Here is a 54,191-nt window from a genome sequence, read left to right as displayed (position 1 = left end):
GGTGGATACGTTCTGACCCATGACGATCGTCAAATCCATCGCGCTGTTCGTTGTGGCTGCCATCGCCGAGATCGGCGGCGCCTGGCTGATCTGGCAAGGCTGGCGCGAACACCGCGGCCTGTGGTGGATCGCCGGCGGCATCCTTGCCCTCGGCGCCTACGGCTTCGTCGCGACCTTCCAGCCCGACCCCAACTTCGGCCGCATCCTGGCCGCCTACGGCGGCATCTTCGTCGCCGGCTCCCTCGCCTGGGGCATGCTCGTCGACGGATTCCGCCCCGACCGATGGGACCTGGCCGGCGCCGCGATCTGCCTGATCGGAGTCGTCGTCATCATGTACGCGCCTCGGAGCGCCTCGTGAGCACACCAGCCGTGCTCGCGGCGAACAAAGCGGTCGTGCAGCGCCTGGTCGATGAAGTCCTCAACGGCGGCAACCTCGACCTGATCGACGACCTCTACACCCCCGACCAGGCTTCGGCGGCCCGGGAGTGGATCGAGCCGTTCCGGGCCTCGTTCCCCGACGTCCGCATGGACACGATCGAACTCCTCGCCGAAGGCGACATCGTGATCGGGCGTTTCACCTGCACCGCCACTCACACCGGCACCTGGCTAGGGCACCCACCCACCGGACGCCGGTTCGTGGCCATTGACGAGGTCAACCGCTACCGAATCGACAACGGCCGCATCGCCGACACCTGGACCCTCGAAGACAATCTCGACCGACTCACCCAACTGGGGCTGCTCCCCACCAGACACGACGAGTAGCGACCGACGTTTCCCTCAACACTTCACCAGTTCAGTGCAGGTAGGCGCACCCGCCTCTTGGTCGGCGCGGTCTGCCAAGCTGAGGCGGTGATGCACGAACTCCCTACTCTTCTTGCCGCTTCGGCCGCCGCGTTTACGCTGGCGCTGCTGTCGGCGGTGGCAGGGTTTGGTGGCGGGGTGCTGCTGCTGCCAGTGTTCACCGCCTTGTTCGGGCTCCGAGTCGCCGTCCCGATGCTCACCATCACCCAGTTGTCCAGCAACGCATCCCGGGTCTGGTTCAACCGCCGCGAACTTCACTGGCCGCTCATCGGCTGGTTCGCCGCAGGAGCCGTCCCGCTCGCCGTCGTCGGTGGACTGCTGCTCGCACACGCTCCGCTTAGCCCGCTCAAACGGCTGCTCGGCGTGTTCCTGATCGGTGTGGTCATCTGGCGCCGGCTGAACCGGCGCCCCCGAAAACCACCCGACCACAGCTTCGTCGGTGTCGGCGCCGCGTCAGGGCTCGGCTCAGCGCTGCTCGGTTCAGTCGGTCCGCTGACCGCCCCGTTCTTCCTCGCCTACGGCCTGACCCGGGCCGCCTACATCGGCACCGAGGCCGCCAGCGCACTCACCATGCACCTGTCAAAGATCGCCGCCTACGGCGCCGGGGACCTCATCACCCACACCGTGCTCATCTACGGCGCCGCGCTCACCCCCGCCACCCTCGCCGGCGCCTGGGTTGGCAAGAAGTTCGTGAACCGCATCAGCGAACGCGGTTTCGTCCTCCTCGTCGAACTCGGCCTCATCACCGCCGGAGTGCTCTTCCTCATCGGCGTGTGAGCTTCAAGCTCAGCTGATCCAGCGCTCCGCACCGACTCGATCGAGTTCAGCGAAGATGGCCTCGCCACTGCGTCTCGAAAAGCAGCCTTGACTCTGTAGTTGGGTCCAGGGTTGACGATGGGTTCATGCGAACCAGTGAGCTGGCCGGCCAGGCCGGGGTGAACACCGAGACGCTGCGCTACTACGAGCGCCGAGGACTGCTCACGCAACCGCCGCGCACTCCGGGCGGCTACCGCGACTACCCGCCGAGCACGGTCGAACTGCTGCGGTTCATCAAACGCGCCCAGGAACTCGGCTTCACCCTCGACGAGATCGAGGAACTGCTGCACCTCGACAACGGCGGCCCGGACGCATGCGACGCCGCAAGGGCGCTGGCCGAGCACCGCCGCGCGGACCTGGAGGCCCGGATCCGCGACCTGCAACGGATGCACGACTCGCTGGCCGACCTGGTCGCGACCTGCGACCTGCCCCGCGCCGACCGCAACTGCGCGCTGCTGGAAGCGATCGACCATCGCCCGGAGGCAACCCGATGAACTTCGAAGTTCTGCACGTACCGGACTGCCCGAACCTGTCGCCGATGCTGCAACGCCTCGCCGAGGTCACCGATCTGCCGGTCACCACCCGGCTGATCGAAACCGACGCAGACGCCGCCCGGTACGGCATGGCCGGCTCACCGACTCTGCTGATCGACGGCACCGACCCGTTCGCCGGCGCCGGCGACGACTGCGCCTGTGGGGTGTCGTGCCGGCTCTACCGCGACGAGGCCGGCCGGATCGTGCCCGCCCCGTCGACCGCCCAGCTGCGCGCCGCGATCACAGCGGCTGGCCACGTCGGCGCCCCGGCGCCGGGGGAGGTCCTGAGCGCTTGGCGCACCCGCGCCGTCCCGCTGGATCCGGTCGAGAAAGCAGCACACCAGGCGATCTTGCGCGCCTTCGCGGCCAACGCTGTTCCACCCAGCGGCAAAGACCTGGACGCGCTCGTTGCCGAAAGCAACAGAACCGTGGACGACGTGCTGACCGCGCTGCACGAAGCCGACGCGATCCGGCTGGACGCCGACGGCCAGATCGCCGTCGCGTACCCGTTCTCAGCCACCGCGACCCGGCACCGCGTCCACATCGCCGACTCCAACGGCGGCGAGGTCGACGTCTACGCGATGTGCGCGATCGACGCGCTCGGCATCGCGCCCATGCTCGGACGAGACACCCGGATCGAGTCCGTCGACGACACCACCCGGCAACCCATCACCGTGACCAGCACCAGCGGCCGCACCACCTGGCAGCCCGAGCAGGCGGTCGTCTTCATCGGCGCCGATGCCGGCGGCGGCCCGTCAGCCGACTGCTGCTGCGACTACCTCAACTTCTTCACCGACCACGACACGGCGCAGGCCTGGGCCAGCAGTCACCCAACTATCCCGGGACAAATCCTCAACCGGGCCGACGCCGAGGACCTCGCCGCCCGCCTGTTCCACCCGCTCCTCGCAATCTGACACCAGCTCTGCCTAAGGCAAGTGACGGTCGATCCGACGCAGCAACCGCCCCAAGACCGGCAGATCGTGCCAGCGCCGACCCACCACCCAGCCACGCACACCCCTCACCACAGCCCGCGCCCGCGCACCCCGTGACGGCCGCAGCTCGTCCTCGCGCTCGGCCGCGCGGCGCTGCAAATACTTCGCACACCCAATGCAGACCCCGACTTCCGGGTGCGCCCCCAGCCGCACCAAGTCGCGATCCTCGAACTCGCCACCGCAGCACCAACACCCCGGCTCCGACGGCTGGAACGTCTCTTCCGCAACAGTCATACAGCCATCATCAGCTCATCCACTCCACTGCGACACCGAAAGCCCCGGTCGTACGACCACCACGAACACTTCACTATTACACCGACTCGTGTAATAGTGAACTCATGAGTGAACGAGTGGTGTCGGCCGATCGGCGGCCGGCCTTGGCCGACCGTCCATTGATCGGTCCGGTGGACGCGTCACGGCTGGAAGGCCTGTTCAAGGTGCTGGCCAACGACACCCGCCTGCGGCTGCTGCACGCGTTGGTCCGCGACGGGGAGTTGTCGGTGACTCAGCTGGCCGAGGCGGTGGAGTTGAAGCCGCAGGCAGTTTCCAACCAGCTGCAGCGCCTGGTCGACAAAGGCATCTTGGCGTCCCGCCGAGACGGCAACCGGATCTGGTACCGCATCGATGACCGCTGCGTGGTGGGTCTGATCGATCTGGCGTGGTGCCTGACCGACTCGACCGCCTGACCCGCGCTTACTCCCGGATCACCCGCACTTCAATCACACCAGCGCCATCGGAGGGTTCCGTCATGCCTGTTTCAGAAATTGACCGCGCCGAGGTGGCTGATTTGATCGCCGCCGGCAACACCGTGGTGGTCGAGGCGCTGCCCGAAGACGTTTACGCGCAGGGACATCTGCCGAGGGCGGTGAACATTCGGCCCCGGCGCGTTGTCGAGTTGGCCAAGACGCTGCTACCTGACCTGGACCGCCGCGTCGTCGTGTACTGCGGTAGTGCCGACTGCGATGCCTCGCTGCGGGTCGCGCAGCGGTTGACGGAGCTCGGGTACAGCGACGTTCACCGCTACACCGGTGGCAAACAGGACTGGCTCGATGCCGGCCTGCCGATCGAGAAGCCCGCCCATCAACTCGACCAATGTTGCTGACCATCGCCGAACCTGGCCGGGCGCTGAGCACCGAGCCGATCGGCGAAAGGGAGGCGGCCGTAGCGGCGGCCTCGTTCCGGGCACTGGGTGATCCGGTGCGGCTGCGGCTTCTGTCGATGATCGCGTCCTGCGGGACCGATTCGTTGTGCGTGTGTGAGCTGGCCAGCGGGTTCAGCGTCACAGGACCTACGATCAGCCACCATCTGAAGGTCCTTCGCCAAGGCGGGCTCATCCACAGCGACCGGCACGGCAACCGGATCAACTACCGCGCCGACCTGATCGCACTGAACCGCCTCGGCGCCCTCCTCACGATGTGCGATAACCGGCACGACGGTGCGCCTTCATGATCGAGTCAGTGCTGCACCTGCTGGGACGCGTGAGCGGTGACGTGTGGACGACGTTCACCAATGTGTGGCCGTTCCTGGCTGCCAGCATCATCATCGCCTCGATCCTGGTCGTCTACGTCGGCACCGACCGGCTCGCGACCTGGCTGCGCAAGAGCACTCCGATCGCCGTGCTCGGCGCGGTCGCGCTGGCGACACTCACCCCGTTCTGTTCGTGCGGCACCACCGCAGTCGTGCTGGGCGCGATGGCCTCTCATGTTCCGTGGGCACCGGTCGTCGCATTCATGGTATCCTCGCCGCTGACCAGCCCTGAAGAGCTCGTGCTGTCGACGGGCTTGTTCGGTGCTTCGTTCGCGCTCACGTTCTTCGTCGCGGCCATCGTTCTCGGCCTCGTCGCCGGCGTCGTCACCTTCCTCATCGAGCGCACCGGCTGGCTTGCCGGTCAGGCCCGGATGAGCAGCAGGCAAAGCGGTACTGCCTGCGCCAGCAGCTGCGAAGCGCCGGCACAGGAAGCCGATCCAGAGCCGTCATGCTGCGCGACCGCAGCGTCGTCAGGTGAAGCTGCGCCGGTCGTGACGCTGGCGGTTCCGCTCCGGCGCACCCCCGTGCTCGCGCGCTACAAGCTCGACCTGCTGGTACGCGAGATTCTCGTCACGGGCCGTCGCCTGGCCTTGTTCTTCTTCGGTTTCGCAACCCTGGGCTACCTGCTGATCGAGGCCGTACCGACCCACTGGCTCACCGACTACCTGGGCGGAGACTCCGTGCTGGCCGTCCCGCTGGCCGCGTTGATCGGCATCCCGGTCTACCTCAACACCGACGGATCGCGGCCGCTGGTGGCGACCCTGATGGACGGTGGCATGGGCGCCGGCCCGGCGCTGGCGTTCCTGATCACCGGCGCCGGCACCAGCGTCGGCGCGATCAGCGGCATGCTGCTCATCGCCCGCCGCCGCGTAGTCGCCTTAGTCGTCGGACTCCTGTACGTCGGCGCTGTCGCGCTCGGCTGGCTTGCGCCCCTCTGGCTGTGACGGTGCCACGGCATCACCTGCAGAGTCAGCCGGCGACGGTGCGGCGGTACCGGAGCACCGCGACGGGAACGGTGACCACAAGCAGCCCGACAATCCAGGCGAGGGCCTGCCACACGTGCTCGGCGGTCGGGCCACCGAGCACCAGAGCGCGCAAAGCGTCGACCGTGACAGTCACCGGATTGATCTCGGCGAACGCGCGCAACCAGCCCGGCATCGTGGCGATCGGGACGAAAGTGGAACTGGTGAACACCAGCACGATGACCGGCATCAGCCCGGCCAGCCCGGCCGTCTCCGCGTCGTGAACGAGCAAGCCCACCAGAGCGTTGATCCACGACAACGCAACCCCGATCAGCAACGCCAGCCCGATCGCACCGGCTGCCGCCACAGGCCCGGCGTGGAAGCGGAACCCGATCGCGTACCCGACACCGGTCATCAGCAGCAGCACGAACAAGTTCCGCACCGCGTCTGCCACGGTCCGCCCGGCGAGTACCGCGGACCGGGTCATCGGCAGCGCACGGAACCGGTCGATCATGCCGGTGGCCAGATCATCCGCGATCGCCACCCCGGTCTGCGAAGCACCGAACGCGATCGCCAGCACGAAGATCCCCGGCAACAGGAAATCGACGTAATGCTCGACCCCGGACGGACGGATCGCCCCGCCGAACACGTAGGTGAACAGCAACACGAACAACACCGGCTGCACGGTGGCGAACACGATCAACGTCGGCACCCGCACCAGCCGCCGCAGATTCCGGCCCGTGATCACCAAGACATCACCCAGCAACCACCGCACGCCCCACGCTCTGGCACCATCCGTCGCAGCTGCGTCATCGACTGATCGCGAGGCAGACACCACCGGTCCGAGAGTCATCACAGGCTCCCAGCCTCGGCCAGATCCGACCCAGCGGTTGCCGACTGACCGGTCAACGCCAGGAAGACATCGTCGAGCGACGGCCTGCGCAGCGCCACGTCGGTCACCCGCAACTCGGCCGCCGACAGCCTGGCCATTGCCTCACCGAGCACACCCGGACCGTCGATCACCGGCATCACCACCGTGCCCTCGCCCGAATCGACGACCGGTGGTCCGGCGCCGAGGTCGGCCACCGCCCCTGCCACCACACCCGGATCGACGCCCGATGCCACGCGCAACTCGAGCCGGTCGCCACCGACCTGCGCCTTCAATTCCTCCGACGTTCCCTCGGCGATCACCCGGCCCGTGTCGATGACGACGATGCTGTCGGCCACCTGGTCGGCCTCCTCCAGGTACTGGGTGGTGAGCAACACCGTGGTGCCCTGCGCGGTCAGAGCCGCGATCGTGTGCCACAACCCGATCCGGCCCCGCGGATCGAGACCGGTTGTCGGCTCGTCCAGGAACAACACCGACGGCTTGGCCACCAGACTGGCCGCGACATCCAGCCGCCGGCGCATACCGCCCGAATAGCCACGAAGGAGCCGGTCCGCTGCCGCGCCCAGATCGAAAGTGTCGAGCAGCTCGATGGCCCGAGCTCGAGCAGCTGCGCGATTGAGTCCCGAAAGGCGCCCGATCATCTGCAGGTTCTCCCGGCCCGTCAGATACGGATCGACCGCCGCGTACTGTCCCGCCAACCCGATCCGGCGCCGCACCGCGACCGCCTGCCTGACCACATCGAGACCCGCGATCCGCGCAGTACCGGCATCCGGGTGCAGCAGTGTCGCGAGAACCCGGACCGTAGTCGTCTTGCCTGCGCCGTTCGGTCCCAGCAATCCCAGGATCGATCCGGCCGGGACCCGCAGGTCGACACCGGACAGCGCTTCGACAGTTCCGAACCGCTTTACCAGCCCCTCGGCCACGATCGCCGGCTCGCTCATGACACCACCGCCTATAGCTAGGTTTACTACCTATGCGCTTGTTGTAGGATAGCTACCTATGAAGGCGGATGCGCAAGCCTTGAAGGGGCACCTTGATGTCCTGCTGCTCGCCACCTTGACCGACGGACCCCGGCACGGCTACGCGATCAAGGAAGCACTGCGCGACGGCAGCGGCGGCCGGTTCGACCTGCCCACCGGCACCGTCTACCCGGCGCTGCATCGCCTCGAACGAGCCGGGCTGATCGCCGGGTCCTGGTCGGTAGTCGACGGGCGTCGACGCCGCACCTACGAACTGACCGACGACGGGCATCAGAAACTGGCCGGTGACCGCGCCAACTGGCGCAAGTTCGCGACCGCGGTCACTTCGCTGCTGGAGCCAGGCCCATGGCCAACCACGAACTGATCCACGACTACCTGGACGAACTCGCTCGGCTCCTCCCGGCCGCGGCCGTAGAGGAACTCGCCGACGGCCTCGAAGAAACGTTCCAGCACCACCTGCGCCGCGGCCTGCCCCCGACTGACGCAGCCCAATGGGCCATCGCCGACTTCGGCCAGCCAGCCCAAGTCGCCACCGCATTCGCTCACCAGGCCCCCGGCAGGCGCACCGCGATCGCCCTGCTAGCCACCGCCCCGGCATTCGCACTCCTGTGGGGAACCACTCTCATCACCACGAAAGCCTGGCAGTGGCAGATCCCGGCAACCGCCGCCATCGCCTACGGCGCCATCCTCGTCACCGTGGCAGCCACACTCCTAGCAGTGGCCACGAGCAACAACCCGACAACCGGTCAACTCGTCGGACCCGCGAGCATCGCCATGATCCTGCTCGACCTCGGCATGCTCGCCACGGTCGCAACCACGGCCCCCACCATCACCTGGTCCATGGCCCTCGCCATCTCCGCGAGCCTCGCGCGCATCGTACTGACCGCGCGCAGCCTTCCACGCCTCTTCGCCTGAACCACCTCTCCTCAAGCGCACACCGGGCCAGATCGACAAGTCCGTGGGAGCACCTCATCAACCTTCGTTGTATCGAGCAGAGTTGCAGCCAAAGGACGTTCCGACACTTTGTGATACCGGCGACGATGGCTTTCGCGTCGGGATTCGGCAGGAGCGGAGGCGCTGGCGCTGGCGCTGAAGATGCTGGTTGCCTCTAGCCACGACTCGTCACTGTTGTGTTAGATGCAACGGTGTCTGATGCTGAAGATGGGTGTCCAGCTCCCGCCACGCCACGCAACCCGAGCGCGGTCGTGCTGGTCCAGTCATCTGCGCATCCCGTCGTTGCCTGGCTGTTTCCCGGTCAATCCGTGCACGGCAACCTGACCCCTCGGTGATCGCCACACGGCTCAGACAGCAACGGGATCCGGCCGGCCCCGCGCCTCTCGCAACGCCCTCCTCATCGCTCGGGCCGCAGACCTACCACCACAGTGCGTGTCGACCTAGTCGGCGTGTGCGACGCCTCCGCACTCCAACGGACGCGACGTCCAGCCTGTCCCGCGGTCCGACATCAGCCGCCCTCACAGCGCACGACACCGACATCGGCGGTTAGATGCAGCTATGCAGACCCCGCCCGAACCGGTTGCCACTGCCCCCGTCCGGCGATCAGGCATCGCCGCTTTCGCCGCCGGCGCAGCGATCGGCACCCTCGGAGGCTTGATCGGCCTCGGGGGCGCCGAGTTCAGGCTGCCGCTACTCATTGGCCTGTTCGGCTTCGCTGCCCTGCAAGCGGTGATTATGAACAAGGCCATGAGCCTCGTCGTGGTGCTCACCGCGCTCCCCGCCCGCCTGGTCTCAGTGCCAGTGAGCGAGCTGACGCCGCACTGGCCAATCGTGGTGAACCTGCTGGCCGGAAGCCTCGCCGGCGCCTGGCTCGGCGCCACCTGGGCAACCCGAATGCGCTCATCCACGCTCTACCGCGTGCTCGCCGCGCTGCTCGTGGTCATCGCCGCCGCACTGGCCGCCAACCACCTCGGCACCCTGCCTTCACCCGACCTGCCCGACGTCGTCCGGGTCCCGGCCGGAGCCGCGGCCGGACTGGCGATCGGCATTGTCGCGGCCCTCATGGGCGTGGCCGGCGGCGAGCTGCTCATCCCCACCATCGTGCTGTTGTTCGGCGTCGACATCACCGTCGCCGGCAGCCTGTCGCTCGCGGTCTCGCTCCCCACCATGCTGGTCGCCTTCGCTCGCTACAGCCGAGACAACAGCTTCAGCGTCCTCCGCTCCAACCTCGGCTTCGTCACGTCCATGACCGCGGGGTCGATCGCCGGCACCATCGTCGGCGGCCTCCTCCTCGGTGTGGTCTCCGCCAGCGTCCTGATCCCACTACTCGTTCTCCTGCTCGTCCTGTCAGCCATCAAGGTCTGGCGACACTGACCCGCCGAGAGCACGCTTCAAGTACCACCCGTTGCCAACGTTTCAGCAGGAAAGCTCACCACTTTGAAGAATGGCATCCCGACCCCTGGCTCAGCCGTTGATCGCGTGACTGTCCGGAAGTCGGGCAGGCGCTGATCACGGGAGGTCAAGTGCCGAGGAGTCCACTGCCGATCGGGACGTGGGGGGAGATCACGACGGTTGTGGCCAGCCGCGACGACCGAGGGCGCGCGACGAAGTACGAGGCGAACGCCCGGTTCCGTGACTTCGACGGGCGAACTCGCAAGGTGGCGGCCTGGGGAACATCGCGATCTGACGCGAAAGACAAGCTTCGAGAGCGATTGAAGACTCGGGTGAGAACCGAGGGCGCTGCCGTGTTGAAGTCCACCGATCGCGTGGCTGTGGCGATCGGGCTGTACCTCGCGGAGGTCAAGAACAAGGTCGACGGTGGGTGGCTTGCGCCGGGGACGTTGGAGACCTATGGATATCAGACGGCGAAGAACCTGACGCCCCGGATCGGGGAGCTTCAGTTGGTAGAGGCGACCATTCCGCGGGTGAACACCGTCCTGGTCGGCATCAAAGATGAGGTGGGGGTCGCGAGCGCGAAGACGTGCAAGAGCATCTTGACCGGTGTGTTCGCGCTCGCCGTCCGGTACGGCGCCCTCACCCACAACCCGGTACGAGAGATCGAGCCCCTGGGGAAGAAGCGGCGTACGCCGGCCAGAGCACTGGACGCCGAGGACCGGCAGCAGTGGTTCGAGCTTCTCAGGCAGGACGAGCGCGCCGTCCGGGCCGACCTGATCGACATCAGCAAGTTCATGCTGGCAACTGGCGAACGGATCGGCGAGACGCTTGCGGTGATCTGGAGTGGAATCGATCGAGGATCCGGGCTCGTCGACTGCAGCCACCAGATCCAGCGCCTCGTCGGAAAGGGGCTGGTACGGCGAGAGGTGAAAACGGCGGCCGGAGAGCGTCAACTGATCTTGCCCGACTGGGCGCTGGAAATGGTGAACGCGCGGTGGACGCCTGAGACGCCACCCGACTCACCGCTGTTCCCGGACTCGGTCGGAGGCTTTCGGGATCCACACAACGTGCAGAAGGCGCTGCGCAGTGCGCGTCGACCGGTCGGCAGTCGCCGCCGTGCCGAGCTCGGGAAGACGCTGAAGGAGTTCCGGCGCGCCGCTGGTATGACGCAAGAGGAGGTCGTGGCCAAGTTGGGCTGGCGTACGACCCGGATCAGCTTGATCGAGACGGGCAGGGTCAAGGTGGGGCCTGAGGAGGCTGCCGTCCTGGCTCAGATGTACAGATTGGCCAGGACAGACCGCGCGGCCCTGTTGGAGGCAGTGGAGTTGGCCGGCCTGCCATCGCTCGCGGATGAACTCGCCTGGGTGACCTCACACAAGTTCCGGAAGACAACCGCGACCATCCTGGACGACGGCGGGCAGTCCGCTCGCAAGATCGCGGACCAGCTGGGCCAAGCCGACACGACCACCACCATGAACTCCTACGTCGGTCGAAAGGTGCTCAACCCAGAGGCGGCTCGCATCCTCAACGAGGCACTGAGGCAGATCCATGAGCAGGATCAACAACCGTCGGTCGGCCCTGATCTCTGATGACAAATCTGACGTTCGGAGAGGCAAAGCGGCGAGTAAACGGCGAGTTAGGGCCTAAAAGTTCATCGCCGCCAGGGCATATGTCCTGGTGAGAGAGCCGGTGAGGGGACTCGAACCCCTAACCCCCGCTTTTCGGCTACTCACCTGGCGTCATTGCTCGATGATGCTCACAACCGTTGCCAGCTTGGGAATCCGTGTCGGTCCAGTGTTCGATGTGCCGCGCCATTGTTCATCGTTCTGCGTTGAAACCTATGGCCTAAACCATGGGTCGACGTGTTGCGCGGGGTCGCTACCTCAGCCCAAGTTGACGGTTACGTGTCAACCGCGGCCAGTCCGCCGGATCGTCCCGATAGCTGCCGCCCAAGGACCGTAGCGGTGGGTGTCCAGGGTCGAGCTTGCTCGATCGCGGAGCGACGCCGTAGGCGCCCTTGACGCGCGCTGCGTAGGGCCGTCCCTCCCATGATTGCTGTCGGGACGATCCGGTAACCCACGGTCAGACGGCAGGCATGTCCAGCCATCGGCGGCGGGTGCCGGCCGGTTCAGTGAGTGGTGCACCGATCAGGGTGTCGAGCCGTTGACGGCGAGTTCTGCTGTCTTCGACCCGGCACCCTGCTGCACGTGCGCGCCAGGCCAAGGGACGCGCCCAGAACGGAGCGCTAGCGCAGTGGAGGGCAGGCGGCCCGCCCTACGGTGGCGGCGCGCATTTCGGGCCCCCGAGGGGGCCCGTCTTGAAGACGTAGAGAAACTTGTCAGGGCGACTGGGCGGTAGATGTGGTGGTAGCTAACAGGAAATGGTTTCTACCGCTCAGGAATAGCAAGGCGATACGAGAGGATGTACCGATCCGAAGACACGATGATGTCCGCTGTCTCTACCGGACGATCGTGATCGTAGTAGGTACGCTCGATAACAAGTACGGGCACTCCAGGAGGAACCACTAGCGTCTCAGCCTCGTAAGGCCTCGCAGAACGGCCAGTGACGTCTTCGCCTACGTGGGTGATGCGCACACCAATGCTGTCCATCCTGGGAATTACACCTGTGATCGCGCCACCCTCGGGTTGCTCGATCGGAGTGCCTCCGGTGATCGCTAAGGGCTCGAAGGAGGTCGACAGCATGACCGGGGCCCCATCAGCCAAGAACCGATAGCTGGTGCGCATTACAGGGTCACCCTGTTCGATGTTGAGCCGGTCAGCAATCGCTTTGGACGCGGTCGTCCGTCTGGATTGGTAGTCCCACTCTGGAACCTGTCCGCTTGCCGAGGCGGCTGCCGCAAACGGGGACGAGCCTGGTCTCTCTGAATAGAGACTTCCTAGTACTCGCTTCTTAGCTGGCTGCTGTTCGCGTACGAATGAGCCGCGCCCTTGCTGTTTGACTATCAGTCCCTCAGAGCGAAGCACCTCAAGAGCTTGCCGAACGACAATTCGAGAAACACCGTAGTCGGCCATCAGACCGGGTTCGCTAGGCAGTTGATCCCCGGCTTGAAGAGTGCCTTCAAGAATCTGACTACGAATGTCGTCAGCGATCTGCAGGTAGGCAGGACGACCCGTGAAGTTGGTCATGGCCGCATCTCCCTTCTGCTACTCATCAGGACAAGTCTCCCACCCTCCTCTGTTCACAGCGGAGCGTGGGGTCCGCGTGTCGAGATGCCAGCATGTTGACAGCTTGTACTACTCATTATAAAGTGTTGCTCACAGTAGAGGTGAGCATCACGAGAGGTGCTCGCCCTAGACGCCTAGAAGGGGCGATTCCATGAACCTCAACGTCGACATCACGGGCAAGTCGTTCACGGTCACGAAGGCTGTGGAGGAGAAGAAGGACCAGAACGGCCGGCAGAAGGCGGACAAGAACACTAACGAGCTGCTCTGGACGGTTCAGGTGATGGCGCTTGACGAGACGGGTGGCGAGGTGATCAACGTGACTCTGGCGGGCAATGCTGCCCCGAAGGTGAACGTGGGTGCCGTCGTCATGCCGGTCGAGCTGATTGCCATGCCGTGGGCTACCAACGGGCGGAACGGTGTTGCCTACAAGGCGAAGTCGCTGAACGCTGCCGGTAACGCGAAGGCCTGATCTCCACTCGTCCCGTGATTCGTGCAACTGCCAAGCGAGGGGTAGTCATGTCGCAGCCGATGGAAGACCGAACCGTCACAGCGAATCAGGCACGTACCGAGTACGTGGCCAAGTGCAACGAGATCAAGATGATCAAGACCGCTCAGCGGTACCTCGAAGTGGCCCTCAACAGGGTCTTGCAGCGGACTGAACCGCTGGTGCTGTTCCCGGAGATCGGGAACACGGTCCACGCCGTGGACATGTTCTGGCTGTTGCTGGACATCTACAGCGACTCGGAGAAGTTGCTCCGTGACGCCACTGCCGCCCGCGACCACGCGTATGCGGTCTGGAAGTCGGCTTCGGTCGAACCTCACCGCGGCTGACACGTAAGTGTCAACGTCGCTGAACTACCGCTAGAAACCAAGAACGGCCCTCGAAAGGGCCGCTCCCTGGAACCGAGACGCGAAGTCGGGCTTTTGGCCTAGGAACCTTTCCCGGCTTCGTGTCTTTCCTGACGCAACCCCCTGATCGGGAGGTCTTGTCATGCCCAAATCTACCCGCAACCGCTCCAACGGTCGAGTATCCGGCCGTCGCGGACGTGGCACCGCCACGAGTGCTGTCGAAACCATCACCCGGCCGTCGCAGTCGCTGCCGGTCGTCATCATGCTGAGCCTGTGGCGCTGGCGCTGGGAACTCTACGTCCTGGCCGCTGTGGCCTACATCGTCATCGCGCACGGCGCGGCGATCACCGGCTACTTCGAGTCGAACCCGTTGTGGCTGAACGCTCTGCTGGTCATCGTCCTGAGTGGATGGATCTTCACCGACAACCTGGTACGGCGTTTCGCTCGTAACCGGATCTGGTGTGTCATCACCCGGCACCGTGTCCGGGCCTGCCTCACCGAAATGCGCACCCTGAACTGGTCGGGCAACCTGCCGTTCATCGTCGGGTGCTTGTCCACCAGAACCGGTCAGGTCGTCTGGCTGTTCATGCGTCCCGGCCTGTCGGCCGAAGACCTCGAGAACAAGGCCGAAACGCTGGCGTCGGCGTGCTGGGCACGCAGCGCGAACATCATCCGCTCGACCCGTAACGCCGCACTCGTGCGGATCGACATCGACCGGCGCGACCCGCTGTCCAAACAGCACATCGTCTCGCCGCTGCTCAACGACACCAGCGATATGCCCGAAGCGGCCGTCGCAGACGACGCGGTCATGGCCTTCCTCGGCCCCGACCCCGCCTCCGAAGGGACCACCGATCAGGTGCCGGCCAAAACCGGCAGCGGTGAGACCCGTACCCGAACCTCGAAGACCAAGACCACCGCCGCCGTGAACGACGGCAACACCGTGGTGCTTGGCGCCAACGGAGAAGACGTGTCCGACTATGTCTAGCTTCGACCCACGACAGGTGTTCCCCCGGCGCAAGCCGGGGGCCACCCCCGCGCCACTGAGCGCACTGTCCATCTACAACCCGGCCTACCTGGGCCTCGACGCTCGCGGTAAGCGAGTCCACGTCACACTGCCGTACCGCAACATCCTGATCGGCGGAGAGCCGGGAGCAGGAAAGTCTGTTGCCCAGGGCAATTTCGTCGCACACGCTGCACTGTGCACCGATGTCGATCTCATCCTGATCGACGGCAAGATTGTCGAACTGCTGCCCTACGCCCCCGTGGCGAAAGAGTTCGTCGGCAACAACATGCCCAAGGCACTGCGGGTGCTGAAGGACCTGCAAGCCGACCTGGACGAACGCTACCTGCACCTGGCCCGTAACGGCCGCAAGAAGATCGTCCCCGGCGACGGATTTCGCGCCAAGTTGCTCGTCGTTGACGAGCTGGCGTACTTCACCGTCACCGTAGGCACCAAAGAACAGCAAGAAGAGTTCCGCGTCCTCGTGCGGGACATCGTCGCTCGTGGCCGCGCTGCGGGCATCATCACGATCGCATCTACTCAGCGCCCCAGCGCTGACATCGTCCCGACCTCGTTGCGGGACCTTTTCGGCTACCGCCTCGCATTCCGCTGCGCCACCGACTCTAGTTCGGACATCATCCTCGGCACCGGCTGGGCCTCCCAAGGTCACACCGCCGTGGACATCGCACCCGAAGCACTCGGTGTCGGACTCCTTCGCGCCGAAGGCGGATTCCCCCGCCGTCTCAAGACCGCACACCTCAAAGACGACGAAATCAACCAACTCGTCCGCCGTGCCGCGTACCTCCGGAGGGCCGCATGAGCACCATCAAACCCCTACCACTCATCGTCGTTCGCGACGGGATCGGCCGAACAGGCTGGCTCCACAACTGCGGAGCCTTCGTCTACTACGACGTACGCCCCAACCGCTGCGGTGTCTGCTGGTCAGCGATGCGCAATCGCCAAGCCTTCAACGGCTCCTGGACCAAGGCCTACACCAACCGGGAGGCGTCATGACCTTCTACGACGCCAACAGCGGCGAACGCGAAGACCGCATCATCATCGGCTACGACTTCACCGACCACTCCGTGGCCGGCATCAATCTGGCCTGCAACGGCCAAACCGCGAAGGTTGTCATCGATCTGGGAGCCAACCCGATCGAGATCGAACTCGTCACCGGCTCCGTCACCGCGATCAGCCACCTGATCGACGCACTCTACGAAGCCCGAGCACTGCTCGAAGACCACCAGGTCACCCACGTCACCCACGTCACCGACAACGAGTCCTCGACAGAGGAACCCCTCTACATCCCCGGTGACTGGACGGAGGACCAGCCATGAGCGCCTACCCGCCCAACGACGGCCGATTCCCCAACGACACCACCGTGTGGACCCCCTACCCCCTGACCGAGGAAGAGAACACCCTCACGGCCTGCCTTGACGGCTCCTGGCCGTGGCTCCTGGGAACCGTTCTGGGACAGTGCGGACCCGACGAATGGCACATCGTCATCGACGTCCCCGAACTCATCGAACACGGCGATGGCTACGACTGGTCGCCCGCGTGTTTCCGCAACTCCTGCCAGCTACGCCGGACCGGAAGAAGCGACTGATGCGCGCGGTAACGAAACGCCGCGTGACACGTAACTGTCAAGGACAACAGGCCATCCCGGCCGACCTCGACACCATCCCGGCCCCCGAGCCGGTGGCCAAGAAGACCCGATCCAAGAAGGCCTACCGCACACAACGGGCCGATGACTGGGCACACGCGGAAGTCGGCAACCCACAGCCCTGCTTCCTGTGCGGATCCCCAGCCCTCCTGCGCGACCCCGCCAACGGGCGTGCCTGCCACATGACCTGTGCCAGAACCGAAGCCCTCGAAAGGGGAGAGCAATGGTGAACGCAACTACGAGCCAGATCCGCGAACTCGTGAACAGCATCGCGCAGCGCTCGAAGGCCCTCGCCTCTACCAGCGAGTCGGCATCCAACTACTACGCCCAAGTGCGGCTGCTCAAGAACAGCATCGAAACGCTGGAGGCCTGGACACAGCACCTCGACCCGAACCAGCGCCCCTCCGTCAACCGCAAGCTCGCTCTCGACGCAGTCGCCGCAGTCGAAGCCACTGACGACGAAGACGACGAATGCGAAGGCCACTACGACGACGACTACACCCTGACCTCGGGAGTCGGCATCGGCGAAGCCACCTACTGCGACGGGTCGTGCCTGCGATGAGCACTGACACCCTCACACCTGTCGTCCAGGTTCCTGGCCAACTCGACCTGCCCCAGATGCCGATCACCCCGGCACCGGTCGCCGCGAAGCCTGCGACCACGACCAAGCTGACCGGCTTGACGAACTCCAATACCAACGCCCTGACGGGCCTGAGTGGCTGGGAGGTCACCAAGACCACCGCCACCTATTCCGGTAGCCCTACAGCAGCCCTGGACGCCGTCCAGACCCACATGGACAAGGTCCGCGCCACGCAAGGCGGCAGAGCTACCGGCTACGCCTCACTCATTGCGGTCCGTAACAAGCTCCGCGAGTGCTCCACAGGCACCAGCCACCCCGCCGTCACCGTCACGGTGAAACGGGCGAAGAAGACCACCACCAAGACCCGTACCGGGTCGTCCGGTCTGTCCCCGAAGGCGCGACTGACACGTAAGCGTCAAGACACCTACACCACCGCACAACTGGTCGCCGCACTCGAAAACGCCTGGACCGCGATCCGGACCAACCACAAGGAGATCCCGGCCGTCGTGATCATCGTCGGCTCCGGTACCGCCTCGAAGCAGGCCAAGTACGGGCACTTCGCCCCGATCCGCTGGCAGCACGGCGAACAGCGCCTGGCCGAAGTCCTGATCTCCGGCGAAGGACTCAAACGCCCCGTGGAAGAGGTCTTCACGACCCTGCTCCACGAAGCCACCCACTCTCTCGCGCACATCCGCGAGATCAAAGACACCAGTCGCCAAGGCCGCTGGCATAACCAGAAGTTCTCCGACCTCGCAGGCGAGCTCGGCCTCGACACCACCAGGGACCCCCGCATCGGGTGGTCACTGTGCAAGCTCCGCACGGAGACCGCAGCCACCTACAAAGCCGTCCTGGCCGAACTGAAGTCGGCGCTCATCGCCTACCGGCATCCCGAAGTCACCGGAGGCGGAACCAAGAAGAACAACAACAACGCCGTGCCGTGCGTGTGCCAGTGCCCACGCCGCATCCGCGTCGCCAAAGCAGTCCTCGCAGAAGGCGAGATCACCTGCAGCGTCTGCGAATCCAACTTCGAACCCGACGAGTAACACGGCTTCGTTGCTGGCTCCCACCTCTGGGCGAACCCCGGAGGTGAGGGCGAACACCGAACCCCCAAACGGCAACCACCGAAAGGAGAACCCAAAGGTGACGATCGATCAGCACCGCATCGATCAAGACCTCGCCGCCTGGCTGCTCGGCTCGATCTACCGAGCCTTCCACTGCAACGGCTGTGGCCGGCCGATCGTCGCCGCCCGGATGGAGTGGCTGAACCCCGTCTACGTCTGGGCTCTCACCGCCCAGCTCGGAACCCCGATGGTTGCCCACTGCCCCTACCTGCACTGCGACAACGGCATCACCCAGCACTCGAGCGCAGTCACCTCCCACTGACCACACCAACCGGAAGGACACCACCGCCATGACGATCGATCTCAACGCCTACGCCGAACTCACCGCCCACCGCGACACCGCCACCGACACGTTCCTGTGCGACTGGGTCGCCAACGAACACCTCGGCGGCCACGACTGGTGCCCCACCGTCCTGGAACCCGGCGACACCTACGCCCTGGTCGTCATGGCAGACACCATCGTCGGCCGCTACTGCACCGGCTGCGGCTACCACCTCTTCGGCACCCCCGAACTCGAACCCGCACCCGCACGCACCGCCTGACACGTGACCGTCAACGACCCAACCGGCGTCGTTGCCCACCACAACGAAAGGAACCACCATGACCGACACCAAGACCGCCACGGTCCCCGCCTACTTCAGCACCTTGATCCCAGCCAACACCGTCCCGTTCGTCATCGACGCACTACGGGCCGCGTTCGTCCAGCGTCACGCCGACGAAACAACCCCCGCCGATGCCTGGGACGAACACGGCGCCTGGTCACCCGGCGGGATCTGGACACACTCGACCGACACCGCATGCACTGCCCGGCTGGATCACTACTACTCCGTCGTGCGATTCGCCCATCAGGCCCTCGGCATCCGCGCCAGCGGCAGCAACGACTTCGCTGTCCTCAACGCAACCATTCGCTCCGAGTGCGAGGCCAGCCGCCTGGTCGTGGAGATCCCCGGTCTTGGTTTCGTCCAGCCCAGCTACGCCACCCACCACGGCCTCAAACCGTCACCCCGACCCCGCTGACACGTAGCCGTCAACAACGCCTGACCGCAGAACTTCCTGTTCGACCCCGCGAAACCAGCTGGCCGGCGCGCAAGATCTCCGGCCACACCACCCGAAAGGAGGCCACCATGACCACCACACCCGCACGAGACCCGCTGAACGTCCTGGGTGGCCTCCTGGGCGGCGTCGAGATCATCTCCGAGCACAACCACACCCTCGACCCCGGCAACCGCCGCAACCCCACCTCAGGCGTCGAACAAGCCATCCAGCGTGCCGCGACCACCGCCAACTACGGCGAATGGCTCGACCACACCGCGTCGGCAGGTGGCTGTGTCCGCCCGATCCAGCTACGCGGCGAAGCCCACGTGGTCTCCACCCGCACCGGCCGGATCATCTCCACCCGCCACACCGACGACATGCCCGACAGCGTCATCTACAAAGCCTGCGGAAACCGCCGCGCCGCCGTCTGCCCCTCCTGCGCCGAGGTCTACCGTGGGGACACCTACCAACTCGTCCTCGCCGGACTCCAAGGCGGCAAAGGCATCCCGGCCACGGTCACCCAACACCCCTGCGCCTTCGTCACCTTCACCGCACCCAGCTTCGGCCCGGTCCACGGCACCCGCAAAGCCCGCGACAAAGACGGCAAGCTCCGCAACCGGCCCTGCCGCCCCCGCCGCAACCCCGACCCCTGCCCCCACGGCGTCGACCTCACCTGCCACCAGACCCACGGCGACGGAGACAAAGCACTCGGCAAACCACTGTGCCTGGACTGCTACGACCACGACCACCAAGTCGTCTGGAACGCCCTGTCCGGCGAACTGTGGCGACGCACCATGGAACGCGTCAAAGACACACTCCGCACCTGGGGCAAACACCACGGCCTCCGGGTCAAGCTCTCCTACGGCAAGGTCGCCGAAATGCAGGCTCGAGGCGTCGCCCACTTCCACGCCCTGGTCCGCCTCGACGGCATCAACCCCATCGCACCCCACGAGATCGCCGTACCTCACGCCTCCGCAGACTTCACACTCCTGGCCTACGCGATCCGCCGCGCCGTCGAAGGCACCCGGTTCCGGTCCCTGCCCCACCCCGACGCCCCCAACGGCTGGGAGATCGCCTGGGGCACCCAACTCGACCTGCGCCCCGTCCGGCAAACCGTCGACGGAGTCATCACCGAAACCGCCGTCGCCGGATACCTGGCCAAGTACGCCACCAAAGCAGCCGAAGCAACCGGCCACTCATCCGCCAGGCTCACCAACTCCACAGTCCGCCGCTACGCCACCCTCGACACCCACGCCGGCCGACTGGTCGACGCTTGCTGGCGACTCGGACGCCCCGGCTCCGACCTCGACGAAGACGAAGCAGCCAAGAACTCCGCACGGCTGTCGTACCGACGCCTCCAGAAGTGGGCCCACATGCTCGGCTTCGGCGGCCACTTCTCCACCAAATCCCGCCAGTACTCCACCACCCTCAAAGCCCTCCGCCAAGCCCGCAGCGACTGGCGGCAAGAACGCCACCGCACCGCCGACCACACCGACGACGTCGAAACCACCCTGATCGTCGGCAACTTCACCTACGCCAACACCGGCTGGCGAACCATCGGCGACGCATTCCTCGCCAACACAGCCGCTGCTAAAGCCCGCGAACACAGACGACTCGTGAAGGAACTGATTGCCGAGAACAACGAAGCCTGACACGTAACTGTCAACGGAGGAGGAACGACATGGTTGCCAATACGCAGCGGCGATGGACAGTTGATGACGTTGCCGTCTATCTGGGTGTACCCGTGAAAACGCTCTACAAATGGCGCTGCCAGAAGTACGGGCCTGCGGGAGTTCGTGTCGGCAAGTATCTGCGGTACGACCCTGATGAGGTCGTTGCATGGTTCAACGCACAGAAATCCGCTTAGGTAGGAAGTTATGCCGAGAAAGCCATTGCCGCTGGGATCATGGGGCAAGATTCGTACTTATGTAGCGCATACGAACGGAAAAGGGAAGGCGGATAGCTATCGGGCGATGGCGGGCTACCGTGACTTTGACGGTCATGTGCGGCAGGTTGAGGCTTACGGGAAGACTTCGTCGGCGGCTGAGAATAATCTCCAAACGAAACTAAAGGAGCGGTCGCAGCTAGGTCGCTCCGGCATGCTGACCTCGCTGACGCGATTTTCTGTTGCCGCTGAAATGTATCTCACCAAGCTCACAACCATGGTGAAGGACGACAAGAGGTCGCCAGGCACGCTGTACACCTACCAACAGCAGCTTGCGACGAACGTCATTCCCCGTATCGGCGAAGTTCGACTAGGAGAGTTGACGACCCCGCTACTCGACAAAGTCGTTACAGCAATCAAAGAGGAGGTAGGTGCAGCGTCTGCCAAAACATGTAAGAGCGTAATTTCCGGCATCTTGGCACTCGCCGTTCGACACGGGGCAATTTCTTCCAATCCGGTTCGCGAGCTGGAATCCATCGAGGCGACCCCGAAGAACGCGCCACGCGCCTTAAGTGAGGACGAGCGTCAGCAATGGTTCTCAATGCTCAATGAAGACGACCGTGCGATACAGGCTGACGTTCCTGACCTCTCGATGTTCCTGTTGGCCACTGGAGTCCGAATTGCGGAGTCTCTAGCGGTCTTGTGGACTCAGGTCAATTTCGAGCGGCGAGAAGTCGAGATTACATCCCAGATCAATCGCGTTATAGGCGCAGGGCTTGTACGTCGTCGGACCAAATCTCGCGCCGGTGTCCGGGTATTGACCTTGCCGAACTGGGCTATGGCCATGCTCCAACGCCGATTCGCAGCAGGAGTGCACTTGAATGGCCCGGTATTCCCCGACTCGCTGGGAGGATTTAGAGACCCCAACAATGTGCGAAAGGATCTCCGGCTCGCTCGACAGCCGATCGGCAGCGAAATTCGCCGCAAACTGGGTCACGAATTGCGAGACGCCCGACGCGCGGCCGGCCTTTTGCAGACAGATGTCGCACAGCAGTTGGGGTGGTCCAAGAACCGGCTCAGTCTTATGGAGACTGCACGAGTACGAGTTGGGTCCGAAGATGCGGAGCGGCTGTTCAATGTCTACCGAGTCGCACGGTCTGAGCGAGCACGACTGATGGACCTGGTGGCCCACGCGGGAGCGACGTCGACGGCTGACCTCTTGGCCTGGGTGACGTCGCACACCTTCCGGAAGACGACAGCGACCCTTCTCGATGAAGCCGGACAGTCACCACGTCAGGTCGCTGACCAGCTTGGGCAATCTCGACCATCCATGACTCAGGATGTCTACTTCGGTCGTCGGGCCGCGAACCCGGAGGCGGCAAGTGCGCTCGACGAGGTCATGCCGGGAGTCGCCGAGAATGAAAAGCATGGGGTAAACCATGGGTCGAGCGGCTCTGGTTCATGATCACCGGGGCATATGCCCTGGTGGTGGAGCCGGTGAGGGGACTCGAACCCCTAACCCCCGCTTTACAAGAGCGGTGCGCTGCCAGTTGCGCCACACCGGCCGGTGTGCTTGTCGATTGTAGTGGATGGGTCAGAGGGAGTGGCGGAGGGCTCGGGCTCCGGGGACGGCTATCAGGGCTATGGCGGCCATGACCATGAAAGCTGGGGTGGGGTGGTCGACCAGGACGCCGACCGCGGTGGCGACTAGGAGGCCGCCTAGGTTGCCTGACATCCAGATGAGGCCTGCGGCGGTGCCTTCTGCTTCGCCTGTGCGGCGTTCTACTACCTCTAGGACTACGGGGAGGGCTGGGAGGAGTAGGAGGCCGATGGTGGTTATGGCTAGGTAGGCGATGAGGGTGCTGGGGGCTAGGGCTAGTAGGGCGCAGGCAATGGCTGTGGCCGTGAGGCTTACGGCTAGTTGGGCTGAGGCGGCGTTGTGGCGGGAGACCCAGATGGGGATGGTGGCGCTGCCGAGGACGCCGGCTATGACGTTGACCAGGAGGATGGTGCTGGCGGTGCTGGCGGAGACGCCGGCTGGTTCCAGGAGGGGTTGGGCGAAGGTGGTCATGGCCACGAAGACGCCGAAGGGGAACATCGCCAGGACGCAGAGGCGGCGGATGAGGGGGTCGCTCCAGGCTGTGCGGAGGGCGTTGCGGTCGGGGCGGATCGCCACGGGTTTGTGGTCTGCGGGGAGGCGGAGGGCCACAAACAGGACAAGGGAAGCAATAACGGAGAAGACGGCTGAGATCAGTAGTACGGCGGGGAGTTGGTTGCCTGCGGCAAAGATTGCGGAGAGGACGAAGGCGATGACCATGCCGGCGAAGATGCTGGCGGTGCCGACCGCGATGCCTGTGGGACGGTCCTTCACCGCGAGGTAGCGGCCGGTGATGCCGGTGACGGCGTTGAGGACCAACGGTTGGGCGATCGAGGCGAGGATTTGGCCGGCTAGGAGCCAGGGGTACGTGTCGCCCAGGCGGATCAGAGCACCGACAGCCGTCAACAGAGCGCCGGCCAGCAGAGAAGCTCGGAACCAGCGGTCCAAGAGGAGGCCTGCGGGGATCGCGAGTACGACGTACAAGAGGGGGAAGACCTGGGCCAGCCAGCCGATGGTGTTTTCGGTGACGTCGTAGCGGTCGGCGGCGACGGTGGTGACGCCGGCGAAGTTGAGCCAGACGAGTTGGGTCGCGGCGCCGACCAGGGAGTACGCGATGATCGGCGTCCAGCGGCTGCGCATTACCGAACAGTAAGGCCTTCCTCGGCCAGTCGGCGAGCTTCCAGGGACTCGAGTTGCTGGTAGAGGGTGAAGGCTTGCCGGCGATCGGCGGCTGACTGTTCGGGGGAGGTCAGGCGCAGGCAGTCGGAGAGGCCGTCGAGGGCTCGGGCTTGATCGAAGGCGGTTCCGTTCTCGGCCACGAGGGCGAGGGCCCGCTGGAATTCGTCGGCGGCTCGGCGGTGGTTGCCGGCGGCGCGGAGCGTGCTGCCGAGGCGTAGCCGGACCTCGGCCTCGCCGTCGGCGTTGCCGGTCAAGGCGGCTTGTTCGAGGGCGCGGTGGTGGGCGTCGAGGGCGCCGTCGAGGTCGCCGAGTTGTTCGAGCGCGCTGCCACGGATGGCGAGGATCTCCGAACTGAAGCGCGGCGTCGTCGGCGCGCCGAGGTCCGCCGTACGCCGGATGGTCGCGAGCGCTTCGACCGGTTGGCCGAGGTCGACCTGGCAGCAGGCGAGGAAGCTGAGCAGCCGGGCCATTCGGAGGCGGAAGCCGCCCTGCTCCGCTGCCGAGTACGCCGCGCGAACGGCGTCCGCCGCTTCGGCGTACCGGGCCTGGGTCCAGAGGCTGATCGCCAAAGTGTGGTGATACATCGTGGCAGTGCGCGGCGACAGCTCCCCCGACAGCGACAGAGCCCGGGTCAGCTCGGCGATCGCCCGCGCGGGCCGGCCGATCCGGAGCGATGCACGGCCGCGCTGAGCGGCGGCGTACGCCTGCAGCCGTACGTCGCCTAAGCCGTCGGCCAGCGTGATCGCGTGGTCGATCAGGCGGAGCCCGGTCTCGCGGTCGTTCAGCGTGAGCTCGAGCCAGCCCGACTGGACCAGGAAGTAGACCTCGCTCGCCCGATCACCCGCCCGCCGCGCGGCAGCGATCGCCGAGGCGAGCAGCTTGCTGCCGAGGTCGTTGCGGTCGGCGGTGAAGACGAACGGGTAGATCCCGAGGGTGAGGGCAACGGTGTCGGCCGGCCGATCGTGCGCGACCGTCCAGGCAACCGCGTCGAGCACGTTCTCGGCGTCCCTCGCGAGCCAGGCCTCGGCTTCCTCGGCGGTGGCGAGCGGCGGAAGCGATACGGGTGAAGCGGGCTGCTCGAACGGAGGATCACCGAGCAGATGTACGGCGGTCGCCCGCGCCGCCGCGGTGTAGTAGCCGAAAAGGGCCCCAGGCAAGGAATCCCCCGGCAGCCCGGCGGCGAACTCGCGGATCAGGTCGTGCAGGCGGTAACGCCCAGGACCGTTGTCCAGCAGCATGTTCGCGTCCACGAGCGCGTCGAGCGCGTCCTCAGCGGCCGAGACCTCGAGCGACGACAGCGCCGCCGCGCCGTACCGGTCGAAGTCCCGGCCGGGGACCAGGGCAACCAACCGCAGTAGCCCCTGCTGCGATACAGGAAGCTGCTCGTACGACACCATGAACGCCGCCGTCACGCTCCGGCCGTCGACGCTCAGCTCGACCAGACGGTTGGCCTCCAGGCGGTCGTTGAGGTGAGCAACGGTCCAGCTCTTCCGGTGCCGGAGTTTCGAGCCGGCGATCGAGAGCGCCAGCGGAACCCGGCCGCAGCGCTCGACGAGGTCCGGCAGCGCGGGATCGGAGCCTTCGCGACCCGAGACGGTCGCGACGAGTTCGGCGGCGTCGGAGGCGGCGAGACCGTCAAGGGCGAGCCGGGCGGAGACGTCGAGCGACGACAGATGCCCACGACTGGTGACGATCACCGCGCAACCAGGTGCTCCCGGCAACAACGGCCGTACGACGGAACCGCCCGGCGCGTTGTCGAGGACAACGAGTACGCGGCGCCCGGCGGTCTCAGCACGCCACAGCGCCGCGGCCTCACCGAGATCACCAGGGATCCGATCGACACCGACCCCGACACCTCGCAGCAGGTGGTTGATCGCGTCGGCCGCCGCCATCGGCGTACGGCCTGGTGTGTGGCCGTGCAGATCGACGAACAACCGGCCGTCCGGGAAGGATTCCGCGACCGCCCGTGCGGCGTGCACCGCGAGCGTGGTCTTGCCGATGCCGGCCATGCCGTCGACGCAGACCAGCGGCATCACGCCCGGCTGGGTCAACGCCGAGGTCAGAGTCTGCAGGTCCCCAGCCCGACCGATGAACGTCGAGCCGCCGTACGGCAGTTCGTCGCGGCCCGTCGGCCGCTCGGCGTTGTTCAGGACCTGCCGATGGGTCGCGCGGAGGCCCGGGCCGGGCTCGACGCCGAGCTCGGCGACGAGGGCCTCGCGCGCTCGGGCGTAGGCGTCGAGTGCCTCGGCCTGCCGGCCGGCTCGGTACAGCGCGGTCATCAGCTGAGCGGTGGAGTGTTCGTCCATCGGGTCGTCGCCCACCCGGGCCTTCAGTTCGGCGATCACCTCGGCATGCCGGCCGAGTTCGAGCTCGAGGTCGATCTGCTCGGCCCGCGCCTTGCGCCGCAGTTCGCTCAGCCGATGACGCTCGGAAGCGAGGTACCGGCCGGGAAGCCCTGCGAGAGGCTCGCCGTCGAACAGTCCCAGAGCGGTGGTGAAGAGGTCGGCGGCGGAGCACTTGTCCGACGTACGGCGAGCCTCGGCGACGGTGGCCTCGAAGGCGCTGACATCGAGCTGATCCGGAGCAAGATCGAGGACATACCCATGCCGGGTTCGTCGCAAGAGCTCACCGTCAGGCAGCGCCTGCCGCACCCGGTACACGTACGGCGCCACCACCTTCGCCCCGCTGGCCGGCGCCGCATCACCCCACGCCGCACTCAGCAGCTCTTCCGCCGTCAGCACGTGATTGGCGTTCAACGCCAGGACAGCCAGCACCGCCTGCTGCCGCACCGGCCCGAGGTCGAAGTTCTCCGACCCGGCAAACCCCCGCGGCACCCCCAGCAGCTCGAGCCGCAGCCTGTCCATACCCCAGTGTCACCGACCAGCGGCTCGCCGAGGCCGGAAATCTCACCGTTTGACGGCTGCGACGAGGGCCGCGTCGGTGGTCTTGAAGTGTTTGGCCAGCGCACGGTCGCGGGCCGCAGGGTCCTCCGGGGCTTTCGCGACGTCGGTGTAGAAGGCGTTCACCTTCGGGAGGCCGTACGTCGTGACCAGGTGCTCCACGATCAACCAGCTGACGCCGTAGCTCTGTTCGTCGTAGTCGCCGTGGAAGACGCCGTCGATGGGAAGAACCTTCAGCTTCGGCAGGCCCTCGCGGCGGATCGTGCGGCGGTGGTCGGCGAGCCACTCGGTGTGGCCCTCCTCGGCGGTCAGCTCCATCTCGACGTACTCGGCGAAGCCCTCGACCAGCCAGGTCGGCGCGCCGTGGCCGAGCGGTGACATCGCGGCGTGCGTGAACTCGTGGGCCAGCAGGAAGCGGTCGGCGTCCGCGCGTTCGCTCGGGTGGATCACGATCCTGCTCCCGGTGACCTTGAACTGGGTCGCCTCGGGGTCGATCGGCGTGTAGTTCTGCACCGCGACGGCCGCCGCCGGGTGACCGCCCGTCTGCCACTCCGCGTCGAAGGACCGGCCGTCGCCCAAAGCAACGATCAGGATCCCGGCCTGGGCCCGCCGGGTCGCCGTCCGTACGGCGGGTGTCGCGATCCGGGCCTCATGCAACAGTCGCCGGCCGTTCGCGCGCTCGGACGGCGGGACGATCACCAGTACGCCGGGCCCGCGCACCACCTCGAGCGGGCCGAGGTCCCAGGGCTCGCGGGTCTTGCCGCGATCGGTCTCGGCGGCCAGGTCGTCGTCGTCCACGAGCAGCCACCGACCGTTGCGCTCGGCAAAGGTGTAGCCGGCCGGCACGTACCGCGCCGAGGTGTCGATGCCGTTCACCTGCACCAGCATCATGATCCGGAACGCAAAAGCCTTCGCGCCGTGCTGCGCCTGCGGCTCGGGCACCCAGCCGGCCTCGCGCCGGTAGGTCAGCGAGCGCAACCCGATCTTGCGCAGGTTCGCGTACTGCACCTGGTGCCGCGCCCGCAGCTTGGTGTTGCGCGGATCGAGCTGCCCCAGAAAGACCGGCAGCTTCCCCCCGATCACCGCCGCCGCGCGCGCCTTCAGTACGGCGTCCACCTGCGCGACCATCCGCGCCTCGGTGTCAGCAGCCGACGTCACGGCGCGCTCGTCCGGCCGTCGTACGGCCCAGGTCACCGTTGACACGGCAACAGCCAGTACGACGACACCCGCGGTCCACAGCACCCGTCGCCGGGTCCCGACATCCCCACCCATGTGTTCTCCCCAGAACCACCCCACCCAGTGCGCAAAGGCTACAGCCCGCCACCGACGTCCGGGACGTTTGCCCGGCTCGGGTTCAATCGATCCATGAACCTGACGAGCTCGTACGACGAACTGGCCGACGCCTACCACGCCACCGTCGATCCCGACGGCGGCGGCCTGACCGATCCGGCCCTCGACGACCTCCTGGGTGACATCCGCGGTCAGCGGGTCGCATCGATCGCCTGCGGCCAGGGCCGCGACGCCCGCCGGCTCGCCGATCTCGGCGCGACCGTCGTCGGCGTCGACGCCTCCGAGACGCTCCTGACCCACGCGAGAAGGCTCGAGCAGGACAGCCCACGCGGGATCGAGTACCTGCACGGCGACGCGCAGCGACTCGAAGGACTGGCGGACACGTCGTACGATGGCGCGCTCTGCTACATGGCGCTGATGGACATCCCCGAGCTCGAGCCCGCGCTGCGGTCGGTCGCGCGGATCCTGAAGCCCGGCGGCTGGTTCGTCGCGTCGATCGTGCACCCGTGCACCAAGCCGCCGTCGCACGGCGAGCTGACCGACCACACCACCGGCGAGAGCCGCCGGGTCACCGGCCGGTACTTCGAGGAGGGCCCGTACGACAGCGACACCCGGTGGGAGATCCTGCCGCGGGTGTCGTACCACCGGACGCTCTCGACGTACGTGAACACGCTGGTCGCGGCGGGCCTGGCCGTCGAGCGCCTGGCCGAGCCGATCGGCGACCGTCCGGTCTGGCGGGAGGCCGCCGGGCTGCTCTACCTGCGGTGCCGGAGGGTGGATTCTTAACGCCGTGAACTCTTGACGCCACGGAGCGAAACACGATTCACTGATCGCGACTTCGGTCAGATCTTTCCTTAAGTACACCTTCGCACGACCGCCCCCGGAAGGTGCACCTGCAGGACGCGTTCGGCGTGCTGACCTTTCGGGGGTGCCGCCCCAGGAATCGTCCGAAAGGAACCCGCCCCCATGAAGGCTTTTTCTTCACCTTGGATCAAGCTCCGAACCCGATGGGCCGTCGCCGGTCTGGCCGTGGCCACCGCCGCGGCCGGCGCCGTCGTCGCCCCGTCGGCCGGAGCCGCCACCCAGTCCGAGGCCACCGCCGCTGCCCCCAGTGCCGCGGCCGCCTTGCCGAGCGGGTTCCGTAGCGTCGGCTACATGCCGTCGTGGGCCGGCGACGTGAACGCCGTCCAGTACTCGAAGCTGACGCACATCAACTACGCGTTCGCGCTGCCGAACTCCAACGGCACCCTGCAGGGCATCGAGAACACCGCGAAGCTGTCCCAGCTGGTCAGCCGCGGCCACGCCGCCGGCGTCAAGGTGTCGCTGGCGATCGGCGGCTGGAACGACGGCAACGACTCCGCGTTCGAGCAGCTCGCGGGCAACTCCGGTGCCCGGACGACGTTCGTGAACAGCGTGATGAGCGTGATCAACCAGTACGGGCTGGACGGCGTCGACATCGACTGGGAGTACCCGGACCCGGGGCAGTCGGGCAACAACTACACCGCGCTGATGCAGCAGCTCAGCAACACGCTGCACGCCAACGGCAAGCTGCTGACCGCGGCCGTCGTGTCCGAGGGTGGCACCGCGAACGGCGTCCAGCCGGCCGTCTTCGGGTACGTCGACTGGCTGAACATCATGGCGTACGACGGCGGCAGCCCGCACGCCGGTTACGACTGGTCGATCAACGCGGCGAACTTCTGGAAGAACCGCGGTCTGCCGAAGAACAAGACCGTGCTCGGCGTCCCGTTCTACAGCCGGCCGAACTACACGCAGTACAAGGACATCGTGGCGATGAACCCCAACAACGCCAACATCGACTGCGTGACCATCAACGGCGCGCAGAACTGCTACAACGGCGTCCCGACGATCAAGCGCAAGACCCAGTGGGCGGTCGCGAACGCCGGCGGCATCATGAACTGGGAGCTGTCCCAGGACGCGACCGGCAGCGCCTCGCTGGTGAGCGCGATCTTCGACGCCGCGGGCGGCACCACCCCGCCGCCGACCGGTGGTAAGACCGGCCCGATCAAGGGCATCGGCGGCAAGTGCGTCGACGTTGCCGGTGGCAACAGTGCGAACGGTACCGCGGTCCAGATCTGGACCTGCAACTCCTCCACCGCCCAGACCTGGACCGTCGGCGACGGCACCGTCCGGGCCCTCGGCAAGTGCCTGGACGTGGCCGCCGCCGGTACGGCGAACGGCACGCAGGTCCAGCTCTACGACTGCAACGGCACCGGCGCCCAGGGCTGGCAGCCCCAGTCCAACGGCACCCTGCTGAACCCGGCCTCCGGCCGCTGCCTCGACGCCACCGGCCAGAGCTCGGCCGACGGCACCCGCCTCCAGATCTGGGACTGCGCCCGCTCGGCCAACCAGCTCTGGACCGTTCCCGCCTGATCGAAAGTCTGAAGCGCCTCGTCCCCTTTCCAGGAGACGAGGCGCTTCTGCATGGGGACCAGCGGGCTAGTGATCATGGGGTCTGCTGCAGCTCGGCGCAGTCGCGGAGACCGTTGACGCGGGCCCGTTCCTTGTCGCGTTCGGCGGGAGTGAACTCGACCGGCTGGCGAGTCTCCGGCGACAGCGCGGTCGGGGTGAAGTCGCGCTCGACAACCGTCCGGCCGCGCAGGGTGAGATGCAGTACGCCGCCCCGCCAGTCCTCCGGCGTCAGCAGGCCGGAGCCCCACAGCAGGTTCCCCATGCCGTAGGCAACGAACGTCTTGCCCTCGTACCCCTGTCCCTGCAGGACGTGGGCGTGCGCGCCGACCACGACATCGGCGCCGGCCGCGGACAGGTCCGCGGCGAACGACCGCTGGTCAGCGGTAGGACAGCGATCGTGCTCCGAACCCCAGTGCGGCGCGACGACGACCACGTCGCTCGTCTTCCGAGCCGCGCGTACGGCGGCCAGCGCCTGGCGGCGGTCGATGGCCAGCGCCAGCCCGGCGCGGCTCTTCGTCGCGGTCCACTCCTCGGCCAGATCCGAGACCTGGCTGAAGGCGAAGACCGAGACCCGGATCCCGCGGATCGTCGTACGCCAAGGGGCGTAGGCCTGGGCGGCGTTGCGCCCGGCACCCACTGTCGGCAGGCCGCCTCGCCAGGCCGCGGACATCGTGTCGAACAGACCGACCTGGCCGTAGTCGAGGGTGTGGTTGTTGGCGAGGCTGATCAGATCCACGCCGGCCGACTTGATCGCCGTCACCGCGCGCGCGTCGGTCCGGAACAGGTACCGCTTTTGCTGGGCCGTCCCGCGGGTGGTGATCGGGGTCTCCAGGTTGACGATCGCCAGGTCGGCGCTCTTCAACTCGTCGACCACCGGGCCGAAGGCCGTCGCCGGGTCCTTCTCCAGCAACTCCTGGGTCTTGCCTTCGAAGTTCACGTCACCACCGAAGGCCAGGGTCAGCGACGGGCCCTCGGCCCGCACCGGCGGATCCGCCTCGAGCTCTCCACCGGTGCACCCGGTGAGAAGTAGCAGGAGAAGGAGACAGGTGCCCAGGGCCCTCATTCGAGTCCTCGCTTGAGTCGTGGGGCGAGCGGCTTCTCGACGTACCGGTTGATCAGGTACGCCGCGGCGACCATCAGGAGGGTCGTGCCGCCGACCAGGAGGTACTTGTTCACCTGGTCGCCGAGGCGCTCGAAGATGATGAAGCCGATGTGTGCATGGATCAGGTAGAGCGGGTAGGTGAGGGCGCCGAGGGCAACGAACCAGGGGCGCGCCAGCCGTGTCGTCAGGCGCAGAGCGACGGCGAGCATCACCGCGAAGACGAGCACGATCGCCGCGACGACGACCGGGGTCTTGAGCGTGGTGTGGAAGCGGTCCTCGACGTCACCCGCGAACTGCACACCGCGGTACACCGCGTTGACCAGGCAGAGTCCGACGAGGACCAGCCAGGACGGCCGCGGCCCGAAGCGGTAGATCATGCACAACGCCATTCCCGCGATGAAGTAGTGCGAGAACTGGGTGTTCAGGATCAGGTCCGCGCTCGACGGCAGGACGCCGAGCTGGTACACGGCGGTGAGGCCGAGCCAGGTCCAGATCACGATGCCGACCCGCCGCGTCGTGATCGTGAAGAAGGTCAGCGCGAAGATGATCAGGTAGAAGCGCAGCTCGGCCCAGAGCGTCCAGTACACGACGTCGACGTTCTCGAGATTCGCCAGCGAGTTGAACATGGTCAGGTTGCCGAGGTACTGCACCAGGCCGATCGGGAACCGGCCGGCGCCGAAGAGCACCGAGACCAAGGCGGTCAGCGACACCGCCACCCAGTACGCCGGGTAGAGCCGGACGACGCGCGAGACCACGAAACTGCGCGGGGTGCGGTCCCAGGCCGACAGCAGGACGACGAACCCGCTGATCATGAAGAACAGGTCGACGCCGAGATAGCCGTACCGGGCGAGCAGCCCTGGTACTTCGAAGCCGAGCGGCGAGACGACCTTGTAGTACCCGGCGAACAGGTAGTGGTAGAGAACCACCGAGACCGCCGCGAAGATCCGCAACAGATCGATCTCGTACAACCGGCCGGTACCTGTCCGGGCAGCACGCTGCGCCCCCGCCGCCAACAGACTCATGCGGCAAACCTATCCACCCGGACCTGGTCCGGGCGTCAGCCTAAAGGCGTATCTGAGCCTCAGACTAAAGGCCTACTGCGAGGCCGTCCCCGCCGCGGAACGGCGGGGACGGCTTCGTGAATCAGCGAACGGTGAGCGTGAACGGATGCGTGTAGCCGGCGTCGACCGGCAGCCCCTGGGCGCTGATCGAGGCCGCGACCCACCAGCGGAACTGGTGCGTTCCGGCGCGGTTGAAGGCGAACGGCCCGCTCTGCGCGGTGCCGTTGGCCAGCGTGCGGTACATCAGTCCTTGCCACTGGCCACTGCTGTTCTTGAACTGCAGCGCGACCTGGTGCGACCCGTACGGCGCGACGGTGACGGTCGCGTTCGGCTGCTGCCCGAGCGCGATGTCGGAGTCGAGGAAGCGGGCGTCGAGCACCTGCGGGGTGGCCCGGATCGCCTTGGTGGCGCCGATGGTCTGGTAGATCACGGCGCCGTGGCCGACGAAGGACTCGACCAGGATCGGCCGGTACTCCCGCGCGCCGGTGTTGGTGATCACGAACTTGTAGTTGCCCTTGGCATCGGTCCAGCTGGAGCCGATGGAGTACCAAGCGCTGGTCGCGGAGTTCCGGCCGTGCAGCGCCATCGTGTGCTGGACCAGGTCGGCGGTGTCAGGCGTCAAGGTGCAGTCGCCTGCCGCCGGGTTCTTCAGCTTGCTCAGCGCGATCGAGCCGGTCATCGTCACCTTGGCGCCGTAGATGCCGGTCGCGGGGGTGCTGAACGCGACCGCCGCGGTCCGTGCCCGGACGGTGGTCAGCTTGCTCTCGCCCCACTCGTTGGCCAGCACCAGGTCGACCGAGTACGCGCCGTTCTGCGCCGGCACCTTGCCGTACCGCTCAGTGGTGGCCGGCAGCGACACGTTCTCGCACTGGGCGGCGGTGCCCGCCTTAACGCGCGTCAGCCGCGGCGTGATCTTCGCCGGCGCCGTACTGTCCAGCGGGTCGTTCGGCGTCGTGTCCGTCGCCGGATCCGCCTCGAACTGCCACTGCATCACGCCGCGCACCATGCCCGGGAGCATCGGCGTCTCCCCCTGGACATACCGGTCGAAACTCGCCGACCGCGCCCCCGCCGTACTCGGGTCGGCCACGAGGATCCGCGCCGTACTCGCCGCGTCGTGCGACGGCTTCAACGCGGCGACCGGTACGACGAGCTCGTTGGCGCCGCCCGCGGTCGTCGTACCGATCCGCTGCGCCTGCTGCCCGCTCACCTCGAGGTAGACGTCGTTCGCGATCCCCGCCGCCTCGGTCCAGCTGATCTTCACCTTGCCCGGCTCGGCCCAGGCCACCTTCACCTCGGACACCGCCGCCGGCGCCGCGTGCGCCACCGCCGCCTGTGTCGCTGCCAGAAGGGCCAGCCCACCCACCACAGCCAGCGCCGCCAAAGACTTCCTCATCATGTCCATCCCCCAGCTCTGTCCACGCCCCGCACACCGAGGCACCGCTAAGACGCCCTGGCGTCGGGGAAAGGTTGAGCGGATCCCGATGGCTCCTGATGTTCACGGAGCGTCAATCAGTAGACACGTGACGTATGTACTGACTTGCCTGCCGGCTGTCATTCTCGGAGGCGTTCACTTCCGCCCCCCGCTCTCGAAAAGAGTGTTGAATGAACGATCTTCCGCCCTCCACTTCCGCACGCCCTTCGAAGCGCCGGCGTCGTCTGCTCGGCGTCGCGCTGGCCACGGCCACGCTGATGGTGACGTCGGCCGCCGCGGCGTACGCGGCACCGCCGCCCTCGCTCCCGCAGAACGCCGGCGGGTACGACCAGTCGTTCTCCCCGGCGTACGACTACGACGGCGACGGCTGCTACGCGACACCCGCGATCGGTGCCGACGGGACGCTCAACCCCGGGCTCAACACGACCGGTGCGGTCAACGGCAACTGCCGTGACCAGTCCGACCTGGACAACAGCCAGACGTACTCGCGGTCGAAGTGCAACAACGGCTGGTGCGCCGTGGTGTACGCGAGCTACTTCGAGAAGGACCAGGCCGTCGCCGGCAGCGGGCTCGGCGGGCACCGGCACGACTTCGAGCACGTCATCTCGTGGATCAGCCAGGCCAGCAACCAGGTCGAGTTCGTGACCACGACGCAGCACAGCAGCCAGGTCACGTACCCGCGGTCGCAGGTCCGGTTCGACGGCTCGCACCCGAAGGTCGTGTACCACAAGGACGGCGCCAGCACGCACTTCTTCCGGCTCGCCAACGGCAACGACGAGCCGCCGGAGAACCACTACCACTCGTGGCGCTACCCGCCGATCGTCGGCTGGGACGGCTTCCCCAGCACCGGCCTGCGCGACACCCTGATGAACGCCAACTTCGGTTCGGCCACCATCAAGGTCACCGACAAGGACGACCGCTTCCGCAACCTGCTCAACGCCTCCAAGCCCGGCGGCATCCCGTTCGACCCCTGGGCCTAGCCGTTCAAGCAAGCCGGGCGTCCTTCGACGCCCGGCTTGCTCCCCGGACGGACGTAGGCTCGCCGGGGTGACGATCCCCGAAGATTTCCACGCCCTGCTCAGCTCGCAGGCGGTCGCCTTCGTGTCGACCATCGGCAAGAACGGCGGTCCGCAGACGACCCCGCTGTGGTTCCTGTGGGACGGCGACCGCGTCCGGATCAGCCTCGTCGAAGGCCGCCAGAAACTCCGCAACCTCCGCCGCAACTCCCGGATCTCCCTGGTGGTCGTCGAGCCCACCCGCCCGACGTACTACCTGGAACTCCGCGGCACCATCGACGATCTGGTCCTCGACCCGGACTGCACCCTCGAACGCGCGATCGCCGAGAAGTACACCGGCGCGTGGTCCGACGTCGAACCCCCAGGCACGCCCCGCTACGCCACCAGCATCCTCGTCGAACGCACCACCAGCCAACGCGGCGAACCGACCTGATCCACTTCCACTAGTAGACAAATCATCTAGATGCATTGTCTACTAGCGGCATGGTTCTCCAGCGGGTCATTCTCGGGTTGCTGTCGATCGCGCCGATGTCGGGGTACGACCTCAAGCGGCATTTCGACTCGACGGTGAACTACTTCTGGTCGGCGGACAAGGCGCAGATCTACCGCACGCTGGCCGCGTTGGTGGGTGACGGGCTGGTGGAGGTGCGGAAGGTCGCGGGGACGGCCGGGCCCGATCGGCAGGAGCATCACCTCACCACGGCCGGGCGGGCGGCGCTGCGCGACTGGCTGGTGTCCGATCTCGATCGGCAGCCGGAGCGGAACGCCTTTCTGGCCAGGGTGTTCTTCGCCGGCGACCTCGACGACGAAGACCTGGCCGAGTTGCTGGAGCGCCAGCGCGAAGCAGCCCGTACGACGCTCGCCACCTTGACCGCGGTCCGCAAAGCGAGCGCGGAACCCACCGACCGCGCGGAGCGGCTCCGGCTGGCCACGCTCGACAACGGGCTCCGCCACACCCGTGCCGAGCTGGCCTGGCTGGACGCGCTCGCCAAGGAGTTGCCGTGAGCTTCCCCGAACTGCATCAACCGCAAGGACCGACCGGCACCGAGCCCGTCGTCCTGCTGCACGGCGGCAACGTCGCGAACTGGATGTGGGAGCCGCAACTCCCGGCCCTCGAGGACCGCCTCGTCGTCACCCCGCATCTCCCCGGCTTCGGCAACCGGACGTCCGAGCCCTGGCCGGGACTCGGCGTAGTGGCCGACGACATCGTTCAGCGCGTCCGCGAACTGACCGGCCGCGAACGGTTCCACGTCGTCGGCCTCTCGCTCGGCGGCGCCGTCGCGCTGCACCTGGCGGCCCGTCACCCCGACGCCGCGATCTCGGTCCTCGCGAGCGGCGTACCGCTGCTGCCGGTCACCGGCATCCCCCGGATCGCCACCCGCCTGCACCTCGCGCTCTGGGACAAGGCCTGGTTCTGGAAGGCGCAAGCCGCGGCCTTCCGGCTCCCCGCCGACTCGCGCGGCCCGTACGTCGACCACGGGCTCTCGGTCCGCAAGGAGACGGCCCGCGCGATGCTCGCCGACGTCCACAGCGGACGGGTCCCGGACGGCCTCAGCGCGTACGCCGGCCCGCTGCTGCTCGTCGCCGGCGAACGCGAGCCGCGATCCGTGCTCCAGTCCCTCGCGACGGCGGCGACCGCCGTACCGCGGGCCCAGATCAGGATCGCTCCGGGCATGCACCACGTCTGGAACATCGAGGACCCGGACCTCTTCGCCGCGATGATCGTGGCGTGGCTCGACGGTCGCGTCGAGCCACGCCTACGTACTCGCTGACCTCTCAGACGGCCGTCTTCACGAACTGCTGCCCACTGGTGTTCTCGATCAGTACGGCGGCGACGTCGTCCGGATCGATCAGCGCGGTGCCGTCCAGCGTGGTCCCGTTGGCGGCGCCCTTCTCGGAGACCAGCCAGCTGCCGGCCGTCTCCCGGTGACCATCTTTGCCCACGACAACCAATCGGCACGGCTCGTTCGCCGGCAGCCCGGTGACGGCGACGTTCACCCGCACGAACCCGGCCGCCGGTTCGACCCGAACGGTCAGCCGGGCCCCGGTCCGCGGATCGACACTGCTGGCGAAACGCGTGCCCGGTACGGCGGAAGCGCTCGGCGTCGGCTCCGGCCCGGCGACCGGCTGGTCGTCGACCGAGTTCCGCCCGATCAGCACGCCCCCGACCACAGCCGCGACCGCCGCCACTGCGGCGATCGACGCGATCGCCGCGACTCGCCCGCGCCCCGGCCCGGCGGCGGCCGACTCCTTCCGGACCTGGCGCAGAGTCCGCTGCAGCAGCAGGTCCGCGTCGTCCGGCGGCCCGTCGAGCAACGCCTCCGCCGGCACCTCCTGCAGGAAACTCTGGAGCTCGAGCAACGCATCCACCTCCTCCCGGCAGGACTCGCAGCCCGCTAGGTGCTGCTCGACCTGTTCCGCCCCCGCCGTGTCCAGCTCACCGTCGACGTAGCCGTCGATGTCCGCGTGTTCGGTCGCCATCAGGCCACTCCTTCCATCCCGAGGTGCCGTCCCGCCGGGAAGTGCTCGCGCAGCGCGCGCAACCCGTAGTGCGACCGTGATTTCACCGTTCCGGGCGGGATGCCGAGCACGTCGGCCGCCTCGGCGACGCTGCGTCCCTCCAGGTAGATCTGCTCGAGCACCACCCGATGCTCGGGCGTCAGCCGGTGCAGCGCCTGCAGGACCACCATCGTGTCGACGACCTCGTCGGCGTGGTCGCGTTCGACCGGCACCGTGGTCTCGCTCTCGGCGACCTCGGGCGGGCGCGCGTTCCGGGCCCGGGCCCGGTCGGTGACGATGTTCCGTACGACGGTGAGCAGCCAGCCACGCACCGATCCCTTGCCGTTGCTCAGGTCCTCGAGATGCCGCCAGGCCCGGACCAGCGCTTCCTGGACGACGTCCTCGGCGCTCGCCCGGTCACCGGTCAACCGCGTGGCGTAGGCCAGCATCGCCTTGCCGTGCTCGTTGAACAACGTCCGGACGAGTTCCTCGTCCGCCGTCTCGCGGCGGCGGCGGGTGCTGAACCCGGCCATGCGCTTCCACCTCTCGCCGGTTCCGCGGCGCGGAACGTTCCCTCGGTCCGTCTCGCCGGGCCGCGCTCGCGCCGCCCGGATCCTCTCACCCACGGTGTCCGGCGCCGCGGTGGGCCGCCCGTCGGTGCGTACGACGGGCGGACCGCGGCGTCACGTGCCGTCCCCTCGTACGGCACGTGCCCAGACCCTTCACACACGGATCCCAGGGCCGGTTGGGTTCACTCAAAAATGTGATCCACGTCACATTACAGGATCTGAACCCGCGACCCCCGTCCCGCCGTGTGTGCTGCCGAACGGACCCGACGGGACCGCCCGAGCTCGAGGGAAGCACCCATGAACACACGCAGCACGATGCTGAAGATCGCACTCGTCTCCGCCGGTCTCACCGCATTGGTGGCCTGCGGCAACTACAACCAGCCGGACGCCGCACCGGCGGCCGCGCCGTCGACGGTGGTGGTCACCGTGCCGTCCGCTCCCGAGGAGCAGGAGGCGGACCAGCCCGCCGAGCCCGAGCAGCCCGCCGCCCAAGAGCCCGCGCAGCAGCCCGCCCAGCAGCCGCAGGCCGCGAACGAGCCGCAACCGGCCGCTCTGCAGCGGACGATGGGCCAGGTCAAGATCTTCGACGGCCCGGCCGCCGCGCCGATCCCGCCGGTCCCGGCCGGGACGAGCAGCCCGGCGGTCCAGGTCAACGCCGGCGAGAACCAGGTCGTCACCGACAGCCGCGGGATGACGCTGTACCGGTTCGACGAGGACTCCGCGAAGCCGTCGAAGCCGACCTGCTTCGGTGAGTGCGCGAAGAAGTGGCCGCCGCTGCTGGTCAAGTCGCCGGGCAAGATCTACACCGTCGGCGTCGACCCGAAGATCGTCAGTTACGTCGAGCGTCCGGACGGCACCTGCCAGGTCACGATCAACGGCTGGCCGGCGTACTACTTCGCGAAGGACCAGGTGCCGGGCGACATCCTCGGCCAGGGGGTCGGCACGACCTGGTTCGCGTTCAACCCGCAGGGCGGCAAGTCCGACGTCGCCAACACCGGGGCGGGCTCCGGGTACTGAGCCCGACACAGTCGGCTCGGGGTGGTCCTTGGGGGCAAGGACCACCCCGAGCCTCCGTTCGTACGGCGTACTGCCGATCAGGCGGTGCAGGCGCGGTTTTCGTTGATGCAGGCAACCAATCGGTCCATCAGGGCCGGCGGCATCACGTTGATGAAGTGGCTGTGGTCGGCGAGCGCGCTGCGGCCGTCCTCGGGGAAGGTGTCGACGGTGTAGTCCGCGTCCTTCGGCACCGCGTAGGCGACCTCGATCCGCAACTGCGGGACGGGGAAGGTGGCCGGCGGACAGGCGCCCACGGTGGTCGGGAAGACCAGGTGGGAGCTGTGGTCGGGACTGTCGAGGGACTTGCCGTTCCAGCAGCTCGGGAAGTCGAAGCCGCGGACGGTCTGCTGACCTTCGGGGCACCGCGGGTAGTCCTTGGTGACGCGATCCCGCGTGCCTGAGCAGGTCCACTGCAGGTGGCTGGTGTTCTTGCCACCTTGGGAGAATCCGTGCGCGTTGCCGGTCGCGGTCCGGAGGAACTCGGGCATCGGTACGACGTCGCTGACCGGGTTGCCGCGGAACTCGATCGTCACCGCCGCGGGGGTCAGCACGCGCCCTTCGTTGCCATGGGCATCGTGTTCGTCGGAGCCGCCGTCACCCGGCACACGGAGTACAGGCCAGTAGTAGCTGGACTTGTCGCCGCCCCGGCAGGTGGTCGCCGCCGCGGCGAGACTCCGATCGGTCGAGAACGCGTTCGTCGACACGTTGCCGACGTAGTCGTGCAGATGATGCGCGGCGCCGACCACTCGCGGAGTCACCACCAGGTTGTCCGAGTTGCGAATCCCGCGTTCGTTCCGGCCGCAGTCCACCCGCCAGGACCCCGTCGACCCGTCCGCTGACGCGACGACTGCCGCCGGCGCCTCCGGAGCATCGGCGATCGCGACGTACCGAATCGCCTCGTCACCGGCATCGTCGCCCAGCACCCCACACCCCGCGACCACCACCACGATCCCCAGCCAGGCGAACCGGCGCATGCCTCCACCCATCATTGACCCCGCAGCCACACCGAGCCAGAAGGTAGCACGCGCCACCGACCCGAATCAGCCTCGCCAGATGCGCAAGCGGGCCAGTTGCCGCCGCCTCACGCCCGCGCGACTCGCCCCGTCCGACCGCGCGCCCGCCGTACTGATGACTGCCCGTCAGAGGCCAGTAGGTTCGTCGGCCAGGGAAACACGAGCGGCTCGGCGCTCGCCTGCCAGGTCGCACCCACCTCGCCAAGCACGTCCGCGGTCCGCGTGATCCGCTCGTCGCCGTACGGACAGGCGCCCGGGTTGCTGACACCCCAGGCCTTCCGCACTTCGGCCTGCGGCGCGCGGCCTCGCTCGTACGCCCAGAAGAACACCCCCACGAGCGTCTCACTGATCCCGATCCCCCGCGCCACCTCGAGGATCCGTGCGCTGCGGACCTTGGCGTCGCGTCGCTTCTTGCCGCCGGTCTGGGTCATGCTGCTGAAGACCGCGCCGGCCGCGATGCAGCCGTAGATGCCGTCCGGGATGCCGAGTTCCCGCTCGACGACGGCGTGGACGAGGTCGTGCGGTACGGCGTGCTTGCGCGAGTACGACGTCAGCTCGAACTCGGCGCCGTCGGCACGCCGGATCAGTGTCCGGGACTCGCCGCGGGGATCGTGCTCGAAGGTGAGGTGCATGCCTCCCAGCGTGATCCGCCGAAAACCCTTGCGCTACTGGTTTTCGCAGAGGGTGCGGACCGTGGTCAGTTCCTCGGCGATGACGGTGGACTGGGCGTCGAGGGCGTCCTGGGGTGAGCCTTCGGGGAAGAAGAGGGTGAATTGGTACTCCGCGCCAGTGCCGTTGGGGATGACGCGAGTGAAGACGCCGGGTCCTTCGCCGAAGAGGAGGTCGACGGTGCCGTGCTCCTCCGACGTACGGACGGTGACGCGGCGGGCGTCGGCGCCGTTGTGGAAGATCCAGGCGTCACCGCTCGGCTCGACCGACTGGACGGCGCCGGGTGCCCAGAGCGGGAGGTTGTGGGGGTCGGCGACGAAGGCGAAGACCTTGGCGGGAGTGGCGTCGATCGCGATGCTGCGGGAGAGTGCAGTATTTGTAGGCATGTGTTGATTATATGCAGCTGCTTATGATTGGGCAATGCCTACGATGCTCGGATGGAGCGCGATGACCTCGGGGCCCTGCTCGCTCGGGTGGTACGCCGGTTGATGACGGCCGAGCGGCCGCTGCTGGACGCCCACGGGTTGTCGATGTGGGGCTACAGCGTGCTGACCCACCTCGCGAAGCAGCCGACCGAGACCCAGCAGGCCCTCGCCCAGGCGATCGGGTACGACAAGTCCCGGCTGATCCCGCTGCTCGACCAGCTCGCCGAGGACGGCCTGCTCGTCCGCGAGCCCGACCCGGCCAACCGCCGCGCCCACACGGTCCGCCTGACGCCCGAAGGGCGCACCCGCCTGAACGCCGCCAAGGCCGACATCCGCGCGATGGAGGACGACCTGCTCAGCGCGCTGAGCGCCACGGAGAAGCGGCACCTGCTCGCCGCCCTCCCCCGCCTGGCCGAGGCCGAATAGGGAAGCGCATCGGTCACCCCCTAGACGTTCGGGTGGTTCGGCGACAGGAAGACGACGATGTCCGTCTCCTGCCCCTTGACGGGTGCTTCGTGCCAGCCGATGCGGCGGTAGAAGGCGATGGTGTCGTGGGCCTGGTTCCAGGTGAGCAGCCAGGCGCCGGACGGCTGGTGGTCGGCCGCGGTCGACAGCAGGCGCTTGCCGAGGCCTGTTCCGCGGGCCCGGTCGAGGACGCCGAGCTCGTCGATCTCGAAGGCACCGACCAGTGATTCCCGCACCTGCTCCGCGCCGAGGCGCTCCAGCACCTGCCCGTACGAGCGATCGGTGCGGAACGGCGCCGGCGTGACCCACCCGGTCACGAAGCCCGCGATCCGCCCGTCCTCGGCGCGTTCGATCCAGGCCCCGAAGCCGTCCCGCGTCGCGTCGCCGTCCAGCCGCTGCCGGAACGCCGTCCGGGTCTCCGCCGGATCCCGCTGCTCCCACGGCGGCGCCGTGAACACCTCGACGTACGCCTCGGTCAGCTCGTCCGCGATCCCCACCACGTCACCCTCGTAGCGCTCCACCCCGCGAACCTACCCGCCGCCACCCGGCCGCGCAGCCGAATACCCACCCGGACACCGGGCGACCTCGCAGCGGATCGGCGGGACGACGTGCCCCGTCAGCACCGACGATCAGGTCCGCCGAGGTCAGCCCGCGCACGACAGTCCGCCAGTCGGGTCAGCACCGATGAAGCGCGCGGATCAGTTCAGCGGATCGAACTCGGCCGATGAACAGGTCTCCCTCGGATGATGCGCGATGTCGATCAGCACGGCCAGGCGCCGCCCGGCCTCCAGGAGGTCGGCGACCTGCCGCGCGATGCGGTCGTGCTCGTGGGTCAGGCGCTGGACGAGCGCGGGTTCGAGGTGCTGGGAGTCGATGGCGGCCAGCAGCGGCTCGATCAGGCGGCTGGTCAGGCCGGCGGCGTAGAACTGCTTGATCAGGTGGATCCGTTCGACCGCCGACTCGGGGTAGATCCGCTGGCCGCTGCCGGTCCGGTCGGGGCGGATCAGGCCGTGCTCCTCGTAGTACCGCAGCGCGCGCGTGCTGACCCCGGCTTTCGCGCTGACCTCGCCGATGCGCACGATCTGGTCCTCCTCAGGACTTGCCCTTGACGTCGACGTCAAGTTTTACCGTGACGGCATGACAGATCTAGTACTGGTGACCGGCGCGACCGGTCAGCAAGGTGGAATCGTCGCTCGCCGTCTCTTGGCGGACGGTGTAAAGGTCCGCGCTCTCGTACGCCGCCCGGAGGCGGCCGCGGCGCGGGCGATCGAGGCGGCCGGCGCGGAGGTGGTGGTCGGCGACCTGACCGACCGGCCGTCGCTCGGACCGGCGCTGAGCGGGGTCCGGGCGGTGTTCTCGCTCCAAACCCCCGACATCACCGACCTCGGCTCCGACGTCGAGCGGATCAACGGCCTGAACCTCATCGACGCCGCCCGCGAGGCCGGAGTCGAGCAGTTCGTGCACTCGTCGGTCGCGGGGATCGGCGTGTACCTCGAGGAGGTCGCGGCCGGTCGTGCCGAGGCTTGGGGCGATCCGCACTACTGGAACAGCAAGGCCGTGGTGGGACTTGCACTGCCCGACGCGGGGTTCCGGTCCTGGACGGAGTTCCGGCCGACGTTCTTCGCGTCGAACCTCGTCCGGCCGTCGATCTGGTACGAGAACCTGACCGGCGAGGCGATCGTCACCGCGGTCGACGCGGACAAACCGCTGGCGGTGTTCGCGCCGGAGGACATCGGTACGGCGGTCGCCGCCGCGCTCGCCGATCCGGTGCGGTTTCACGAGCAGGTCATCGAGCTCACGAGCGAACTCCTGTCGCTGAAGGAGATGGCCGCGGCGCTGACGGCCGCCGGCGAGCCGACACACGTGGAAACGGTCACGGCCGAGCAAGGCAAGGCGCGCGGGATGGTCCCGCAGTTGATGGACAACCAGGTCGGCATGAACAACCGCGCGAACACCGCCGACCCGAGCTTCGCGGCGGCGTACGACCTCCCACTCACGTCCTTCGCGACCTGGGCCGAGCGGCACTACAGCTGAAAGCTCGGCGGCGATCAGGCGCGGAAGGAGCGGCGGTAGGTGTCGGGTGGGACTCCTACCGTCCGCTTGAACTGGCGGCGGAGCGTGGTGGCGGTGCCCAGGCCGGTGGCCGTGGCGACCGACTCGATGCTCTCGTCGGTGGATTCGAGCAGTTCCTGGGCTCGGCGGACTCGTTGGGTGTTGAGCCATTGGATAGGCGTCTGGCCGGTCACCGCGTTGAACTGGCGGGCGAGGTGGCGGGGACTGAGGCTGGCCTGGCGGGCCAGGTCGGTGACGGCCAACGGCTGATCGAGGCGTTGCTGCGCCCACGCCAGTACGCCGGCCAAAGCGTGGTCCCCCGCCGGTTGCAGGGGCGTGGAGACGAACTGAGCCTGCCCGCCCGGCCGGTGCGGCGGCATGACCAGGCGGCGGGCCACGGTGTTGGCGATCGTGGCGCCGTGATCCAGGGCGACCAGGTGGATGCAGAGGTCGACCGCGGCGGCCTTGCCGGCGGCGGTGAGGACGTTGCCGTTGTCGGTGTAGAGGACGTCGGGATCGACCACGGCCAGCGGGTGGCGGGCGGCGAGCTCCGCGGTGTGCGCCCAATGAGTGGTCGCGAGGCGCCCGTCGAGCAGCCCGGCCGCGCCCAGCGCGAAGGCGCCGGTGCACAGCGAGGCGATCCGGGCACCGGCCTCGTGAGCGGCCCGTACGGCGTCGACCAATTCCGGGGGCGGCGGGATGTCGACGTCCGCGCACGCGGGGACGATCACGGTGTCGGCCGTGGCCAGCCGCTCCAACCCGTCCGACGGTTCGACCAGGAACGGTCCGACCCGTACGGCGGCGGGCCCGCACAGCACCACGTCGTACCAGTCCTCGACGGCCGTATCGAGCGGTGGTGTGCGGAAGATCTCGTACGCCACGGCCAGCTCGAAGTGCAGGAGATTGCCCGCGGTGGCCAGGGCGACGGTGCGCATGTCCGAAAGTGTACGCATGATGGCGTTCCGGACTATCACGGTCGGTGATCCCCGGCCGTGACAGTAGAGCCATGAAGATCGTGGTCTACGGAGCAACCGGGCACACCGGACAGTTCGTCGTCGCCGAGCTGCGCCGGCGCGGCCTCACTCCCGTCGTCGCAGGGCGCGACGCCGGGAAACTGAGCAAGGAGTACGAAGACCTGACCGTCCGCCCCGCCGCGGTGGACGATCCGGAAGCCCTCGACCACGCGCTCGACGGCGCCGATGCCGTGATCAACACCGCCGGCCCGTTCGCCCTCACCGCGGGCCCGGTCATCGACGCGGCGCTGCGCGCCGGCATCCCGTACGTCGACGTCGCCGCCGAGATCGAGGCGAACGTCAGCACCCTCACCGAGTACGCCGCCAAGGCCCGCGAGGCCGGCGCGATCGTCCTGCCCGCGATGGCCTTCTTCGGCGGGCTCGGCGACCTGCTCGTCACCCACGCGATGGGCGACTGGACCGCGGCCGACGAGGCCCACATCGCTTACGGGCTGAGCAGTTGGCACCCCACGCCAGGTACACGCACGGCCGGAGAGGTCTCGCACGACCGCCGCGGCGGGCAGCGGGTCCGGTTCACGAACGGCGTGCTGGAATATCACACCGACGGCCCCACGCAGGAGGACTGGGACTTCCCGGCGCCGCTCGGTCGCCGGACGGTGATCAAGGGCTTCACGATGGCCGACGTCGTGACCGTCCCGAGCCACCTACAGATCCCCAAGGTCAGCACCTCGATGGCGACCGAGGCCGCCCAGGACCTCGCCGACGCGAGCACCCCCGCACCGACCGCGAGCGACGCCGACGGCCGCTCCGACCAGACCTTCGTTGTCGACGCGATCGTCACGGCCGATGACGCCGTACGCCGGGTGACCGCGACCGGCCGCGACATCTACGCCGTGACTGCTCCACTGGCCGTCGAAGCGGTCGAGCGGATCCTGTCCGGGCGGACACGGACAGTAGGCGCGGTCACCGCCGGAGCACTGTTCGACGCGGCGGATTTCCTGCAGGCGCTGGAACCTTTCCTCATCGTCACAACCAGTGCACAGCTGACCCCGACTCGACGGTAGGGGCAACTGCCTGGGAATGTTTGCGGTGACAGCTTTGCCGACGACAGGAGTGCCGCCCGGTGTTCAACCGCATCGCCATCGTCAACCGGGGAGAGGCCGCGATGCGGCTGATCAATGCGGTCCGTGAGCTCAACGCCGAGACGGGGAGCCAGGTCGAGACGGTCGCCTTGTACACCGATGCCGAGCGAGCGGCCACGTTCGCCCGCGAGGCCGACCTGGCCTACCCGCTCGGCCCGGCCGCCGACCGCCCGTACCTGGACCTGGCCAAACTCGAGCAGGCACTGGTCGAGACCAAGGCCGACGCGGCCTGGGTCGGCTGGGGCTTCGTCGCCGAGGACCCGGCGTTCGCCGAACTGTGCGAGCGGATCGGCGTGACGTTCGTCGGCCCGAGCGCGGAGGCGATGCGCAAGCTGGGCGACAAGATCGGCTCCAAGCTGATCGCCGAGGAGGTCGGCGTCCCGGTCGCGCCGTGGAGCCGCGGCGCGGTCGCGACGCTGGACGAAGCGCTTGCCTCGGCCAACGACATCGGGTACCCGGTGATGCTCAAGGCAACGGCCGGTGGCGGTGGCCGCGGGATCCGGCTGGTCCGCGACGACGAGGACCTGCGCGAGGCGTACCAGCGGACCAGTGACGAGGCGGCCCGCGCGTTCGGCAGCGGCGTGGTGTTCCTGGAGCGGCTCGTCACCGGCGCCCGGCACGTCGAGGTCCAGGTGATCGCGGACGGGCAGGGCACGGCGTGGGCGCTCGGCGTCCGGGACTGCTCGGTCCAGCGCCGCAACCAGAAGGTCATCGAGGAGTCGGCCTCGCCGGTCCTCGCCCCCGACCAGGCCGCCGAGCTGAAGGCGGCCGCCGAGCGGCTCGCCCTCGCCGTCGGGTACGCCGGCGCCGGCACGGTCGAGTTCCTGTACCACCCGGGCGACAAGCTGTTCGCGTTCCTCGAGGTGAACACCCGCCTCCAGGTCGAGCACCCGATCACCGAGCTGACCACCGACTTCGACCTGGTCCGCGCGCAGCTGCACGTTGCGGCAGGCAACAAGCTGGACGGCCCGCAGCCGGTCGAGGTCGGCCACGCCGTCGAGGCCCGGCTGAACGCCGAGGACCCGGACCGCGACTTCGCGCCGTCCCCCGGCCGGATCGCGCGGCTGCGGCTGCCGTCCGGCCCCGGCGTACGGGTCGACACCGGGGTCAGCGAGGGCGACTCGATCCCCGCGGACTTCGACTCGATGATCGCCAAGATCATCGGCTACGGCCGGACCCGCGAGGAGGCGCTCGGCCGCCTGCGGCGCGCGGTGGCCGACACCACCGTCGTCCTCGAAGGCGGTACGACGAACAAGAGCTTCGTGCTCGACCTGCTCGACCAGCCCGAGGTGATCGACGGCTCCGCCGACACCGGCTGGATCGACCGGGTCCGCGGCGAGGGCCGGCTGGTCCTGCGCCGGCACTCCGGCATCGCCCTGATCGCGGCCGCGATCGAGGCGTACGAGGAGGCCGAGCGGGTCGAGCGGCAGCGCCTGCTGGACTCCGCGCGCGGCGGCCGTCCCCAGGTCCAGCACGAGGTCGGCCGCGCGATCGCGCTCAAGCTGCGCGGCGCGACGTACCAGGTCTCGGTCGCGAAGATCGGCCCGGCGCGCTACCGCGTCGGCGTCGGCACCGGGGACGACCTCTGCTACCTGGACGCCGAGCTCGACCGGCTCGACGCGTACGACGCCCGGCTGGTCGTCGCCGGCCGCCGGTACCGGCTCGTCACCGCGACGCACGGTCCCGTGCACCTGGTCGAGGTCGACGGCGTCACGCACCGGGTCAGCCGCGACGAGGGCGGCGTGATGCGCGCGCCCGCTCCGGCGCTGGTCGTCGCGACGCCGGTCGCCGCCGGGGCCGAGGTCGAGGCCGGTGCGCCGGTTCTCGTCCTGGAGAGCATGAAGATGGAGACGGTGCTGTACGCGCCGTTCAAGGCGATCGTGAAGGAGCTGCCGGTCTCGACCGGCAGCCAGGTCGAGACCGGTGCGCCGCTGCTGCGGCTGGAGCCGGTCGGCGACGCGGACGTCAAGGTCGAGGTGTCGGACAGCGTCGACCTGGAGCTGCCGATCCCCGAGACGCCGCCGACCGCCGCCGAGCGGGCCGCGCGCGGGCTCGACAACCTGCGCAGCATGCTGCTCGGGTTCGACATCGACCCGCGCGACGAGGGCCGGACGCTGTCGGAGTACCTGTCCGCCCGCGCCGAGCTGACCCGGCCGCCGGTCGCGGACGAGATCGGCGTACTGCGGCTCTTCGCGGACTTCGCCGAGCTGAGCCGCAACCGGCCGGCCGGTGAGGACCTCAACACCGAGCTGCGGGTGCACAGCCCGAAGGAGCACTTCCACACGTACCTGCAGACCCTGGACGCCGAGCGCGCCGGGCTGCCGGAGCAGTTCCGCGACCGGCTGGCGCGCGTGCTCGGCCACTACGGCGTCACCGACCTGGACCGCAGCGACGAGCTGACCGACGCGGTGTTCCGGATCTTCCTGGCCCAGCAGCGCACGTCGCCCGACGTCCTGCTGATGACGTCGCTGCTGCAGCAGTGGCTGGCCGAACCGATGCCCGAGGCCCCTTTGGACGCCGAGGCGTACGCCGTACTGGATCACCTCGTGGTCGCCACCCAGCTGCGGTTCCCGGTGATCGGTGACCTGGCGCGGAGCGTCCGGTTCCGCTGGTTCGACCAGCCGCAGGTCGACGCCGACCGCGCCGAGGTGCTGGCCGAGGTCGCCGCCGAGCTGGACTCGCTGACCAACGACCCGGACGTGCCGGACCGCACCGAGCGGGTCAAGGCGCTGGCCGCGATCCCCGAGCAGATCGTCAGCTTCCTCGCCGGGCGGATCGAGGCCGGCGTCCACGCGGTCGAGCCGATGCTGGAGGTGCTGATCCGCCGGCACTACCTCGAGTACGAGCTGCACGACCTGCGCAACACGACGGTGAGCGGGCGCGCGTTCGCCAGCGCGGACTACACGCTCGACGACCGCCCGTCCCACCTGGTCACCACGATCGGCACGGTCGACGAGCTGGCCGACACCGGCAGCGACCTCGTCCGCGACCTCGCCGCCGAGGTGGCCGCGAGCCCGGCCGGGCATCAGGCGGTCGCGGACCTGTACCTGTCCTGGCCCGGTACGCCGGAGTCGCCGCAGGACGCGTCGGACCGGCTGCGCGAGATCGTCGCGGCGCTGCCGTTCGTCGCCGACGTACGGCGGGTTGCGCTGGCTGTTGTCCCGGGCAACGGTCGCGAGGTCTGGTACTTCACGTTCCGCCCGTCCGCCGACGGTGTGGTCGAGGACGACAACGTCCGCGGCGTACACCCGATGGTCGGCCGGCGACTCAACCTGTGGCGCCTGCACGACTTCAAGATCACCCGGCTGGACGCGCCCGAGGACGTGCTGCTCTACCACTGCGTCGCGCGCGACAACCCGGCCGACGAGCGGCTGGTCGCGCTCGCGCAGGTCCGTCAGTTCGCCGTGGTCCGCGACGACGAGGGCAAGGTCACCTCGCTGCCGCACGTCGAGCGCGCGATCGCGAACTGTCTGGAGGGCATCCGCCGGGCCCGGACGGCGCGTGGTGCGGCCGGGGCGCGTCTGGAGATGAACCATGTCTGGGTGACGATCTGGCCGGTCGTCGACGGGCAGGTCCCCGAACTGACCGCCCTGCAGCGCAACATCGCGCCGATGACCGCCGGCGCGGGCATCGAGGAGGTCATCATCAGCGGCCGGGTGACCGGCTCGAACGGTACGGCGCTGCCCGTGGTCGGGCGGTTCTCCTACCAGCCCGGGGCCGGTGTCGTCACGAAGGTGGTCCGCCCGCCGACGGAACGGCTCAAGCCGCTCGACGACTACGCGCAGAAGGTGCTCAAGGCCCGGCGCCGCAACACCGTCTACCCGTACGAGGTCGCCGGTCTGGTGGTCGGTGCCGGAGGCACCTATGTCGAGCACGACCTGGACGACACCGGCGCGCTGGTGCCCGTCGACCGGCCGCGCGGGCTGAACAAGGCCGGCCTGATCGCCGGTGTGATCACCACCCCGACCCGTCGGCACCCCGAGGGCATCACCCGCGTCGTACTCAGCGGTGACCCGACGATGGCGCTCGGCGCGGTCGCGGAGGCCGAGTGCGCGCGGATCATCGGCGCGCTCGACCTGGCCGAGCGGCTGAAGGCGCCGGTCGAGTGGTTCGCGGTGTCCGCGGGCGCGCGGATCTCGATGGACTCCGGGACCGAGAACATGGACTGGGTCGCCAAGGCGCTGAAGCGGATCGTCGAGTTCACCCAGGCCGGTGGCGAGATCAACATCGTCGTCGCGGGCATCAACGTCGGCGCGCAGCCGTACTGGAACGCCGAAGCGACGATGCTGATGCACACCAAGGGCATCCTGGTGATGACGCCGGACTCGGCGATGGTGCTGACCGGCAAGCAGACGCTGGACTTCGCCGGGGGCGTCTCGGCCGAGGACAACTTCGGCATCGGCGGCTACGACCGGGTGATGGGCCCGAACGGCGAGGCGCAGTACTGGGCGCCGGACCTGGCCGGGGCGCGCGACATCCTGATGGCGCACTACGACCACACGTACGTCGTACCGGGTGAGCCCGGGCCACGGCGGGCGCCGACGTCGGACCCGCACGATCGCGACGTCACGGCGTACCCTCACGACCCGGCCGACGGCGGGTTCAGCACGGTCGGGGAGATCTTCTCGGCCGCGACGAACCCGGACCGCAAGAAGGCGTTCGACATCCGCACGCTGATGCGCGCGGTCACCGACCAGGACCACCCGATGCTGGAACGCTGGGCGGGCATGGCCGACGCGGAGACCGCGGTCGTCGCCGACACGCGGCTCGGCGGGCTGCCGGTGTGCCTGGTCGGGATCGAGTCGAAACCCGTTGCGCGGCGGGGATTCCCGCCCACCGACGGGCCGGACACGTACACCGCGGGCACGTTGTTCCCACGGTCGTCGAAGAAGGTCGCGCGGGCGATCAACGGTGCCAGCGGCAACCGTCCGCTCGTCGTGCTGGCGAACCTGTCCGGGTTCGACGGGTCGCCGGACTCGATGCGCAACCTGCAGCTGGAGTACGGCGCGGAGATCGGGCGGGCGATCGTGAACTTCCGCGGGCCGATCGTGTTCTGCGTGGTCTCGCGGTACCACGGCGGCGCGTTCGTGGTGTTCTCGAAGGCGCTGAACCCGTCGATGACGGTGCTCGCGGTCGAGGGCTCGTTCGCGTCGGTGCTCGGTGGAGCGCCGGCTGCTGCTGTGGTGTTCTCGGCCGAGGTGAACAACCGGACGTCGGCCGATCCGCGGGTGAAGGCGCTGACGACCCGGCTCGGCGAGACCGAGGGCGCCGAGCGGGCCGCGGTGACGAACGAACTGGCCGAGGTCCGCACCGCCGTACGGGCGGAGAAGCTGGGCGAGGTCGCGTCGGAGTTCGACCGGATCCACGACATCCGCCGGGCGGTGCGGGTCGGGTCGGTCGATCAGGTGGTCACGCCGGAGGAGCTGCGGCCGCAACTGATCGCGGCACTGGAGAAGCCTTCCAGCTAGCTGGTGGTTCGCCGTCCCCTGTGTGTGAGCATGGGGGATGGCGAAGATCAGTGTGGTGAACTTCCAGTCGCTCGACGGCGTGGTGCAGTCGGTGCTGTCTGCCGACGAGGATCGCGAGGGTGGGTTCGCGCACGGCGGGTGGGTGTCGGCGGGGATGGACGAAGCGGTCGCCGAGTTCATGCAGGGCGCGACGCTGGCGGCGGGTGGGCTGCTGCTGGGGCGGAAGACGTACGAGACCTTCGCGGCGACGTGGGCTCCTGCTGATCAGAGCGAGCCTGCTGTCGCGGCGATGAACCGGATCCCGAAGTACGTCGCGTCGCGGACGCTGACCAGCGGGTCGTGGAACAACACCGTGGTGCTCGGTCCGGATCTGGTGAGCGCCGTCCGGGAGATCCCTGAGGAGCTGGTGGTTTTCGGGAGTGCGGAGCTGCTGCGGACGCTGCTGGCGCACGGGGTGGTGGACGAGCTGCACCTGTTGACGTTCCCGCTGGTGCTGGGGTCGGGGAAGAAGATGTTCGGGGAGCTGTCTTCGCCTCTCCCGCTTCAGCTGGAGGTGTCGCGGACGACGCCTTCGGGCGTCACCATCTCGAGCTACTCGGTGGGGTGACGTCGCGTCGGTGTGAGGGCGCTGGTGGCGTTGGCGGTGATGACCGCGGTGATGGCTGCCCACTCGAGGAATCCGAGGCGCTCGTCCAGGAGGAGCCAGCCCGCGAAGGCGGCCAGGAGTGGGTTGACGCTCATGAAGAGGCCGAAGAACGTGGTGGGTACGAGGCGGAGGCTCAGCATGTCCAGGAGGTAGGGGACGGCTGAGGCGAGCAAGCCGGCGGCTGCGGCGTACGCGAGGTACTTGGGGGCGGGGGTGTGGTGGATGAGGATCCAGGTCGCGACCGGGAGGTAGGCGACGGCCGACACCGCGGCCGCTGCTGCTGCGCCTTGAGCTGAGGGGAGGCGGTTGGCGAGGGTGCGGTTGAGGAGGATGTATGCCGCCCAGCAGCAGGCGGCGATGAGGCCGAAGAGGATGCCGAGGTAGTCGGTGGTGGGTTGGGGGCGCATGAGGACGAAGACGGCGGCGCCGGCGACGAGGGCGCAGGCCAGGTCGACTCTTCGGCGGGAGGTGGCCAGGGCTACTGCCAGTGGGCCGAGGAATTCGAGGGTGACGGCGAGGCCTAGGCCGATGCGGTCGACTGCTGTGTAGAGGGTGAGGTTCATCGTCGCGTAGATGGCGGCGAGGGCGAGGACCGGGAGCCACTGGCGGCGGGTGAAGCTGCGGAGGGGCGGGCGGACTACGGCGAGCATGACGGCGGCGGCTACTGCTTGGCGGATGGCGACGACGCCGGCGGGGCCGAGGGCGGGGAAGCCTAGGGCGGCTGTGGCTGCGCCTACCTGGTTGGAGATGCCGCTGGTGAGCATGAGGGCGATGCCGCGGAGTTGGCCGGCGGGCATGCGGCCGGACCCGGTGGTTTGGGGTGAGGCCGGAAGAATTGTTGTGATGGCCGGGTCTGTGGGCTGAGATGCGGCCGTGGCGGGGCTGCTCATCTTTGCAGGATGCGCCTTGGTTTGAGATGCGCAAAATGCAGCTGGTGGTGGATCTATACGCTGGGCGTATGGAGGTTGAGCTGCGGCAGCTGCGGTGTCTGGTGGCTGTGGTTGACGCGGGGACGTTCACCGATGCGGCGATCGTGCTCGGGGTGTCCCAGGCTGCGGTGTCGCGGGCGGTGGCGGGGTTGGAGCGGGCGCTCGGCGTACGGGTGTTGTATCGGAGCAGCCGGAGCATCGCGTTGACGGCGACCGGGGCTCAGTTGGTGACTCGGGCTCGGCATCTGCTGGATGAGATGGACGATCTGGTGCGAGAGGCTCGGTCGGGGCATGCTCGGTTGCGGCTGGGGCATGCGTGGTCGGCGTTGGGGCGGCACACGACCGGGTTCCAGCGGCGGTGGGCTGCGCTTTATCCGGAGGTCGAGTTGGTGCTGGTGCGGACCAATACGCCGACGGGTGGGCTGGCGGAGGGGGCTTGCGATCTGGCCGTCGTACGGACTGGTGTGGATGAGAAGGCGTACGCGAGCACGGTGGTCGGGGTTGAGCGGCGGCAGCTGGTGCTGGCGGCTGATGATCCGTGGGCGCGGCGGCGGTCGGTGCGGTTGGAGGAGGTGCGTGAGCGGACGGTGCTGGTGGATCGGCGTACGGGTACGACGAGCGTCGAGCTCTGGCCGGCGGGGACGCCGCCGCGGATCGAGCACACGGCGGATGTCGACGACTGGCTCGCGCTGATCTCGGCCGGGGACTATGTCGGGGTGACGCCCGAGAGCACGGCGACGCAGTACGGGCGGGCGGGAGTGGTTTTCCTTCCGCTGAAGGACGCGCCGCCCGTGCCGGTGCGGGTGATCTGGCCTCGGCAGGACCCGCATCCGTCGACGCAGAACGCCGTCGCGCTGATCAGCGAGGCCTACCAGCAGGCTATTTGAGGGCCTCGAGCAACGTCTTGTTGAACGCCGGCAGGTCGTCGGGGTTACGGCTGGTGATCAGGTTGCCATCAACAACGACCTCCTCGTCGACCCAGTCGGCGCCGGCGTTGCGCAGGTCGGTCTGGACGCTCGGCCAGGAGGTAAGGCGACGGCCGCGGACGGCGTCCGCCTCGACCAGGGTCCACGGCGCATGGCAGATCGCGGCGACGGGCTTGCCGGAGAT

The 54,191-nt window shown here is 67.9% G+C and carries 61 protein-coding genes and 1 tRNA gene (2 of these 62 cut by a window edge); 42 read left to right on the top strand and 20 right to left on the bottom strand.

Annotated features, from left to right (window positions below; all coding sequences use genetic code 11):
- From HDA39_RS36060 to HDA39_RS36015, 10 genes are all read left to right on the top strand, one after another.
- Positions 1-16 carry the 3' end of a hypothetical protein gene (locus HDA39_RS36060; protein ID WP_202893221.1) on the top strand. The gene continues 323 nt to the left of window position 1, outside the view, so only the last 16 of its 339 coding nucleotides appear in the window; its start codon lies beyond the left edge, outside the window; the stop codon is at positions 14-16.
- A gap of 3 nt (positions 17-19) precedes the next feature.
- Entirely contained in the window at positions 20-358 is a 339-nt protein-coding gene (locus HDA39_RS36055; protein ID WP_184802952.1) for a YnfA family protein, read from the top strand.
- Positions 355-762: an ester cyclase gene (locus HDA39_RS36050; protein WP_184802950.1), complete on the top strand. Its 408-nt coding sequence runs from the start codon at positions 355-357 to the stop codon at positions 760-762. Before HDA39_RS36055 ends, HDA39_RS36050 begins: the two co-directional genes overlap by 4 nt.
- Before the next feature lie 90 nt (positions 763-852).
- On the top strand, positions 853-1,578 hold the full coding sequence (locus tag HDA39_RS36045) for a sulfite exporter TauE/SafE family protein (protein WP_184806877.1): 726 nt from the start codon (positions 853-855) through the stop codon (positions 1,576-1,578).
- A gap of 125 nt (positions 1,579-1,703) precedes the next feature.
- A complete protein-coding gene (locus HDA39_RS36040) occupies positions 1,704-2,111 on the top strand; it encodes a MerR family transcriptional regulator (RefSeq protein WP_184802948.1) in 408 nt (135 codons plus the stop codon).
- A complete protein-coding gene (locus tag HDA39_RS36035) occupies positions 2,108-3,064 on the top strand; it encodes an alkylmercury lyase family protein (protein WP_184802947.1) in 957 nt (318 codons plus the stop codon). The genes HDA39_RS36040 and HDA39_RS36035 overlap by 4 nt, the downstream gene beginning before the upstream one ends.
- A gap of 416 nt (positions 3,065-3,480) precedes the next feature.
- Entirely contained in the window at positions 3,481-3,828 is a 348-nt protein-coding gene (locus HDA39_RS36030; RefSeq protein ID WP_184802945.1) for an ArsR/SmtB family transcription factor, read from the top strand.
- Between the two features lie 62 nt (positions 3,829-3,890).
- Positions 3,891-4,244, top strand: a complete 354-nt coding sequence (locus HDA39_RS36025; protein WP_184802943.1) for a rhodanese-like domain-containing protein — start codon at positions 3,891-3,893, stop codon at positions 4,242-4,244.
- On the top strand, positions 4,235-4,591 hold the full coding sequence (locus HDA39_RS36020) for an ArsR/SmtB family transcription factor (protein WP_184802941.1): 357 nt from the start codon (positions 4,235-4,237) through the stop codon (positions 4,589-4,591). The genes HDA39_RS36025 and HDA39_RS36020 overlap by 10 nt, the downstream gene beginning before the upstream one ends.
- Positions 4,588-5,613: a permease gene (locus tag HDA39_RS36015; protein ID WP_184802939.1), complete on the top strand. Its 1,026-nt coding sequence runs from the start codon at positions 4,588-4,590 to the stop codon at positions 5,611-5,613. Before HDA39_RS36020 ends, HDA39_RS36015 begins: the two co-directional genes overlap by 4 nt.
- 25 nt (positions 5,614-5,638) lie before the next feature.
- On the opposite strand, the gene HDA39_RS36010 is transcribed toward HDA39_RS36015, so the two are convergent.
- Positions 5,639-6,379 carry an ABC transporter permease gene (locus tag HDA39_RS36010; RefSeq protein ID WP_337926141.1) on the bottom strand — a complete coding sequence of 247 codons (741 nt, stop codon included), beginning with the start codon at positions 6,377-6,379 and terminating at the stop codon, positions 5,639-5,641.
- Positions 6,380-6,483: 104 nt separating this feature from the next.
- Positions 6,484-7,461, bottom strand: a complete 978-nt coding sequence (locus HDA39_RS36005) for an ATP-binding cassette domain-containing protein (protein ID WP_184802936.1) — start codon at positions 7,459-7,461, stop codon at positions 6,484-6,486.
- A gap of 58 nt (positions 7,462-7,519) precedes the next feature.
- Between HDA39_RS36005 and HDA39_RS36000 the strand changes: the two genes are divergently transcribed.
- From HDA39_RS36000 to HDA39_RS43950, 4 genes are all read left to right on the top strand, one after another.
- Complete coding sequence (locus HDA39_RS36000; protein WP_184802934.1) at positions 7,520-7,864, top strand: PadR family transcriptional regulator; 345 nt, start codon at positions 7,520-7,522, stop codon at positions 7,862-7,864.
- Positions 7,846-8,415 (top strand): hypothetical protein, encoded by a 570-nt coding sequence (locus tag HDA39_RS35995; protein ID WP_184802932.1) that lies wholly within the window; start codon positions 7,846-7,848, stop codon positions 8,413-8,415. Before HDA39_RS36000 ends, HDA39_RS35995 begins: the two co-directional genes overlap by 19 nt.
- A gap of 597 nt (positions 8,416-9,012) precedes the next feature.
- Positions 9,013-9,828, top strand: a complete 816-nt coding sequence (locus HDA39_RS35990; protein ID WP_184802930.1) for a sulfite exporter TauE/SafE family protein — start codon at positions 9,013-9,015, stop codon at positions 9,826-9,828.
- 149 nt (positions 9,829-9,977) lie between these two features.
- Positions 9,978-11,438 (top strand): helix-turn-helix domain-containing protein, encoded by a 1,461-nt coding sequence (locus HDA39_RS43950; RefSeq protein ID WP_184802928.1) that lies wholly within the window; start codon positions 9,978-9,980, stop codon positions 11,436-11,438.
- Positions 11,439-12,236: 798 nt separating this feature from the next.
- Here HDA39_RS43950 and HDA39_RS35980 read toward each other — a convergent pair.
- A complete protein-coding gene (locus tag HDA39_RS35980) occupies positions 12,237-12,995 on the bottom strand; it encodes a GntR family transcriptional regulator (RefSeq protein WP_184802926.1) in 759 nt (252 codons plus the stop codon).
- A gap of 190 nt (positions 12,996-13,185) precedes the next feature.
- Here HDA39_RS35980 and HDA39_RS35975 point away from each other — a divergent pair, with 190 nt between their 5' ends.
- From HDA39_RS35975 to HDA39_RS35905, 15 genes are all read left to right on the top strand, one after another.
- Positions 13,186-13,503 (top strand): hypothetical protein, encoded by a 318-nt coding sequence (locus HDA39_RS35975; protein ID WP_184802924.1) that lies wholly within the window; start codon positions 13,186-13,188, stop codon positions 13,501-13,503.
- A 128-nt stretch (positions 13,504-13,631) separates the two neighbouring features.
- Entirely contained in the window at positions 13,632-13,865 is a 234-nt protein-coding gene (locus HDA39_RS35970) for a hypothetical protein (RefSeq protein WP_184802922.1), read from the top strand.
- Positions 13,866-14,025: 160 nt separating this feature from the next.
- Positions 14,026-14,868 carry a hypothetical protein gene (locus HDA39_RS35965; protein ID WP_184802920.1) on the top strand — a complete coding sequence of 281 codons (843 nt, stop codon included), beginning with the start codon at positions 14,026-14,028 and terminating at the stop codon, positions 14,866-14,868.
- Positions 14,861-15,703: an FtsK/SpoIIIE domain-containing protein gene (locus HDA39_RS35960; RefSeq protein ID WP_184802918.1), complete on the top strand. Its 843-nt coding sequence runs from the start codon at positions 14,861-14,863 to the stop codon at positions 15,701-15,703. The genes HDA39_RS35965 and HDA39_RS35960 overlap by 8 nt, the downstream gene beginning before the upstream one ends.
- On the top strand, positions 15,700-15,897 hold the full coding sequence (locus tag HDA39_RS35955; protein WP_184802916.1) for a hypothetical protein: 198 nt from the start codon (positions 15,700-15,702) through the stop codon (positions 15,895-15,897). The genes HDA39_RS35960 and HDA39_RS35955 overlap by 4 nt, the downstream gene beginning before the upstream one ends.
- A complete protein-coding gene (locus tag HDA39_RS35950; RefSeq protein ID WP_184802914.1) occupies positions 15,894-16,220 on the top strand; it encodes a hypothetical protein in 327 nt (108 codons plus the stop codon). Before HDA39_RS35955 ends, HDA39_RS35950 begins: the two co-directional genes overlap by 4 nt.
- Complete coding sequence (locus HDA39_RS35945) at positions 16,217-16,489, top strand: hypothetical protein (RefSeq protein ID WP_184802912.1); 273 nt, start codon at positions 16,217-16,219, stop codon at positions 16,487-16,489. Before HDA39_RS35950 ends, HDA39_RS35945 begins: the two co-directional genes overlap by 4 nt.
- Before the next feature lie 280 nt (positions 16,490-16,769).
- Positions 16,770-17,108, top strand: coding sequence for a hypothetical protein (locus HDA39_RS35940; RefSeq protein ID WP_184802911.1), 339 nt, complete (start codon positions 16,770-16,772; stop codon positions 17,106-17,108).
- Positions 17,105-18,169, top strand: coding sequence for a hypothetical protein (locus HDA39_RS35935; RefSeq protein WP_184802909.1), 1,065 nt, complete (start codon positions 17,105-17,107; stop codon positions 18,167-18,169). Before HDA39_RS35940 ends, HDA39_RS35935 begins: the two co-directional genes overlap by 4 nt.
- Positions 18,170-18,266: 97 nt before the next feature.
- On the top strand, positions 18,267-18,509 hold the full coding sequence (locus HDA39_RS35930) for a hypothetical protein (protein WP_184802907.1): 243 nt from the start codon (positions 18,267-18,269) through the stop codon (positions 18,507-18,509).
- 28 nt (positions 18,510-18,537) lie between these two features.
- Entirely contained in the window at positions 18,538-18,789 is a 252-nt protein-coding gene (locus HDA39_RS35925) for a hypothetical protein (protein WP_184802905.1), read from the top strand.
- Between the two features lie 58 nt (positions 18,790-18,847).
- Positions 18,848-19,264: a hypothetical protein gene (locus tag HDA39_RS35920; RefSeq protein WP_184802903.1), complete on the top strand. Its 417-nt coding sequence runs from the start codon at positions 18,848-18,850 to the stop codon at positions 19,262-19,264.
- A gap of 107 nt (positions 19,265-19,371) precedes the next feature.
- Positions 19,372-20,934, top strand: coding sequence for a replication initiator (locus HDA39_RS35915; RefSeq protein ID WP_202893219.1), 1,563 nt, complete (start codon positions 19,372-19,374; stop codon positions 20,932-20,934).
- Between the two features lie 29 nt (positions 20,935-20,963).
- Positions 20,964-21,149: a helix-turn-helix transcriptional regulator gene (locus tag HDA39_RS35910; RefSeq protein WP_184802902.1), complete on the top strand. Its 186-nt coding sequence runs from the start codon at positions 20,964-20,966 to the stop codon at positions 21,147-21,149.
- Between the two features lie 10 nt (positions 21,150-21,159).
- Positions 21,160-22,632, top strand: coding sequence for a helix-turn-helix domain-containing protein (locus HDA39_RS35905; RefSeq protein ID WP_202893218.1), 1,473 nt, complete (start codon positions 21,160-21,162; stop codon positions 22,630-22,632).
- A gap of 24 nt (positions 22,633-22,656) precedes the next feature.
- Here the strand turns inward: HDA39_RS35905 and HDA39_RS35900 are convergent.
- From HDA39_RS35900 to HDA39_RS35885, 4 genes are all read right to left on the bottom strand, one after another.
- A tRNA-Thr gene (locus HDA39_RS35900) sits at positions 22,657-22,732 on the bottom strand.
- Between the two features lie 29 nt (positions 22,733-22,761).
- Complete coding sequence (locus HDA39_RS35895) at positions 22,762-23,904, bottom strand: MFS transporter (protein WP_184802900.1); 1,143 nt, start codon at positions 23,902-23,904, stop codon at positions 22,762-22,764.
- Entirely contained in the window at positions 23,904-26,807 is a 2,904-nt protein-coding gene (locus HDA39_RS35890) for an AfsR/SARP family transcriptional regulator (protein ID WP_184802898.1), read from the bottom strand. The genes HDA39_RS35895 and HDA39_RS35890 overlap by 1 nt, the downstream gene beginning before the upstream one ends.
- 42 nt (positions 26,808-26,849) lie before the next feature.
- Positions 26,850-28,115: a gluzincin family metallopeptidase gene (locus tag HDA39_RS35885; RefSeq protein WP_184802896.1), complete on the bottom strand. Its 1,266-nt coding sequence runs from the start codon at positions 28,113-28,115 to the stop codon at positions 26,850-26,852.
- A 93-nt stretch (positions 28,116-28,208) separates the two neighbouring features.
- Between HDA39_RS35885 and HDA39_RS35880 the strand changes: the two genes are divergently transcribed.
- Together HDA39_RS35880 and HDA39_RS35875 are read left to right on the top strand one after the other, a co-directional pair.
- Complete coding sequence (locus HDA39_RS35880) at positions 28,209-28,919, top strand: class I SAM-dependent methyltransferase (protein WP_184802894.1); 711 nt, start codon at positions 28,209-28,211, stop codon at positions 28,917-28,919.
- A gap of 180 nt (positions 28,920-29,099) precedes the next feature.
- The gene (locus HDA39_RS35875; protein ID WP_184802892.1) at positions 29,100-30,524 is read left to right on the top strand and encodes a glycosyl hydrolase family 18 protein; all 1,425 of its coding nucleotides are present in this window, start codon (positions 29,100-29,102) and stop codon (positions 30,522-30,524) included.
- A 73-nt stretch (positions 30,525-30,597) separates the two neighbouring features.
- On the opposite strand, the gene HDA39_RS35870 is transcribed toward HDA39_RS35875, so the two are convergent.
- The 3 genes from HDA39_RS35870 to HDA39_RS35860 form a co-directional block, all read right to left on the bottom strand.
- The gene (locus HDA39_RS35870; RefSeq protein ID WP_184802890.1) at positions 30,598-31,626 is read right to left on the bottom strand and encodes a CapA family protein; all 1,029 of its coding nucleotides are present in this window, start codon (positions 31,624-31,626) and stop codon (positions 30,598-30,600) included.
- Positions 31,623-32,687, bottom strand: a complete 1,065-nt coding sequence (locus HDA39_RS35865) for an acyltransferase family protein (RefSeq protein WP_184802888.1) — start codon at positions 32,685-32,687, stop codon at positions 31,623-31,625. Before HDA39_RS35865 ends, HDA39_RS35870 begins: the two co-directional genes overlap by 4 nt.
- A 121-nt stretch (positions 32,688-32,808) precedes the next feature.
- A complete protein-coding gene (locus HDA39_RS35860; RefSeq protein ID WP_184802886.1) occupies positions 32,809-34,119 on the bottom strand; it encodes a hypothetical protein in 1,311 nt (436 codons plus the stop codon).
- Positions 34,120-34,328: 209 nt separating this feature from the next.
- Between HDA39_RS35860 and HDA39_RS35855 the strand changes: the two genes are divergently transcribed.
- The 4 genes from HDA39_RS35855 to HDA39_RS35840 all read left to right on the top strand — a co-directional run bounded on the left by HDA39_RS35855 (position 34,329) and on the right by HDA39_RS35840 (position 36,946).
- Entirely contained in the window at positions 34,329-35,138 is an 810-nt protein-coding gene (locus HDA39_RS35855; RefSeq protein WP_184802884.1) for an NPP1 family protein, read from the top strand.
- Between the two features lie 67 nt (positions 35,139-35,205).
- On the top strand, positions 35,206-35,607 hold the full coding sequence (locus tag HDA39_RS35850) for a TIGR03618 family F420-dependent PPOX class oxidoreductase (RefSeq protein WP_184802881.1): 402 nt from the start codon (positions 35,206-35,208) through the stop codon (positions 35,605-35,607).
- A gap of 50 nt (positions 35,608-35,657) precedes the next feature.
- Positions 35,658-36,179 carry a PadR family transcriptional regulator gene (locus tag HDA39_RS35845; protein ID WP_184802879.1) on the top strand — a complete coding sequence of 174 codons (522 nt, stop codon included), beginning with the start codon at positions 35,658-35,660 and terminating at the stop codon, positions 36,177-36,179.
- On the top strand, positions 36,176-36,946 hold the full coding sequence (locus HDA39_RS35840; RefSeq protein WP_202893217.1) for an alpha/beta fold hydrolase: 771 nt from the start codon (positions 36,176-36,178) through the stop codon (positions 36,944-36,946). The genes HDA39_RS35845 and HDA39_RS35840 overlap by 4 nt, the downstream gene beginning before the upstream one ends.
- A 4-nt stretch (positions 36,947-36,950) precedes the next feature.
- On the opposite strand, the gene HDA39_RS35835 is transcribed toward HDA39_RS35840, so the two are convergent.
- Together HDA39_RS35835 and HDA39_RS35830 are read right to left on the bottom strand one after the other, a co-directional pair.
- On the bottom strand, positions 36,951-37,655 hold the full coding sequence (locus HDA39_RS35835) for an anti-sigma factor family protein (protein ID WP_184802877.1): 705 nt from the start codon (positions 37,653-37,655) through the stop codon (positions 36,951-36,953).
- On the bottom strand, positions 37,655-38,206 hold the full coding sequence (locus tag HDA39_RS35830) for a sigma-70 family RNA polymerase sigma factor (RefSeq protein ID WP_184802875.1): 552 nt from the start codon (positions 38,204-38,206) through the stop codon (positions 37,655-37,657). The genes HDA39_RS35835 and HDA39_RS35830 overlap by 1 nt, the downstream gene beginning before the upstream one ends.
- 333 nt (positions 38,207-38,539) lie before the next feature.
- On the opposite strand from HDA39_RS35830, the gene HDA39_RS41975 reads away from it, so the two are divergent.
- Positions 38,540-39,259: a hypothetical protein gene (locus tag HDA39_RS41975; protein WP_202893216.1), complete on the top strand. Its 720-nt coding sequence runs from the start codon at positions 38,540-38,542 to the stop codon at positions 39,257-39,259.
- A gap of 77 nt (positions 39,260-39,336) precedes the next feature.
- On the opposite strand, the gene HDA39_RS35820 is transcribed toward HDA39_RS41975, so the two are convergent.
- The 3 genes from HDA39_RS35820 to HDA39_RS35810 all read right to left on the bottom strand — a co-directional run bounded on the left by HDA39_RS35820 (position 39,337) and on the right by HDA39_RS35810 (position 41,366).
- The gene (locus tag HDA39_RS35820) at positions 39,337-40,272 is read right to left on the bottom strand and encodes a DUF1996 domain-containing protein (protein ID WP_184802873.1); all 936 of its coding nucleotides are present in this window, start codon (positions 40,270-40,272) and stop codon (positions 39,337-39,339) included.
- A gap of 107 nt (positions 40,273-40,379) precedes the next feature.
- Complete coding sequence (locus HDA39_RS35815; RefSeq protein ID WP_184802871.1) at positions 40,380-40,943, bottom strand: hypothetical protein; 564 nt, start codon at positions 40,941-40,943, stop codon at positions 40,380-40,382.
- Positions 40,944-40,976: 33 nt separating this feature from the next.
- The gene (locus tag HDA39_RS35810) at positions 40,977-41,366 is read right to left on the bottom strand and encodes an SRPBCC family protein (protein WP_184802869.1); all 390 of its coding nucleotides are present in this window, start codon (positions 41,364-41,366) and stop codon (positions 40,977-40,979) included.
- A 51-nt stretch (positions 41,367-41,417) separates the two neighbouring features.
- Here HDA39_RS35810 and HDA39_RS35805 point away from each other — a divergent pair, with 51 nt between their 5' ends.
- The gene (locus tag HDA39_RS35805) at positions 41,418-41,831 is read left to right on the top strand and encodes a MarR family winged helix-turn-helix transcriptional regulator (RefSeq protein WP_184802867.1); all 414 of its coding nucleotides are present in this window, start codon (positions 41,418-41,420) and stop codon (positions 41,829-41,831) included.
- 20 nt (positions 41,832-41,851) lie between these two features.
- Here the strand turns inward: HDA39_RS35805 and HDA39_RS35800 are convergent, their stop codons facing one another.
- Together HDA39_RS35800 and HDA39_RS35795 are read right to left on the bottom strand one after the other, a co-directional pair.
- Positions 41,852-42,391, bottom strand: a complete 540-nt coding sequence (locus tag HDA39_RS35800; RefSeq protein ID WP_184802865.1) for a GNAT family N-acetyltransferase — start codon at positions 42,389-42,391, stop codon at positions 41,852-41,854.
- Between the two features lie 177 nt (positions 42,392-42,568).
- Complete coding sequence (locus HDA39_RS35795) at positions 42,569-42,949, bottom strand: MerR family transcriptional regulator (protein WP_202893215.1); 381 nt, start codon at positions 42,947-42,949, stop codon at positions 42,569-42,571.
- 58 nt (positions 42,950-43,007) lie between these two features.
- Here HDA39_RS35795 and HDA39_RS35790 point away from each other — a divergent pair, with 58 nt between their 5' ends.
- Positions 43,008-43,904: an NmrA family NAD(P)-binding protein gene (locus tag HDA39_RS35790; RefSeq protein ID WP_184802863.1), complete on the top strand. Its 897-nt coding sequence runs from the start codon at positions 43,008-43,010 to the stop codon at positions 43,902-43,904.
- A 14-nt stretch (positions 43,905-43,918) separates the two neighbouring features.
- On the opposite strand, the gene HDA39_RS35785 is transcribed toward HDA39_RS35790, so the two are convergent.
- A complete protein-coding gene (locus tag HDA39_RS35785) occupies positions 43,919-44,857 on the bottom strand; it encodes a helix-turn-helix domain-containing protein (protein WP_184802861.1) in 939 nt (312 codons plus the stop codon).
- Positions 44,858-44,928: 71 nt separating this feature from the next.
- Here HDA39_RS35785 and HDA39_RS35780 point away from each other — a divergent pair, with 71 nt between their 5' ends.
- From HDA39_RS35780 to HDA39_RS35770, 3 genes are read left to right on the top strand one after another with little or no spacing between them, the layout of a single operon-like run.
- A complete protein-coding gene (locus HDA39_RS35780) occupies positions 44,929-45,960 on the top strand; it encodes a saccharopine dehydrogenase family protein (RefSeq protein ID WP_184802859.1) in 1,032 nt (343 codons plus the stop codon).
- Between the two features lie 59 nt (positions 45,961-46,019).
- Positions 46,020-51,506, top strand: a complete 5,487-nt coding sequence (locus tag HDA39_RS35775; protein WP_184802858.1) for an ATP-binding protein — start codon at positions 46,020-46,022, stop codon at positions 51,504-51,506.
- Between the two features lie 37 nt (positions 51,507-51,543).
- Positions 51,544-52,113 (top strand): dihydrofolate reductase family protein, encoded by a 570-nt coding sequence (locus HDA39_RS35770; RefSeq protein ID WP_184802855.1) that lies wholly within the window; start codon positions 51,544-51,546, stop codon positions 52,111-52,113.
- Here HDA39_RS35770 and HDA39_RS35765 read toward each other — a convergent pair.
- Positions 52,098-53,042 (bottom strand): EamA family transporter, encoded by a 945-nt coding sequence (locus HDA39_RS35765; protein ID WP_184802853.1) that lies wholly within the window; start codon positions 53,040-53,042, stop codon positions 52,098-52,100. The two genes, HDA39_RS35770 and HDA39_RS35765, sit on opposite strands and share 16 nt — an antisense overlap.
- Positions 53,043-53,110: 68 nt before the next feature.
- Here HDA39_RS35765 and HDA39_RS35760 point away from each other — a divergent pair, with 68 nt between their 5' ends.
- On the top strand, positions 53,111-53,968 hold the full coding sequence (locus HDA39_RS35760) for a LysR family transcriptional regulator (RefSeq protein WP_184802851.1): 858 nt from the start codon (positions 53,111-53,113) through the stop codon (positions 53,966-53,968).
- Here HDA39_RS35760 and HDA39_RS35755 read toward each other — a convergent pair.
- Positions 53,961-54,191: the 3' end of a type 1 glutamine amidotransferase domain-containing protein gene (locus HDA39_RS35755; protein WP_184802849.1), read on the bottom strand. It continues 294 nt past the right edge of the window; only the last 231 of its 525 coding nucleotides appear in the window; its start codon lies off the right edge, out of view — the gene reads right to left on this strand; its stop codon occupies positions 53,961-53,963. The two genes, HDA39_RS35760 and HDA39_RS35755, sit on opposite strands and share 8 nt — an antisense overlap.

The sequence above is a fragment of the Kribbella italica genome (assembly GCF_014205135.1).
GTDB classification, from domain to species: Bacteria; Actinomycetota; Actinomycetes; order Propionibacteriales; family Kribbellaceae; genus Kribbella; species Kribbella italica.
Note: the sequence above shows the minus strand (reverse complement) of the source record. Positions and strands in the feature narration are given on the sequence as shown.

Bases quoted from the DNA above. Each gene is read 5' to 3' on its own strand.
- HDA39_RS36020 (WP_184802941.1), top strand. From the start codon at position 4,235: ATGTTGCTGACCATCGCCGAACCTGGCCGGGCGCTGAGCACCGAGCCG.
- HDA39_RS35915 (WP_202893219.1), top strand. From the start codon at position 19,372: ATGACCACCACACCCGCACGAGACCCGCTGAACGTCCTGGGTGGCCTC.
- HDA39_RS36055 (WP_184802952.1), top strand. From the start codon at position 20: ATGACGATCGTCAAATCCATCGCGCTGTTCGTTGTGGCTGCCATCGCC.
- HDA39_RS36035 (WP_184802947.1), top strand. From the start codon at position 2,108: ATGAACTTCGAAGTTCTGCACGTACCGGACTGCCCGAACCTGTCGCCG.
- HDA39_RS35975 (WP_184802924.1), top strand. From the start codon at position 13,186: ATGAACCTCAACGTCGACATCACGGGCAAGTCGTTCACGGTCACGAAG.
- HDA39_RS35770 (WP_184802855.1), top strand. From the start codon at position 51,544: ATGGCGAAGATCAGTGTGGTGAACTTCCAGTCGCTCGACGGCGTGGTG.
- HDA39_RS35865 (WP_184802888.1), bottom strand. From the start codon at position 32,687: ATGAGTCTGTTGGCGGCGGGGGCGCAGCGTGCTGCCCGGACAGGTACC.
- HDA39_RS35870 (WP_184802890.1), bottom strand. From the start codon at position 31,626: ATGAGGGCCCTGGGCACCTGTCTCCTTCTCCTGCTACTTCTCACCGGG.
- HDA39_RS35940 (WP_184802911.1), top strand. From the start codon at position 16,770: ATGGTGAACGCAACTACGAGCCAGATCCGCGAACTCGTGAACAGCATC.
- HDA39_RS36005 (WP_184802936.1), bottom strand. From the start codon at position 7,461: ATGAGCGAGCCGGCGATCGTGGCCGAGGGGCTGGTAAAGCGGTTCGGA.
- HDA39_RS35765 (WP_184802853.1), bottom strand. From the start codon at position 53,042: ATGAGCAGCCCCGCCACGGCCGCATCTCAGCCCACAGACCCGGCCATC.
- HDA39_RS35925 (WP_184802905.1), top strand. From the start codon at position 18,538: ATGACGATCGATCTCAACGCCTACGCCGAACTCACCGCCCACCGCGAC.
- HDA39_RS36040 (WP_184802948.1), top strand. From the start codon at position 1,704: ATGCGAACCAGTGAGCTGGCCGGCCAGGCCGGGGTGAACACCGAGACG.
- HDA39_RS35830 (WP_184802875.1), bottom strand. From the start codon at position 38,206: ATGGCCGGGTTCAGCACCCGCCGCCGCCGCGAGACGGCGGACGAGGAA.
- HDA39_RS35950 (WP_184802914.1), top strand. From the start codon at position 15,894: ATGACCTTCTACGACGCCAACAGCGGCGAACGCGAAGACCGCATCATC.
- HDA39_RS35895 (WP_184802900.1), bottom strand. From the start codon at position 23,904: ATGCGCAGCCGCTGGACGCCGATCATCGCGTACTCCCTGGTCGGCGCC.
- HDA39_RS35905 (WP_202893218.1), top strand. From the start codon at position 21,160: ATGCCGAGAAAGCCATTGCCGCTGGGATCATGGGGCAAGATTCGTACT.
- HDA39_RS35760 (WP_184802851.1), top strand. From the start codon at position 53,111: ATGGAGGTTGAGCTGCGGCAGCTGCGGTGTCTGGTGGCTGTGGTTGAC.
- HDA39_RS35910 (WP_184802902.1), top strand. From the start codon at position 20,964: ATGGTTGCCAATACGCAGCGGCGATGGACAGTTGATGACGTTGCCGTC.
- HDA39_RS35855 (WP_184802884.1), top strand. From the start codon at position 34,329: ATGAACGATCTTCCGCCCTCCACTTCCGCACGCCCTTCGAAGCGCCGG.
- HDA39_RS35885 (WP_184802896.1), bottom strand. From the start codon at position 28,115: ATGGGTGGGGATGTCGGGACCCGGCGACGGGTGCTGTGGACCGCGGGT.
- HDA39_RS35785 (WP_184802861.1), bottom strand. From the start codon at position 44,857: ATGCGCACCGTCGCCCTGGCCACCGCGGGCAATCTCCTGCACTTCGAG.
- HDA39_RS35920 (WP_184802903.1), top strand. From the start codon at position 18,848: ATGACCGACACCAAGACCGCCACGGTCCCCGCCTACTTCAGCACCTTG.
- HDA39_RS35860 (WP_184802886.1), bottom strand. From the start codon at position 34,119: ATGAGGAAGTCTTTGGCGGCGCTGGCTGTGGTGGGTGGGCTGGCCCTT.
- HDA39_RS35810 (WP_184802869.1), bottom strand. From the start codon at position 41,366: ATGCCTACAAATACTGCACTCTCCCGCAGCATCGCGATCGACGCCACT.
- HDA39_RS35820 (WP_184802873.1), bottom strand. From the start codon at position 40,272: ATGCGCCGGTTCGCCTGGCTGGGGATCGTGGTGGTGGTCGCGGGGTGT.
- HDA39_RS35990 (WP_184802930.1), top strand. From the start codon at position 9,013: ATGCAGACCCCGCCCGAACCGGTTGCCACTGCCCCCGTCCGGCGATCA.
- HDA39_RS35880 (WP_184802894.1), top strand. From the start codon at position 28,209: ATGAACCTGACGAGCTCGTACGACGAACTGGCCGACGCCTACCACGCC.
- HDA39_RS36045 (WP_184806877.1), top strand. From the start codon at position 853: ATGCACGAACTCCCTACTCTTCTTGCCGCTTCGGCCGCCGCGTTTACG.
- HDA39_RS36025 (WP_184802943.1), top strand. From the start codon at position 3,891: ATGCCTGTTTCAGAAATTGACCGCGCCGAGGTGGCTGATTTGATCGCC.
- HDA39_RS35805 (WP_184802867.1), top strand. From the start codon at position 41,418: ATGGAGCGCGATGACCTCGGGGCCCTGCTCGCTCGGGTGGTACGCCGG.
- HDA39_RS41975 (WP_202893216.1), top strand. From the start codon at position 38,540: ATGAACACACGCAGCACGATGCTGAAGATCGCACTCGTCTCCGCCGGT.
- HDA39_RS36000 (WP_184802934.1), top strand. From the start codon at position 7,520: ATGAAGGCGGATGCGCAAGCCTTGAAGGGGCACCTTGATGTCCTGCTG.
- HDA39_RS35815 (WP_184802871.1), bottom strand. From the start codon at position 40,943: ATGCACCTCACCTTCGAGCACGATCCCCGCGGCGAGTCCCGGACACTG.
- HDA39_RS35790 (WP_184802863.1), top strand. From the start codon at position 43,008: ATGACAGATCTAGTACTGGTGACCGGCGCGACCGGTCAGCAAGGTGGA.
- HDA39_RS36030 (WP_184802945.1), top strand. From the start codon at position 3,481: ATGAGTGAACGAGTGGTGTCGGCCGATCGGCGGCCGGCCTTGGCCGAC.
- HDA39_RS35875 (WP_184802892.1), top strand. From the start codon at position 29,100: ATGAAGGCTTTTTCTTCACCTTGGATCAAGCTCCGAACCCGATGGGCC.
- HDA39_RS35995 (WP_184802932.1), top strand. From the start codon at position 7,846: ATGGCCAACCACGAACTGATCCACGACTACCTGGACGAACTCGCTCGG.
- HDA39_RS35845 (WP_184802879.1), top strand. From the start codon at position 35,658: ATGGTTCTCCAGCGGGTCATTCTCGGGTTGCTGTCGATCGCGCCGATG.
- HDA39_RS35935 (WP_184802909.1), top strand. From the start codon at position 17,105: ATGAGCACTGACACCCTCACACCTGTCGTCCAGGTTCCTGGCCAACTC.
- HDA39_RS35980 (WP_184802926.1), bottom strand. From the start codon at position 12,995: ATGACCAACTTCACGGGTCGTCCTGCCTACCTGCAGATCGCTGACGAC.
- HDA39_RS35960 (WP_184802918.1), top strand. From the start codon at position 14,861: ATGTCTAGCTTCGACCCACGACAGGTGTTCCCCCGGCGCAAGCCGGGG.
- HDA39_RS35965 (WP_184802920.1), top strand. From the start codon at position 14,026: ATGCCCAAATCTACCCGCAACCGCTCCAACGGTCGAGTATCCGGCCGT.
- HDA39_RS36015 (WP_184802939.1), top strand. From the start codon at position 4,588: ATGATCGAGTCAGTGCTGCACCTGCTGGGACGCGTGAGCGGTGACGTG.
- HDA39_RS35780 (WP_184802859.1), top strand. From the start codon at position 44,929: ATGAAGATCGTGGTCTACGGAGCAACCGGGCACACCGGACAGTTCGTC.
- HDA39_RS35945 (WP_184802912.1), top strand. From the start codon at position 16,217: ATGAGCGCCTACCCGCCCAACGACGGCCGATTCCCCAACGACACCACC.
- HDA39_RS35835 (WP_184802877.1), bottom strand. From the start codon at position 37,655: ATGGCGACCGAACACGCGGACATCGACGGCTACGTCGACGGTGAGCTG.
- HDA39_RS35970 (WP_184802922.1), top strand. From the start codon at position 13,632: ATGATCAAGACCGCTCAGCGGTACCTCGAAGTGGCCCTCAACAGGGTC.
- HDA39_RS35955 (WP_184802916.1), top strand. From the start codon at position 15,700: ATGAGCACCATCAAACCCCTACCACTCATCGTCGTTCGCGACGGGATC.
- HDA39_RS35890 (WP_184802898.1), bottom strand. From the start codon at position 26,807: ATGGACAGGCTGCGGCTCGAGCTGCTGGGGGTGCCGCGGGGGTTTGCC.